This window comes from Klebsiella electrica (assembly GCF_006711645.1).
Classification (GTDB): Bacteria; Pseudomonadota; Gammaproteobacteria; order Enterobacterales; family Enterobacteriaceae; genus Klebsiella; species Klebsiella electrica.
This window is the reverse complement of sequence record NZ_CP041247.1, coordinates 345,036-402,706: the sequence shown is the minus strand read 5'-3', so window position 1 is coordinate 402,706 and position 57,671 is coordinate 345,036. Positions and strand designations below refer to the sequence as shown.

At 56.5% G+C, this 57,671-nt stretch carries 51 protein-coding genes (2 of these 51 cut by a window edge); 22 read left to right on the top strand and 29 right to left on the bottom strand.

What is annotated here, in order from left to right:
• On the bottom strand, positions 1–366 hold the 5' portion of the coding sequence (locus Electrica_RS01805; RefSeq protein ID WP_100684410.1) for an OsmC family protein. The gene continues 39 nt to the left of window position 1, outside the view; 366 of the gene's 405 nt are visible here — the first part of the coding sequence; it begins with the start codon at positions 364–366; its stop codon lies beyond the left edge, outside the window.
• A 306-nt stretch (positions 367–672) separates the two neighbouring features.
• Here Electrica_RS01805 and crp point away from each other — a divergent pair, with 306 nt between their 5' ends.
• Together crp and Electrica_RS01795 are read left to right on the top strand one after the other, a co-directional pair.
• Positions 673–1,305 (top strand): cAMP-activated global transcriptional regulator CRP, encoded by a 633-nt coding sequence (crp, locus tag Electrica_RS01800; protein WP_000242758.1) that lies wholly within the window; start codon positions 673–675, stop codon positions 1,303–1,305.
• 51 nt (positions 1,306–1,356) lie between these two features.
• Positions 1,357–3,435: a YccS/YhfK family putative transporter gene (locus Electrica_RS01795; protein WP_142255829.1), complete on the top strand. Its 2,079-nt coding sequence runs from the start codon at positions 1,357–1,359 to the stop codon at positions 3,433–3,435.
• Here Electrica_RS01795 and argD read toward each other — a convergent pair.
• The 5 genes from argD to ppiA all read right to left on the bottom strand — a co-directional run bounded on the left by argD (position 3,425) and on the right by ppiA (position 6,766).
• On the bottom strand, positions 3,425–4,645 hold the full coding sequence (gene argD, locus Electrica_RS01790; RefSeq protein WP_141963240.1) for a bifunctional acetylornithine/succinyldiaminopimelate transaminase: 1,221 nt from the start codon (positions 4,643–4,645) through the stop codon (positions 3,425–3,427). The genes Electrica_RS01795 and argD overlap by 11 nt on opposite strands.
• A gap of 89 nt (positions 4,646–4,734) precedes the next feature.
• Entirely contained in the window at positions 4,735–5,298 is a 564-nt protein-coding gene (gene pabA / locus Electrica_RS01785; RefSeq protein WP_141963238.1) for an aminodeoxychorismate synthase component 2, read from the bottom strand.
• Positions 5,299–5,342: 44 nt separating this feature from the next.
• Positions 5,343–5,933 carry a putative adenosine monophosphate-protein transferase Fic gene (locus Electrica_RS01780; RefSeq protein WP_141963235.1) on the bottom strand — a complete coding sequence of 197 codons (591 nt, stop codon included), beginning with the start codon at positions 5,931–5,933 and terminating at the stop codon, positions 5,343–5,345.
• Positions 5,923–6,090: a YhfG family protein gene (locus Electrica_RS01775; protein ID WP_100684416.1), complete on the bottom strand. Its 168-nt coding sequence runs from the start codon at positions 6,088–6,090 to the stop codon at positions 5,923–5,925. Before Electrica_RS01775 ends, Electrica_RS01780 begins: the two co-directional genes overlap by 11 nt.
• A gap of 106 nt (positions 6,091–6,196) precedes the next feature.
• Positions 6,197–6,766, bottom strand: a complete 570-nt coding sequence (gene ppiA / locus Electrica_RS01770; RefSeq protein WP_141963233.1) for a peptidylprolyl isomerase A — start codon at positions 6,764–6,766, stop codon at positions 6,197–6,199.
• Positions 6,767–7,042: 276 nt separating this feature from the next.
• Here ppiA and tsgA point away from each other — a divergent pair, with 276 nt between their 5' ends.
• A complete protein-coding gene (gene tsgA, locus Electrica_RS01765; protein ID WP_131049124.1) occupies positions 7,043–8,227 on the top strand; it encodes an MFS transporter TsgA in 1,185 nt (394 codons plus the stop codon).
• Here tsgA and Electrica_RS01760 read toward each other — a convergent pair.
• Positions 8,224–9,549 (bottom strand): cytosine deaminase, encoded by a 1,326-nt coding sequence (locus Electrica_RS01760; RefSeq protein ID WP_131049125.1) that lies wholly within the window; start codon positions 9,547–9,549, stop codon positions 8,224–8,226. The two genes, tsgA and Electrica_RS01760, sit on opposite strands and share 4 nt — an antisense overlap.
• A gap of 240 nt (positions 9,550–9,789) precedes the next feature.
• Here Electrica_RS01760 and nirB point away from each other — a divergent pair, with 240 nt between their 5' ends.
• From nirB to cysG, 3 genes are all read left to right on the top strand, one after another.
• Entirely contained in the window at positions 9,790–12,333 is a 2,544-nt protein-coding gene (gene nirB, locus Electrica_RS01750) for a nitrite reductase large subunit NirB (protein ID WP_141963229.1), read from the top strand.
• Positions 12,330–12,656, top strand: a complete 327-nt coding sequence (gene nirD, locus Electrica_RS01745; RefSeq protein WP_100684421.1) for a nitrite reductase small subunit NirD — start codon at positions 12,330–12,332, stop codon at positions 12,654–12,656. The genes nirB and nirD overlap by 4 nt, the downstream gene beginning before the upstream one ends.
• Positions 12,657–12,811: 155 nt before the next feature.
• Entirely contained in the window at positions 12,812–14,185 is a 1,374-nt protein-coding gene (gene cysG, locus Electrica_RS01740) for a siroheme synthase CysG (RefSeq protein ID WP_100684422.1), read from the top strand.
• A gap of 146 nt (positions 14,186–14,331) precedes the next feature.
• Here the strand turns inward: cysG and trpS are convergent, their stop codons facing one another.
• From trpS to Electrica_RS01680, 12 genes are all read right to left on the bottom strand, one after another.
• Entirely contained in the window at positions 14,332–15,336 is a 1,005-nt protein-coding gene (trpS, locus tag Electrica_RS01735; protein WP_100684423.1) for a tryptophan--tRNA ligase, read from the bottom strand.
• The gene (gph, locus tag Electrica_RS01730; protein WP_141963228.1) at positions 15,329–16,090 is read right to left on the bottom strand and encodes a phosphoglycolate phosphatase; all 762 of its coding nucleotides are present in this window, start codon (positions 16,088–16,090) and stop codon (positions 15,329–15,331) included. Before gph ends, trpS begins: the two co-directional genes overlap by 8 nt.
• Positions 16,083–16,760 (bottom strand): ribulose-phosphate 3-epimerase, encoded by a 678-nt coding sequence (gene rpe, locus Electrica_RS01725; protein WP_100684425.1) that lies wholly within the window; start codon positions 16,758–16,760, stop codon positions 16,083–16,085. The genes gph and rpe overlap by 8 nt, the downstream gene beginning before the upstream one ends.
• 16 nt (positions 16,761–16,776) lie before the next feature.
• Positions 16,777–17,601: an adenine-specific DNA-methyltransferase gene (gene dam, locus Electrica_RS01720; RefSeq protein ID WP_141963226.1), complete on the bottom strand. Its 825-nt coding sequence runs from the start codon at positions 17,599–17,601 to the stop codon at positions 16,777–16,779.
• A gap of 79 nt (positions 17,602–17,680) precedes the next feature.
• Positions 17,681–18,955: a cell division protein DamX gene (damX, locus tag Electrica_RS01715; protein ID WP_141963224.1), complete on the bottom strand. Its 1,275-nt coding sequence runs from the start codon at positions 18,953–18,955 to the stop codon at positions 17,681–17,683.
• A gap of 84 nt (positions 18,956–19,039) precedes the next feature.
• The gene (gene aroB, locus Electrica_RS01710) at positions 19,040–20,134 is read right to left on the bottom strand and encodes a 3-dehydroquinate synthase (RefSeq protein WP_100684428.1); all 1,095 of its coding nucleotides are present in this window, start codon (positions 20,132–20,134) and stop codon (positions 19,040–19,042) included.
• A 54-nt stretch (positions 20,135–20,188) separates the two neighbouring features.
• The gene (gene aroK / locus Electrica_RS01705) at positions 20,189–20,710 is read right to left on the bottom strand and encodes a shikimate kinase AroK (RefSeq protein ID WP_004868452.1); all 522 of its coding nucleotides are present in this window, start codon (positions 20,708–20,710) and stop codon (positions 20,189–20,191) included.
• A gap of 381 nt (positions 20,711–21,091) precedes the next feature.
• On the bottom strand, positions 21,092–22,330 hold the full coding sequence (hofQ, locus tag Electrica_RS01700) for a DNA uptake porin HofQ (RefSeq protein ID WP_141963222.1): 1,239 nt from the start codon (positions 22,328–22,330) through the stop codon (positions 21,092–21,094).
• Positions 22,269–22,658: a HofP DNA utilization family protein gene (locus tag Electrica_RS01695; RefSeq protein ID WP_100684430.1), complete on the bottom strand. Its 390-nt coding sequence runs from the start codon at positions 22,656–22,658 to the stop codon at positions 22,269–22,271. Before Electrica_RS01695 ends, hofQ begins: the two co-directional genes overlap by 62 nt.
• Positions 22,648–23,097 (bottom strand): HofO family protein, encoded by a 450-nt coding sequence (locus tag Electrica_RS01690; protein ID WP_141963220.1) that lies wholly within the window; start codon positions 23,095–23,097, stop codon positions 22,648–22,650. The genes Electrica_RS01695 and Electrica_RS01690 overlap by 11 nt, the downstream gene beginning before the upstream one ends.
• The gene (locus Electrica_RS01685; protein ID WP_141963218.1) at positions 23,081–23,620 is read right to left on the bottom strand and encodes a PilN domain-containing protein; all 540 of its coding nucleotides are present in this window, start codon (positions 23,618–23,620) and stop codon (positions 23,081–23,083) included. The genes Electrica_RS01690 and Electrica_RS01685 overlap by 17 nt, the downstream gene beginning before the upstream one ends.
• Positions 23,621–23,622: 2 nt before the next feature.
• Entirely contained in the window at positions 23,623–24,408 is a 786-nt protein-coding gene (locus Electrica_RS01680; protein WP_142255828.1) for a type IV pilus biogenesis protein PilM, read from the bottom strand.
• 118 nt (positions 24,409–24,526) lie between these two features.
• Here Electrica_RS01680 and mrcA point away from each other — a divergent pair, with 118 nt between their 5' ends.
• The gene (gene mrcA, locus Electrica_RS01675) at positions 24,527–27,085 is read left to right on the top strand and encodes a peptidoglycan glycosyltransferase/peptidoglycan DD-transpeptidase MrcA (RefSeq protein WP_160704316.1); all 2,559 of its coding nucleotides are present in this window, start codon (positions 24,527–24,529) and stop codon (positions 27,083–27,085) included.
• Positions 27,086–27,140: 55 nt separating this feature from the next.
• Here mrcA and nudE read toward each other — a convergent pair whose 3' ends face one another.
• A complete protein-coding gene (gene nudE / locus Electrica_RS01670) occupies positions 27,141–27,701 on the bottom strand; it encodes an ADP compounds hydrolase NudE (RefSeq protein ID WP_141963216.1) in 561 nt (186 codons plus the stop codon).
• Between the two features lie 329 nt (positions 27,702–28,030).
• Between nudE and Electrica_RS01665 the strand changes: the two genes are divergently transcribed.
• From Electrica_RS01665 to pckA, 5 genes are all read left to right on the top strand, one after another.
• The gene (locus Electrica_RS01665; RefSeq protein ID WP_141963214.1) at positions 28,031–30,160 is read left to right on the top strand and encodes an intracellular growth attenuator family protein; all 2,130 of its coding nucleotides are present in this window, start codon (positions 28,031–28,033) and stop codon (positions 30,158–30,160) included.
• Between the two features lie 59 nt (positions 30,161–30,219).
• The gene (yrfG, locus tag Electrica_RS01660; RefSeq protein WP_100684437.1) at positions 30,220–30,903 is read left to right on the top strand and encodes a GMP/IMP nucleotidase; all 684 of its coding nucleotides are present in this window, start codon (positions 30,220–30,222) and stop codon (positions 30,901–30,903) included.
• Positions 30,900–31,301: a ribosome-associated heat shock protein Hsp15 gene (gene hslR / locus Electrica_RS01655; protein WP_141963212.1), complete on the top strand. Its 402-nt coding sequence runs from the start codon at positions 30,900–30,902 to the stop codon at positions 31,299–31,301. The genes yrfG and hslR overlap by 4 nt, the downstream gene beginning before the upstream one ends.
• 46 nt (positions 31,302–31,347) lie before the next feature.
• Positions 31,348–32,226, top strand: a complete 879-nt coding sequence (gene hslO, locus Electrica_RS01650) for an Hsp33 family molecular chaperone HslO (protein ID WP_100684439.1) — start codon at positions 31,348–31,350, stop codon at positions 32,224–32,226.
• A gap of 363 nt (positions 32,227–32,589) precedes the next feature.
• Positions 32,590–34,212: a phosphoenolpyruvate carboxykinase (ATP) gene (gene pckA / locus Electrica_RS01645; protein ID WP_141963210.1), complete on the top strand. Its 1,623-nt coding sequence runs from the start codon at positions 32,590–32,592 to the stop codon at positions 34,210–34,212.
• Between the two features lie 92 nt (positions 34,213–34,304).
• Here pckA and envZ read toward each other — a convergent pair whose 3' ends face one another.
• Positions 34,305–35,666, bottom strand: a complete 1,362-nt coding sequence (envZ, locus tag Electrica_RS01640; protein WP_100684441.1) for a two-component system sensor histidine kinase EnvZ — start codon at positions 35,664–35,666, stop codon at positions 34,305–34,307.
• Positions 35,663–36,382, bottom strand: a complete 720-nt coding sequence (ompR, locus tag Electrica_RS01635) for an osmolarity response regulator transcription factor OmpR (RefSeq protein WP_001157751.1) — start codon at positions 36,380–36,382, stop codon at positions 35,663–35,665. The genes envZ and ompR overlap by 4 nt, the downstream gene beginning before the upstream one ends.
• A 247-nt stretch (positions 36,383–36,629) precedes the next feature.
• On the opposite strand from ompR, the gene greB reads away from it, so the two are divergent.
• From greB to feoC, 5 genes are all read left to right on the top strand, one after another.
• Positions 36,630–37,103, top strand: coding sequence for a transcription elongation factor GreB (gene greB, locus Electrica_RS01630; RefSeq protein WP_131049140.1), 474 nt, complete (start codon positions 36,630–36,632; stop codon positions 37,101–37,103).
• 101 nt (positions 37,104–37,204) lie between these two features.
• The gene (locus Electrica_RS01625) at positions 37,205–39,535 is read left to right on the top strand and encodes a Tex family protein (RefSeq protein ID WP_141963208.1); all 2,331 of its coding nucleotides are present in this window, start codon (positions 37,205–37,207) and stop codon (positions 39,533–39,535) included.
• Between the two features lie 406 nt (positions 39,536–39,941).
• Positions 39,942–40,169, top strand: a complete 228-nt coding sequence (gene feoA, locus Electrica_RS01620; protein ID WP_004868486.1) for a ferrous iron transporter A — start codon at positions 39,942–39,944, stop codon at positions 40,167–40,169.
• Positions 40,170–40,198: 29 nt separating this feature from the next.
• Positions 40,199–42,517, top strand: a complete 2,319-nt coding sequence (gene feoB, locus Electrica_RS01615; RefSeq protein WP_100684444.1) for a Fe(2+) transporter permease subunit FeoB — start codon at positions 40,199–40,201, stop codon at positions 42,515–42,517.
• Between the two features lie 9 nt (positions 42,518–42,526).
• The gene (feoC, locus tag Electrica_RS01610; RefSeq protein ID WP_141963206.1) at positions 42,527–42,763 is read left to right on the top strand and encodes a [Fe-S]-dependent transcriptional repressor FeoC; all 237 of its coding nucleotides are present in this window, start codon (positions 42,527–42,529) and stop codon (positions 42,761–42,763) included.
• Between the two features lie 62 nt (positions 42,764–42,825).
• On the opposite strand, the gene Electrica_RS01605 is transcribed toward feoC, so the two are convergent.
• Both Electrica_RS01605 and bioH read right to left on the bottom strand, forming a co-directional pair.
• Positions 42,826–43,095, bottom strand: coding sequence for a YdgH/BhsA/McbA-like domain containing protein (locus tag Electrica_RS01605; protein ID WP_100684446.1), 270 nt, complete (start codon positions 43,093–43,095; stop codon positions 42,826–42,828).
• 109 nt (positions 43,096–43,204) lie between these two features.
• Entirely contained in the window at positions 43,205–43,987 is a 783-nt protein-coding gene (gene bioH, locus Electrica_RS01600) for a pimeloyl-ACP methyl ester esterase BioH (protein WP_141963204.1), read from the bottom strand.
• 37 nt (positions 43,988–44,024) lie between these two features.
• On the opposite strand from bioH, the gene gntX reads away from it, so the two are divergent.
• The 3 genes from gntX to gntT all read left to right on the top strand — a co-directional run bounded on the left by gntX (position 44,025) and on the right by gntT (position 46,998).
• Positions 44,025–44,699, top strand: coding sequence for a DNA utilization protein GntX (gene gntX / locus Electrica_RS01595; RefSeq protein ID WP_131049144.1), 675 nt, complete (start codon positions 44,025–44,027; stop codon positions 44,697–44,699).
• Between the two features lie 58 nt (positions 44,700–44,757).
• Positions 44,758–45,333, top strand: coding sequence for a Fe-S biogenesis protein NfuA (nfuA, locus tag Electrica_RS01590; RefSeq protein WP_032690439.1), 576 nt, complete (start codon positions 44,758–44,760; stop codon positions 45,331–45,333).
• 348 nt (positions 45,334–45,681) lie between these two features.
• Positions 45,682–46,998, top strand: a complete 1,317-nt coding sequence (gene gntT / locus Electrica_RS01585; RefSeq protein WP_100684449.1) for a gluconate transporter — start codon at positions 45,682–45,684, stop codon at positions 46,996–46,998.
• 101 nt (positions 46,999–47,099) lie between these two features.
• Here the strand turns inward: gntT and malQ are convergent, their stop codons facing one another.
• Both malQ and malP read right to left on the bottom strand, forming a co-directional pair.
• On the bottom strand, positions 47,100–49,187 hold the full coding sequence (gene malQ, locus Electrica_RS01580) for a 4-alpha-glucanotransferase (protein ID WP_141963202.1): 2,088 nt from the start codon (positions 49,185–49,187) through the stop codon (positions 47,100–47,102).
• Between the two features lie 10 nt (positions 49,188–49,197).
• The gene (malP, locus tag Electrica_RS01575) at positions 49,198–51,588 is read right to left on the bottom strand and encodes a maltodextrin phosphorylase (RefSeq protein WP_141963200.1); all 2,391 of its coding nucleotides are present in this window, start codon (positions 51,586–51,588) and stop codon (positions 49,198–49,200) included.
• 621 nt (positions 51,589–52,209) lie between these two features.
• Here malP and malT point away from each other — a divergent pair.
• Positions 52,210–54,915: an HTH-type transcriptional regulator MalT gene (gene malT / locus Electrica_RS01570; RefSeq protein WP_141963198.1), complete on the top strand. Its 2,706-nt coding sequence runs from the start codon at positions 52,210–52,212 to the stop codon at positions 54,913–54,915.
• Positions 54,916–54,921: 6 nt separating this feature from the next.
• Here the strand turns inward: malT and Electrica_RS01565 are convergent, their stop codons facing one another.
• From Electrica_RS01565 to glpE, 3 genes are all read right to left on the bottom strand, one after another.
• Entirely contained in the window at positions 54,922–55,680 is a 759-nt protein-coding gene (locus Electrica_RS01565; protein ID WP_100684453.1) for a DeoR/GlpR family transcriptional regulator, read from the bottom strand.
• A 68-nt stretch (positions 55,681–55,748) separates the two neighbouring features.
• Complete coding sequence (gene glpG / locus Electrica_RS01560) at positions 55,749–56,579, bottom strand: rhomboid family intramembrane serine protease GlpG (RefSeq protein ID WP_141963196.1); 831 nt, start codon at positions 56,577–56,579, stop codon at positions 55,749–55,751.
• A gap of 121 nt (positions 56,580–56,700) precedes the next feature.
• Positions 56,701–57,030 (bottom strand): thiosulfate sulfurtransferase GlpE, encoded by a 330-nt coding sequence (gene glpE, locus Electrica_RS01555; protein ID WP_032690433.1) that lies wholly within the window; start codon positions 57,028–57,030, stop codon positions 56,701–56,703.
• A 215-nt stretch (positions 57,031–57,245) separates the two neighbouring features.
• Between glpE and glpD the strand changes: the two genes are divergently transcribed.
• On the top strand, positions 57,246–57,671 hold the start of the coding sequence (gene glpD / locus Electrica_RS01550; protein WP_131049149.1) for a glycerol-3-phosphate dehydrogenase. Its footprint extends 1,083 nt past the window's final position; 426 of the gene's 1,509 nt are visible here — the first part of the coding sequence; it begins with the start codon at positions 57,246–57,248; its stop codon lies off the right edge, out of view.

The following is a 57,671-nucleotide window of genomic DNA, read 5'->3' as shown; positions in this document are numbered from 1 at the left end:
CGCTTTTTGCAGCATCAGCGCCACCGAGCAGTATTTCTCCGCCGACAGATCCACCGCACGGGAAACGGCCGCCTCTTTCAGCTCTTTGCCGGTGACGATAAAATGCAGATTGATATGGGTAAACAGGCGCGGCGCCTCTTCCCGACGTTCAGACGTCAGCTTGACTTCACAGTTAGTCACGTTGTGGCGACCTTTCTGCAAAATAGACACGACATCAATAGCGCTGCATCCGCCCGCCGCCATCAGCACCATCTCCATCGGGCTTGGCGCTTTATCTCCGGAGTTGCCGTCCATCAGAATCTGGTGACCTGACGCCGACTCTCCGATGAAGGTTAACCCTTCCACCCATTTCACACGAGCTTGCATAAAATTTAACTCCAAGGTTGCAATTTTCCTGACAGATTACGCGTACATAACAATTCTCGCAACGGAAGGCGACCTGCATCATGCTGAAGCGAGACACCAGGAGACATACGGCAAAAGCTATGCTAAAACAGTCGGGATGCTACAGTATTACATTGATGTACTGCATGTATGCAGAGGAGTTCACATTACAGGCTGAAGAAAAATCACCAGCCCGTTTCCCAGGCATAGGGAAACAATACGATTGCATGCCCGGATGCCGTGTAGTGTCGGCACCCGGAGATAGCTTATAACAGAGGATAACCGCGCATGGTGCTTGGCAAACCGCAAACAGACCCTACCCTCGAATGGTTCTTGTCTCATTGCCACATTCATAAGTACCCATCTAAAAGCACGCTGATCCACCAGGGTGAAAAAGCAGAAACGTTGTACTACATCGTCAAAGGCTCTGTGGCTGTGCTCATCAAGGATGAAGAAGGTAAAGAGATGATCCTCTCTTACCTCAACCAGGGCGATTTCATCGGTGAATTAGGCTTGTTTGAAGAAGGCCAGGAGCGTAGCGCCTGGGTACGTGCGAAAACCGCATGTGAAGTGGCCGAAATCTCCTACAAAAAATTCCGTCAGCTCATTCAGGTTAACCCGGATATCCTGATGCGCTTGTCATCGCAGATGGCTCGCCGTCTGCAGGTGACCTCAGAAAAAGTGGGTAACCTTGCCTTCCTCGACGTCACCGGGCGCATCGCTCAGACGCTGCTGAACCTGGCAAAACAGCCGGATGCGATGACCCACCCTGATGGTATGCAAATTAAAATTACCCGCCAGGAAATCGGTCAGATCGTGGGTTGTTCCCGTGAAACCGTTGGCCGTATCCTGAAGATGCTGGAAGATCAGAATCTGATCTCCGCCCACGGTAAAACTATCGTCGTATACGGTACCCGTTAAGTCGATAAAAACGGCGTGTTGCGTCCGCAATACGCCGTTTTTGTTTCCCCTATGTGGCGCAGGCTGATTTACCACCCGGAAGTCAACTATGCACTGCGGCAAACGCTGGTGTTGTGCTTGCCGGTTGCAACAGGCCTCCTCCTCGGGCACTTACAGCAAGGTCTGTTGTTCTCGCTGGTACCCGCCTGCTGTAACGTCGCCGGTCTGGATACCCCGCACAAACGCTTTTTTAAGCGTCTGATTATTGGCGGTTCGTTATTTGCCGGCTGTAGTCTGGTTGTCCAGCTTCTTCTTCAGCAGGACATCCCGCTGCCCTTGATTCTCAGTGGCCTGACGCTGCTGCTCGGCGTAACGGCGGAGATCAGCTCTCTGCACGCCAGGCTACTGCCCGCTTCGCTCATTGCCGCTATCTTCACCCTGAGCCTCGCTGGCAATATGCCCGTCTGGGAGCCGCTGCTGATCTACGCCCTCGGGACGCTGTGGTACGGCCTGTTTAGCTGGTTCTGGTTTTGGCTATGGCGCGAGCAGCCGCTGCGTGAATCGCTGAGCCTGCTCTATCGGGAGCTGGCTAACTACTGCGAAGCCAAATACAGCCTGCTGACCCAGCACATCGATCCGGGCACTTCGCTGCCGCCGTTGCTCACGCGCCAGCAGAAGGTAGTGGACCTGATCACCCAATGCTACCAGCAGATGCATATGCTGGCGGCAAACCAGCGCAACGACCAAAAGCGCCTGCTGCGGGTGTTTCAGATGGCGCTGGATTTACAGGAACATATCTCCGTCAGCCTGCACCAACCGGAAGAAGTACAAAAACTGGTGGAGCGCAGCCATGCCGAAGCGGTGATCCGCTGGAACGCGCAAACCGTTGCCGCCCGCCTGCGGGTAGTGGCCGATGACATTCTCTACCACCGCTATCCGCAACGCTTTCATATGGATAAGCAAATCGGCGCGCTGGAGAAAATTGCCTGGCAGCATCCCGACAACCCGGTAGGGCAGTTCTGCGCCTGGCACTTCAGCCGAATAGCCCGGGTGCTGCGCACCCAGCGCCCGCTGTATGCTCGCGACCTGATGGCGGATAAAGAGCGCCGTCTGCCGCTACTGCCCGCGCTAAAGAACTATCTCTCGTTGAAATCGCCGGCGTTACGTAACGCCGCCCGTATCTGCGTGATGTTAACGGCCGCGAGCCTGATGGGAAGCGCCCTGAACCTGCCCAAACCTTACTGGATCCTGATGACAGTGCTTTTTGTGACCCAGAACGGCTATGGCGCGACGCGGGTACGTATTGTCCATCGGGCGGCAGGTACGCTTGCCGGTCTGGCCATCGCCGGCCTGGCGCTGCACTTTCACGTCCCGGAGGGCTATACGCTCTCCGCGATGCTGCTCGTCACGCTGCTGAGCTACCTGATTATTCGCAAACATTACGGCTGGGCGATGGTTGGCTTTACCGTGACGGCGGTGTATACCCTGCAGCTTCTGACGCTCAACGGCGAGCAGTATATTGTCGCCAGGCTTATCGATACGCTTATCGGCTGCCTTATCGCCTTTGGCGGCATGGTCTGGCTGTGGCCGCAATGGCAAAGCGGGCTACTGCGTAAGAACGCTCACGACGCGCTGGAAGCCGATCAGGAAGCGCTCCGGCTGATTCTCAGCGACGATCATCAGGCCCCGGCGCTGGCCTATCGCCGGATGCGCGTCAATCAGGCACATAACTCGCTGTATAACTCGCTGAATCAGGCCATGCAGGAACCCGGGTTTAACACTCATTATCTTGACGATATGAAGCTATGGGTTACCCATAGCCAGTTTATTGTTGAGCATATCAACGCCATGACCACCCTGGCCCGCGAGCATACGATGCTGACGCCGGAGCTGGCCCGACGCTATCTGGAATCTTGTGAGATTGCGCTCCAGCGTTGCCAGCAGCGGCTGGATACCGACGGCCCCGGCAGCGCTGGCGATGTGAATATTATGGAGTCACAGGATGTGGGAGTGAGCCGTGGCCCATTAAGTACGATGGAGCAACATCTGCAGCGGATCCTCGATCATCTGAACACCATGCACACCATCTCCTCGGTGGCATGGCGTCAGCGCCCGCATCACGGCATCTGGTTACGCGCGGTTAAGCGCTAAGCACCTGCTGTACCGCCTGGGCAAAGCGGGCCATGCCTTCGGCAATATCCTTCTCGTCAATGACCAGCGAAGGGACGAAACGCATCACATCCGGCCCGGCATTCAGCACCATCACGCCCGCCTCTGCCGCGGCATAAAGAAAATCGCGAGCCCGGCCTTTGTGCTGCGGCTTAAGCTCCGCGCCAATCAACAGTCCCATACCGCGAATATCGCTGAACAGGTCAAACTGGGCGTCAATTTGCTGGAGATGCTGTACAAACAGCGCGCGCTTCGCGCTCACCCCCTCCAGTACCTCCGGGGTATTAATCAGGTCAAATGCCGCCACGGCCACGGCGCAGGCCAGCGGGTTACCGCCGTAGGTCGAACCGTGGGAACCGGCGTGGAATGCGCTGGCAATATCGTGGGTGGTCAATACGGCGCTGATCGGGAAGCCGCCGCCCAGCGCTTTGGCGCTGGTAAGGATATCCGGCGTCACGCCATAGTGCATGTATGCAAACAGCGAACCGGTCCGCCCCATCCCACACTGAACTTCATCAAATACCAGCAGCGCCTGATGCTCATCGCACAGTTCGCGTAATCCTTTCAGAAACTCCGGCGTTGCCGCCATCACGCCGCCTTCTCCCTGAATCGGCTCCACGACCACCGCGCAGGTATGATCGTCCATTACCGCTTTAACCGCATGCAGATCGTTAAACGGCACATGGATAATGTCCGCCGGTTTCGGGCCGAAACCATCAGAATATTTTGCCTGCCCGCCCACCGATACCGTGAACAGTGAACGACCGTGGAAGGCATTGTGGAAGGCGATGATTTTGGTCTTATACGGGCTGTGACGGGTAATGGTGTAGTGGCGCGCCAGCTTGAACGCCGTTTCGTTCGCTTCGGTGCCGGAGTTCATGAACACCACGCGCTCGGCGAAGGTGGACTCCACCAGCTTGCGACCCAGACGCAGTGCCGGCTCGTTGGTAAAGACATTGCTGGTGTGCCACAAGGTTTCGCCCTGCTCATGCAGCGCCGCGACCAGAGCCGGATGACAATGACCTAACGCCGTCACCGCAATCCCGCCCGCGAAATCAACGTACTCTTTGCCCTGCTGATCCCATACGCGGCTACCTTTACCTTTGACCGGGATGAATTCTGCCGGTGCATAAATCGGCAGAATAACTTCATCGAATGTGGCGCGGGTAATTACCGGTTGCTCAGTTGCCATGTCATGCCATCCTTCTTCGTTATGCGGTCATTATTGTGATAATCTAATCACAAAATATGCATAAAAAATCAGTCAATGGCAACTATAAATCACCGATTGAGGAAGTTTGCCAGCAGCTGATGCCCCTGCTCGCTGAGAATACTCTCCGGGTGGAACTGTACCCCTTCGAGATCCCACTCCCGATGGCGAATCGCCATAATCTCACCGCTTTCGCTGCGAGCCGTCACCTCAAAGCATTCGGGAAGGGTTGCGGGCTCAATCAGCAGAGAGTGGTAGCGAGTGACGGTCAGCGGATTATTCAGCCCCTGAAAGACCCCCTGCCCGTTATGATGGATGGGGGAAGTCTTGCCGTGCATCACTTTCGCCGCTCGCACGATAGTGGCGCCAAAGACCTGGGCAATAGCCTGATGACCAAGGCAAACGCCGAGCAGCGGGATCTGACCGGCATAATGAGCGATCGCCGCCAGCGAAATGCCTGACTCATTCGGCGTGCAGGGTCCGGGAGAGATCACGATTTTCTCCGGCTTCAACGCCGCTATCTCCTCTAGCGTCAACTCATCATTACGCCTGACCTGCACTTGCGCCCCCAGTTCACAGAAGTACTGGTACAAGTTCCAGGTGAAAGAATCATAGTTGTCGATAAGCAGGATCATAGCGGCTCCGGAAAGAATAAAACCGGGCTATTCTACTCAGATTCTCACGCTTCGCTTACCACTTTGCGAAAGATCCGCTCAAGGGGTTCGGGATCGCCCATCGCCCCCAGCTGGTTAGTCTGGCTCCAGCTATCGGGGTCAATATCCCGCCAGTCGAGGACATAGCCGGCGTGAAGCGCCAACTGCTCAAAGAAAATCCGCTGAACCAGGCCGCTACCGATGCGAAACGGGTGCAGGACGTTGATTTCCCCGTAGTACCAGCTCAGACGCGTAACGAACGTCGCGCGACTGACTCCGCTGAGATAGTCCTCTTCCTCCAGCGCCCGCATCAGCGCATTGCCCTCTTTCTCGATCCACGCAAAATGGCAGAATGGGGTATCGCCCTGATAAATATCGACGTCTCTGAATTGCCCCGCCCAGTCGAAGATATCCTGATAGAGCTGATGATGAATAAAACAGAGGTAGGGTAGTCCGCGGCCGCGTGGTCCCAGCGGCAGCGTCGCCGCGCGCAGGGAGGTGATTTCCCAGACCGTTTGCTCCAGACGCTGCGCCTGGCGAATGCCGAGGCGGTTACGCATCACATCGAGCGCAGGATAGAGGTAAGGATCTCGCTCGTCGCCATATTTACTGCTCATGGCGCCTCCCGATTTCGGCAAGACGCGCCAGTGCTTGCCCGGCAGTCAGCGTTACCAGCGGGATCGCTGCGCCTTCCAGGCGAAGGCTGGCCTGAAAATTCATATTGCGGGTCTGTTCCCAGAGTTGGGATTTTTGCTTATCGGTGAGTGAACGCATGGTCGCCTCCCTTATCGTCCCCCGTTTGCCACAAGTATAAGCAGCAATTTCAAGTTACGCAGAGAGGCCGACGAGGCGCGGGTGTGTCACCCGCGTACAGAAAGGCTTATGGCAGCACTTTCGCTGAGAGGATAACGACAGGTTTCGACGGTACATTCTGGTACGGTCCGACATTGTGCGTCTGAACCTGAGAAATCTTATCCGCCACGTCCATGCCTTTCACCACTTTGCCGAAGACCGCATAGCCAAAATCACGCTGCCCGTGGTCAAGGAAGGCGTTGTCCGCAATGTTGATGAAGAACTGGCTGGTGGCGCTGTCCTGATCGGCGGTGCGCGCCATCGCGATCGTACCGCGGGTGTTGCGCAGACCGTTATCGGCTTCGTTTTTAATCGGCGGGTTCGGCTGCTTTTGCTGCATCTGTTCGTTGAAGCCGCCGCCCTGCACCATGAAGCCCGGGATCACGCGATGGAAGGTGGTGTTGTTATAGAAGCCGCTATTCACGTACTTCAGGAAGTTATCCACGGAAATCGGTGCTTTCTGGCTATTTAACTCCAGCTCAATATTGCCCGCAGACGTCGTCAGCAGGACATGAGGATCGCCTTTCGCTGCCATTGCCGGAGATAAAGCTGAAATGGCGAAAACGGCAACCACCGCCGCCAGAGTTGATTTGAGCATGGGAATTCCTTAACGGAGCAGAATAAAAAGCAAGTGCTTTGATTCTAAAGAGCCTTGGCATCCTGGGCCAGCCTTTTACCTAATTTTACGTAGCTGAAATAGTTGTTACGACGTATGCATTGACCAGCACGCCAGACAAAAGCGATCTGCATCACATTAATTAATGCAAAAAGTATTTAATTGCATAATAAACGTTTGCTTACATCACTTGAATGAATAAAATCTGTCCGCCCTGGCGCAGTCAATGCGCTTTACATTCCTATTCACAGGCCAGTCATGACTAACAGCAATCGTATCAAGCTCACATGGATCAGCTTCTTTTCCTACGCCCTCACCGGCGCGCTGGTGATCGTCACCGGAATGGTGATGGGAAATATCGCCGATTATTTCCATCTGCCCGTCTCCAGTATGAGTAACACCTTTACCTTCCTCAACGCCGGTATCCTGATCTCTATCTTCCTGAATGCCTGGCTGATGGAAATTGTGCCGCTGAAAACCCAACTGCGTTTTGGCTTTATTCTGATGGTCCTGGCCGTTGCCGGGCTGATGTTTAGCCACAGCCTGGCTCTGTTTTCCGCGTCCATGTTCGTTCTGGGGCTGGTCAGCGGGATTACCATGTCGATCGGGACCTTCCTGATCACCCATATGTATGAAGGCCGCCAGCGTGGCGCGCGTCTGCTGTTTACCGACTCCTTCTTCAGCATGGCAGGAATGATCTTCCCGATGGTCGCCGCATTCCTGTTGGCCCGCAGCATCGAGTGGTACTGGGTTTATGCCTGCATTGGTCTGGTCTATGTGGCCATCTTTATTCTGACCTTCGGCTGTGAGTTCCCGGTCCTCGGCCAAAAAGCGCCGCACAACAGCCAGCCGGTAGTGAAAGAAAAGTGGGGCATCGGCGTGCTGTTCCTCGCGATTGCGGCGCTGTGCTATATCCTCGGTCAGCTGGGCTTTATCTCCTGGGTACCGGAATATGCCAAGACCCTGGGCATGAGCCTCGCCGATGGCGGTAAGCTGGTGAGCGATTTCTGGATGTCGTACATGATTGGCATGTGGTCATTCAGCTTCATCCTGCGCTTCTTCGACCTGCAGCGCATCCTGACCGTCCTGGCGGGTCTCGCCACCGTACTGATGTACCTGTTCATCAACGGTTCGCCGGAACATATGCCGTGGTTTATTCTGACCCTCGGCTTCTTCTCCAGCGCGATTTACACCTCGCTTATCACGCTGGGTTCGCTACAAACCAAAGTCGCGTCGCCGAAACTGGTGAACTTTGTACTGACCTGCGGCACCATCGGCACCATGCTGACCTTCGTGGTAACCGGTCCGATTGTGGCTGCCAGCGGCCCGCTGGCAGCGCTGCACACCGCTAACGGCCTCTACGCCGTGGTCTTTGTGATGTGTTTAATCCTTGGCTTCGTCTCCCGCCACCGCCAGCACAACGCGGCAACGGCCTCCCACTAAGCCTTTGTTGGCCCCTTTGCCTCAGTGAAGGGGCCGTTTCGGCTAAAGCACAGCTCCTCTCCCCCTCTGTCGGTCTGAATCCAGGTCTGCGCCAGTTGCGTTGTGGCAATGACCCGTCCCTGGCGAATCGACCAGCGCACCGGCACCTGGCAGCGAACCGCTTCAAAGCCATTCTCCGCTGGCAGAATAACCAGATTCGCAGGGTTGCCCGGCGCAATGCCGTAATCGTGCAGACCAAAGGTACGGGCGCTGTTGTCGGTAATCAGCTTCAGGCCATCGTTAATCTGCTGATAGCCCATCAACTGACAAACATGCAACCCCATATGCAACACCTGCAGCATATTGCCGGTACCCAACGGGTACCACGGGTCGAAAACATCATCGTGGCCGAAACAAACGTTAATGCCCGCCGCCATCAACTCCTTCACCCGGGTAATGCCGCGGCGCTTTGGATAGTCGTCAAAGCGCCCCTGGAGGTGAATATTCACCAGCGGGTTGGCGACAAAGTTGATTCCCGAGAGCTTCAGTAACCGGAACAAGCGCGAAGTATAGGCGCCGTTATAGGAGTGCATCGCGGTGGTATGGCTGGCCGTAACCCGTGGGCCAATACCCTCTTTCAACGCCAGAGCCGCCACCGTTTCGACAAACCGCGACTGCTCGTCGTCGATTTCATCGCAGTGAATATCCAGCGGGCGCTGATACTGCTGCGCCAGACGGAAGGCGATATGCAGCGATTCCACGCCATACTCGCGGGTAAACTCAAAGTGCGGAATGGCGCCGACCACATCGGCCCCGAGCCGCAGGGCCTCCTCCAGCAAGGCCTCGCCATTGGGGTAAGATAAAATCCCCTCCTGGGGGAAGGCGACTATCTGCAAATCCACCCACGGCGCGACCTCCTGCTTCACCTCCAGCATCGCCTTTAATGCCGTCAGCGTCGGGTCAGACACGTCAACGTGCGTGCGGACAAACTGAATCCCGTTGGCGATTTGCCACTTCAGCGTCTTCCATGCCCGGGCCTTCACATCTTCGTGACTCAACAGCGCCTTACGTTCCGCCCAGCGCTCAATTCCCTCAAACAGCGTCCCGGACTGATTCCAGTTTGGCTCTCCGGCAGTTTGGGTGGTATCGAGATGGATATGCGGTTCAATAAATGGCGGAATCGCCAGCCCACCGCGTGCGTTGAGCACCTCATAACTTTCGCTGCTGGCATCGCCCATCGGGGTGATATCACCGAAGCAGCCTCTGTCTATCGCTATCTGCCAGAGCCCTTCGCGGTCAGGCAAACGTACGTTCTCAATCAACCAAAGCGGAACTGCTGTCATCTTGATGACTCCCGTGAATAGTGCCGATTTTTCGCCCAACCCATGAACATTCTCCCGCGTCCATTTTGTACACAAAAGCAACAGAAAGGAAAAGCCTGAGTTTTCCATAACTTATAAAAATCCAGTAAAATCATAACCATACCCATTAAGTGGTAGGCGCTGGCGATCTTGATTTGTATCAATAAGTGTCCTGGCTGAATCGTTAAGGTAGGCGGTAATAGAAAAGAAATCGAGGCCAAAATGAGCAAAGTCAGAATCGCTATTATCGGTAACGGCATGGTTGGCCATCGCTTTATCGAAGAGCTTCTTGATAAGGCGCCTGCCGGACAGTTCGACATTACCGTGTTCTGTGAAGAACCCCGTATCGCTTACGACCGCGTCCACCTGTCGTCTTACTTCTCCCACCACACCGCCGAAGAACTCTCGCTGGTCCGTGAAGGTTTTTACGAGAAACATGGCGTTAAGGTCCTGATCGGTGAACGTGCGATTACCATTAACCGCCAGGAGAAAGTGATTCACTCCAGCGCGGGACGCACCGTGTTTTACGATAAGCTGGTGATGGCGACGGGCTCCTATCCGTGGATCCCGCCGATCAAAGGCGCGGAAACTCAGGACTGCTTTGTTTACCGCACCATTGAAGATCTGAACGCAATTGAATCCTGCGCGCGGCGCAGCAAACGCGGCGCCGTCGTCGGCGGCGGCCTGTTGGGTCTCGAAGCCGCCGGCGCGCTGAAGAACCTCGGCGTGGAAACCCACGTCATCGAATTTGCGCCTATGCTGATGGCCGAACAGCTGGATAGTATGGGCGGCGAGCAGCTCAAGCGTAAAATAGAAAGTATGGGCGTGAAGGTCCATACCAGCAAAAATACCAAAGAGATTATCCAGCAGGGCAACGACGCCCGGAAAACCATGCAGTTTGCTGATGGCAGCGAGCTGCAGGTCGATTTTATCGTCTTCTCCACCGGTATTCGTCCACGCGACAAGCTGGCGACCCAGTGCGGCCTGGCCGTGGCGCAGCGCGGCGGTATCGTGATCAATGACACCTGCCAGACCTCCGACCCGGATATCTATGCTATCGGCGAATGCGCCAGCTGGAACAACTGCGTCTACGGTCTGGTGGCGCCGGGTTATAAAATGGCCCAGGTGACCGTCGACCATCTCCTCGGCAACGACAACGGCTTTATCGGGGCCGATCTCAGCGCCAAACTGAAGCTGCTTGGCGTTGACGTGGGCGGCATCGGCGATGCGCATGGCCGCACGCCTGGCGCCCGCAGCTACGTCTATCTTGATGAAAGCAAAGAAGTCTATAAACGACTGATCGTCAGCGAAGACAATAAAGCGCTGCTTGGCGCGGTGCTGGTCGGAGACACCAGCGATTACGGCAATCTGCTGCAGCTGGTGCTCAACGGTATTGAACTACCGGAAAACCCGGACTCGCTGATTCTGCCAGCGCACGCTGGCAGCGGTAAGCCGTCAATCGGCGTCGATAAACTGCCGGACAGCGCGCAAATCTGTTCCTGCTTCGACGTGACCAAAGGGATGCTGATTTCCGCCATCAACAAAGGCTGCCATACCGTCGCCGCGCTGAAAGCTGAAACCAAAGCCGGTACCGGCTGCGGCGGCTGCATTCCACTGGTGACCCAGGTGCTGAACGCCGAACTGGCGAAACAGGGGATCGAAGTGAGCCACAATCTGTGCGAACACTTTGCCTACTCCCGCCAGGAGCTGTTCCACCTGATTCGCGTAGAAGGCATTAAAACCTTCGAAGAGCTGCTGGCGAAACACGGAAAAGGCTACGGCTGCGAAGTGTGTAAGCCGACCGTCGGCTCTCTGTTGGCCTCCTGCTGGAATGAGTACATCCTCAAGCCTCAGCATACGCCGCTGCAGGATACGAACGATAACTTCCTCGCCAACATCCAGAAAGACGGGACCTATTCGGTTATCCCGCGCTCCGCCGGCGGCGAAATTACGCCGGAAGGCCTGGTGGCCGTGGGGCGTATCGCGCGCGAATACAATCTCTACACCAAAATCACCGGTTCCCAGCGTATCGGCCTGTTCGGCGCGCAAAAAGACGACCTGCCGGAGATCTGGCGTCAGCTGATTGAAGCGGGCTTCGAAACCGGCCACGCCTATGCCAAAGCGCTACGTATGGCGAAAACCTGCGTCGGCAGCACCTGGTGCCGCTACGGCGTCGGCGACAGCGTAGGCTTCGGCGTCGAGCTGGAAAACCGCTACAAAGGCATCCGCACGCCGCACAAAATAAAGTTTGGCGTCTCCGGCTGCACCCGCGAATGTGCGGAAGCACAGGGTAAAGACGTGGGGATTATCGCCACCGAGAAGGGCTGGAATTTATATGTCTGCGGCAACGGCGGGATGAAGCCGCGCCACGCCGACCTGCTGGCCGCCGATCTTGATCGCGAAACGCTGCTCAGCTACCTCGATCGCTTTATGATGTTCTATATCCGCACCGCCGATAAGCTGACGCGTACCGCGCCGTGGTTAGACAACATGGAAGGCGGCATCGATTACCTGAAGCGCGTCATTATCGACGACAAGCTGGGTCTGAACGCCCACCTGGAAGCAGAGCTGGCGCGTCTGCGTGACGCTGTCGCCTGCGAGTGGACCGAGACGGTCAACAATCCGGCGGCGCAAACCCGTTTCAAACACTTTATCAACAGCAACCAGCGCGACCCGAATGTGCAGGTCGTCCCGGAACGCGAGCAGCACCGCCCGGCAACGCCGTATGAGCGTATCCCGGTCACTCTGGTGGAGGAAAACGCATGAGCCAGTGGGTAAACATCTGCAAGATTGACGATATTCTGCCTGCAACCGGCGTCTGCGCGCTGCTGGGCCAGCAGCAGGTCGCCCTGTTCCGGCCTTACCACGACGATCGGGTCTATGCGATCAGCAATATTGACCCGTTCTTCAATGCCAGCGTGCTGTCGCGAGGCATCATTGCCGAACATGAGGGTGAACTGTGGGTCGCCAGCCCATTGAAGAAACAGCGCTTTCGTCTGCGCGACGGCCTGTGCATGGAAGATGAAAGCCACTCCATAGCGCATTTTGACTCGCGCGTAAAAGACGGCAACGTTCAGCTGAAGGCATGATGCCCTGAGGTTCCCGCCGCGCCCCGGCGGGAGCCATATTTTCTTCTTATGCCAACTAAGCGGTAGGCGCCCGAAAAATCGTATATTGTGCCCTCCCTCTGCTGCTATGCTACGACCGCTTACCCTCTCCCACTGCTTTGCTGCGAGGATGTTCCGTGGATCACTTACCTATTTTCTGTCAGCTGCGCGATCGCGACTGCTTACTGGTCGGCGGCGGTGATGTTGCCGAACGCAAGGCGCGCCTGCTGCTCGATGCCGGCGCCAGAGTCACAGTCAACGCGCTGACGTTCTCGCCGCAGTTCCATGTGTGGGCTGATTCGCAGATGCTGACCCTGGTGCAAGCGCCGTTTAACCCGGCGCTTCTCGACCCCTGCTGGCTGGCCATCGCCGCCACCGACGATGAGGATGTCAATCAGCAGGTCAGCGACGCCGCCGAGGCGCGGCGGATATTCTGTAACGTGGTGGATGCGCCGCAGCAGGCCAGCTTTATTATGCCGTCGATCATTGACCGCTCGCCGCTGATGGTCGCCGTCTCCTCTGGCGGTACCTCACCGGTACTGGCGCGTCTGCTGCGCGAAAAGCTGGAGTCGATTCTGCCGCTCCATTTAGGCCAGTTGGCCCGCTATGCCGGCCAGCTGCGTTCGCGGGTGAAAAAACAGTTTGCGACGGTCGGCGAACGCCGACGTTTCTGGGAAAAGCTGTTCGTCAACGACCGTCTGGCGCAATCGCTGGCCAATGAAGACCGCCAGGCCGTTGCCGATACTACCGAGCAACTGCTGACGGAGCCGCTGGATCATCGCGGCGAAGTGGTGCTGGTCGGCGCCGGCCCCGGCGATGCCGGGCTGCTAACCCTCAAAGGGCTCCAGCAGATTCAGCAGGCTGATGTCGTGGTGTATGACCGTCTGGTCTCCGACGACATTATGAATCTGGTACGTCGCGACGCCGATCGGATTTTCGTCGGCAAACGCGCGGGCTATCACTGCGTGCCGCAGGAAGAGATTAACCAGATCCTGCTGCGCGAGGCGCAGAACGGACGTCGCGTGGTGCGTCTGAAAGGCGGCGATCCCTTTATTTTTGGCCGTGGCGGCGAAGAGCTGGAAACCCTGTGCCACGCCGGAATCCCCTTCTCGGTGGTGCCAGGCATTACCGCGGCTTCAGGCTGTTCCGCCTATTCTGGTATCCCGTTGACCCATCGCGATTTCGCCCAGGGGGTCCGCCTGATCACCGGCCATCTGAAGACTGGCGGCGAGCTGGATTGGCAAAACCTGGCGGTAGAGAAACAGACGCTGGTGTTTTACATGGGGCTGAACCAGGCCTCAGCTATCAGAGAGAACCTGATTGCTCACGGCATGGCCGCGGATATGCCCGCGGCTATCGTTGAGAACGGCACGGCGGTCAGCCAAAGAGTGGTCTCCGGCACCTTAGATCAGCTGGATATTCTGGCGCAGCAAATGGCCAGTCCGGCGCTGATTATCGTTGGCCGCGTAGTCAGCCTGCGCGACAAGCTGAACTGGTTCTCACATCACTGATACTTAACCCGGCTCAGGCTCGCGGACGCGGACGCGGACGCGGACGCGGACGCGGCGAAACTGACCGGTAAACATCTATCGCACACGCTTAAAATACAAAAGGGCGGAATTTATCCGCCCTTTGCTGTCTCTCGCCCGGCTATCGCTTACGGCTTAGCCACAAAACCAATGGCTTCATAGACCGCTTTCAGCGTTTGCGACGCGCGCGCGCTGGCTTTTTCAGCCCCGTCTCTCATCACCTGATTGAGGAGCGCTTCGTCGTTACGGAAGCGGTTATAGCGCTCCTGCAGCTCCAGCAGCATACCGGACACCGCATCAGCGACTTCGCCTTTCAGGTGACCATACATTTTGCCTTCGAAATGCTGCTCCAGCTGCGGAATACTCTGCCCGGTAACGCCCGAGAGGATATCCAGCAGGTTGGAAACGCCGGCTTTATTCTGCTGGTCATAGCGAACAACAGGCGGCTCATCACCGTCGGTCATTGCACGCTTGATCTTCTTCACCACCGATTTCGGGTCTTCCAGCAGGCCGATCACGTTATTGCGGTTGTCGTCTGACTTGGACATTTTCTTGGTCGGCTCAAGCAGGGACATCACGCGGGCGCCGGATTTAGGAATAAACGGCTCAGGCACTTTAAACACTTCGCCGTAAAGGGCGTTGAAGCGCTGCGCGATATCGCGGCTCAACTCGAGGTGCTGTTTCTGATCTTCGCCGACCGGAACCTGGTTGGTCTGATACAGCAGAATGTCCGCCGCCATCAGCACCGGATAGTCAAACAGACCGGCGTTAATGTTTTCCGAATAGCGCGCCGACTTGTCTTTGAACTGGGTCATACGGCTCAGTTCACCGAAATAGGTGTAGCAGTTCAGCGCCCAGCCCAGCTGCGCGTGCTCCGGCACGTGCGACTGAACGAAGATGGTGCTTTTCTCAGGATCGATACCACATGCCAGGTAAAGCGCCAGAGTATCCAGCGTCGCTTTACGCAGTTTCTCAGGATCCTGACGCGCGGTGATGGCATGCAAATCCACGATGCAGTAGATGCAGTGATAATCATCCTGCATGCTCACCCACTGACGCAGCGCACCCATATAGTTGCCAATGGTCAATTCACCTGAGGGCTGTGCGCCACTAAAAACGATGGGCTTAGTCATTTTTCAATTCCTGAGTTTCACTGTACGGTAGCCCGAGTGCGGGCAAGAGTTCATTAAATTGGTCGAAAATGTAGTCCGGTTCGCTGAGCGCAATCGACTCGCCGTAGTTATACCCGTAGGTCAGCCCGATAGAGCGGCAGCCAGCGGCTTTAGCCGCCTGGATATCATTACGTGAATCACCAACGAACAGCAGCTCAGCAGGCGCCAGCCCCAGCTTCTGCGCCACAAGCAGCAGCGGATCCGGATGGGGTTTTTTATTCTTCACATCATCACCGCCGATGACGACCGTAAAATATTTCGCGATATCCAACGCTTCGAGAATTGGTGCAACGAACGGCGTCGGCTTGTTGGTCACCAGCGCCAGCGGCAGGCCTTTCGCATGCAGTGCGCCGAGCGTATCAGCCACCGACGGGAACAGAAAACTGCCCTCTTCCGCCGCTTCAGCATAGTAGCGATCGAACAGCTTGCGCAGCACCATTAGCTGCTCTGCCTGGGGAATATCGTCATGATCGACGGAAGGTTTCCCCATCGCGGCACGCTGAGTTGCGCGCTCCTGACGCGCCCAGTTCAGGGCCCGCTCCATCAGAACATCCGCCCCGTTACCGATCCAGGTGACGACGCGCGCCTCGCCCGCCATCGGCAGCTCCAGCGCATAGAGCGCGCTATCAACCGCAGCCGTCAAACCCGGCGCGCTGTCGACCAGCGTGCCGTCAAGGTCAAAGGCGACACCGCGAACAGAGTGTAATTTATCCATGACTAACCTTTGCTAATTCACTACGCATTTGATCAATAACCTCCTTGTAGTCCGGACGATCGAAAATCGCCGAACCGGCAACAAACATATCCGCGCCTGCCGCCGCAATATCCGCAATGTTGCTGACCTTCACGCCGCCGTCGACTTCCAGACGAATGTCATAACCCGACGCATCGATGCGCTGCCGCACTTCACGCAGTTTATCCAGAGTCTGGGGGATAAACGACTGGCCGCCGAAACCCGGGTTAACGGACATCAGCAGGATCACGTCCAGCTTATCCATCACATAATCAAGGTAGCTCAGCGACGTGGCCGGGTTAAACACCAGGCCGGCTTTACAGCCATGTTCTTTGATAAGCTGCAGGCTGCGATCGACGTGCTCAGAGGCTTCGGGGTGGAAGGTGATGATGCTGGCACCCGCCGCGGCGAAATCAGGGATGATGCGGTCGACCGGTTTCACCATCAGGTGCACGTCGATCGGGGCGGTGATGCCGTAGTTGCGTAGTGCTTTCAGAACCATAGGGCCGATGGTCAGATTCGGCACGTAGTGGTTGTCCATCACGTCAAAGTGCACAACGTCCGCACCTGCAGCCAGCGCTTTGGCGGTATCTTCACCCAGGCGGGCAAAATCAGCCGACAGAATCGAAGGGGCAATCAAATACTGCTTCATCCGCATCTCCTTGAAATTATTTAGTCTTGGGCGGACGGTAAAGAGCCAGAAGCTCGTCCACCTTCTTTCGTGTACCACCGTTGCTGCTGATACTGCGTCGCACTTTGACGACATGCAGTTTAGCCTGACGATACCATTCGCGCGTTAGCGCCGTATCGTGGTTGGAAATCAGAACCGGAACCCGCTGCTCCAGCAGGTTCTCCGCCAGCTGCGCCAGATGGGCCTGCTGCTCAGCGTTAAAGCTGTTCGTATGATAGGCCGTAAAATTGGCGGTAGACGACAATGGCGCATACGGGGGATCGCAATAGACCACTGAAGAACCGTCCGCACGCGCCATGCTGTCGGCATACGATTCGCAATAGAAGTACGCATTCTGCGCCTTTTGGGCAAAATGATACAGCTCAGCTTCCGGGAAGTAGGGCTTCTTATAACGGCCAAACGGGACGTTAAATTCGCCGCGCAGATTATAGCGACACAGGCCATTGTAACCATGGCGGTTCAGATACAGGAACAGCACCGCACGCCGCAGCGGATCCTGGCTTTCGTTGAATTCAGTACGGAACTGGTAGTACGGCTCTGCTGCGTTATTCTCGGGCGTAAACATGTCTCGCGCCGCCGCAACGTATTCATCCGTCTGCAATTTAACGATGTTGTAAAGACCGATCAGGTCGCTGTTGATGTCCGCCAGAATATAACGAGAAAAGTCGGTATTAAGAAATACCGACCCTGCGCCAACAAAGGGCTCAATCAGACAATCGCCTTGCGGCAAATGTTTTTTAATATCGTCAAGCAGGGGGTATTTCCCCCCTGCCCATTTCAGAAAAGCGCGATTCTTTTTCACATGCTGCCTAACTAATTACCACATTCTCCGGCTGTGGAGAAAGCTCCGACAGCATCCTGCGCTTAAGACTACACCGCACTTACTTCAGATCGGCCTGCACCTGATGCAGCGGTTTCGCCCACGGGTTTTTCGCCTGCACATCCGCTGGCAGAGTGGCGACAGCACGCTTCGCTTCATCTTTCGAAGCATAGATACCGCTGACCAGTACATACCATGGCTGACCGTTACGCGTAGTCTCGTAGACGACATATTTATCCAGCTTCTCTTTCTTCGCCCAGCTATTCAGGTTGTTGTAGTTGGAGGAGCTGCTGAGTTGCAGAGTGTAGTTACCCGCCGGCGCCGATTTCATCGAGCTGACATCGCCCGCGGTTTTACCCCCGGCAGTCGCCGCCGGAGCCGCCGTCGCCGCAGCGGTAGCCGCAGGTGCGGTCGCGGTTGTCGTCGGCTTAGTCGTCTGTGCGGTGGCAACCGGTTTTTCCGGCTGAGCGACAGGCGCTTTCACCGGCGTGGCTGCTGCGGTGCTTTCGACACGCTTAGACTGGACCGGTTTCGCTTCAACTGGCGCTTTCGCCACCGGTTTCGGCTCAATCACCGTATGCTTGCGCTCTACCGGACGCTGAGCGGCGGCAGTCTGATGTTCCGTTGTTGCCTGGCGTGGAACGGCGCCATTACGAACAGGAGCAACGGTCGCCGGTTCAGTCGGCAGCGTGGAGTTCGCAACGGCGCTGTCAATCTGGCCCTGCTGCTGAGTCAAGGCATTATTTAGATCGCCCTGAACCTCAACACGCTGCTGTCCCTGCGGCTCGGCGGCAGTCTGGCCCTGAGTCGGGTTAGACGCGATCGGCGGCAGAGAAACATCCTGCTGCGGGTTGTTCGCCGCTGTCTGGCCCTGAGCGGCAGGCTGACCATTACCAGACTGTCCATTGTCAGACTGATCGCCTGACAGATTAATGCTCTTCTCGCCTGACGCGGTTTGTTCACTGGAAGAGGATGGCGACTTCAGCGCAGAGCCAATGCCAACGATCAGCAGCAGCAGCACGAGAATCCCCACCCCCATCATAATATACTGGCGGGAGGCTGGCTTCGCGGGCGCTTTCTTGCGCTTGCGCGGGCGACGCTCAACCGGCTGCTCTTCGGACTCGTCTTCAGACTCTACGTCCGCTTCATACTCTTCTTCATCGCGCTCACGGCGTGCTTTGCTGGCGCGCGTCGGACGGCTGTCGTCCGCATCAAGATCGACATCATCAAAATTGATCTGCGGATCGCTATCGCGCTCGGAAGATTGACGGGAACGACCAGTACGACGATCGCTGCGATCGGCTTTCAGATCGTCTTCTGGTTTTAATTCATCCATTTAACACCCCACTAAAAGGCTTATGCTCACGACTATTGCATGTCACCCGAAATGATAACGCCGCGCGGACGCGGCTAGACCTTCTTATTGTTGCGCTAACTGAGTATCAGCAATCGCGCCAAGAACTACATCATGCGACACTCCGCCGCGAACTTCGCTTTTCCCTATTGCCAGCGGTAGCACCAGCCGCATTTCGCCTGCCAGCACCTTTTTATCACGCATCATGTGGGGCAGATACGCCTGCGCAGTCATCTCCTGCGGCCCACGTACCGGCAAGCCCGCACGCTGCAGCAGCGTCACAATACGCTGTGTATCCTGTGCGCTGAACTGACCTAATCGCTCGGACGTATGCGCGGCCATCACCATGCCAGCAGCAACGGCCTCGCCGTGTAACCAGTTACCGTAGCCCATTTCGGCTTCAATAGCATGGCCAAAAGTATGTCCAAGATTGAGTAAAGCACGTAACCCGGTTTCGCGCTCGTCGGCAGCGACAACTTCGGCTTTCAGCTCACAACAACGGCGAATACAGTACGCCATCGCCTTCTCATCAAGCGCCATCAGCGCATCGATATTGCTTTCCAGCCAGTTGAAAAACTCACCGTCGAGGATAATGCCGTATTTGATCACTTCGGCCAGTCCGGAAGAGAGTTCACGGGCCGGCAACGTCTTAAGACAGTTGAGATCGACGACCACGGAAACCGGCTGCCAGAAGGCACCAATCATGTTCTTACCAAGAGGGTGATTGACGGCCGTCTTGCCGCCGACCGAAGAGTCCACCTGCGACAGCAGAGTGGTGGGAATCTGGATAAAACGCACGCCGCGCTGATAGCTAGCCGCAGCAAAGCCGGTTAAATCGCCGACCACGCCGCCACCGAGCGCCACCAGAGTGGTGTCACGACCGTGCGGTTTTTGCAGTAAAGCGGTAAAGACGGAGTCCATTACCGTCAGGCTTTTGTACTGCTCGCCGTCGGGTAGAATGACGCTATCGACCTTAACCCCCGCCTGCTCCAGTACAGAGCGAACGTTATCCAGATAAAGCGGCGCCAGCGTTTCATTGGTAACCAGCATAACCTGGTCGCCTGATTTCAGTGGCAGGAAGGAAGCTGGATCGTTAAACAAACCAGCCGCGATGGTAATCGGGTAACTACGTTCCCCGAGGGTTACAGTAAGCCTCTCCATAACGCGACGTCCACCTCAGTTGCTTTTACTCTGACGCTCTTTATTAAGCCAGAATCAATTGCTTTCCAGCATATGAATAATCTGGTTTGCCACTACTTTTGCGCTCTGATCGTCGGTACGGATAGTGACGTCAGCAATCTCTTCATACAGTGGGTTGCGTTCGTCGGCCAACGCTTCAAGAACTTCGCGAGGCGGCGCTTCAACTTGTAATAGAGGACGCTTTTTATCACGCTGCGTACGGGCAAGCTGCTTTTCGATCGTGGTTTCCAGGTACACCACCACGCCGCGGGCGGAGAGACGGTTACGCGTTTCACGGGATTTCACAGAGCCGCCGCCAGTCGCCAGCACGATTCCCTGTTTTTCCGTCAACTCATTGATGATCTTCTCTTCACGGTCGCGGAAGCCGTCTTCACCTTCGACATCGAAAACCCAGCCCACATCTGCGCCAGTGCGTTTCTCAATCTCTTGATCAGAATCGTAAAATTCCATATTGAGCTGTTGGGCTAACTGGCGCCCAATAGTGCTTTTGCCGGCACCCATAGGCCCAACCAGAAAGATATTGCGTTTCTCTGCCATTTTTTCGGTACTACTAAGACTATTCGTTAATGGTAAACCCGCTTCGCGAATACCCAGCGCAGCAGGACATGAACTGAAACCTCATATGCAATAGAGCGAGAGTCAGACTAAAAATTATCTCAATACTCAGGCAGGTTTGGCAACTGAATATACTCGTCATTATTCAAACTACCTCGCCGTCGGCTGCACTTATCCGCCTCCAGCTGCATAGTTATCTATGTTTCTGGGGGTAGCCTCGACGCATCCTGAATGATCTTGTGGATAAATCACCGGACAAAAAGGGAGGATTGATGCCGAACCCGACTCTCAAATCGGTACCCCTTGTATGCTAAATCCGTCCTCACGTCAAACACCTGAAACGTGTTTAGCAAGAAAAACCGCTTAATGCACTGCCAGAATTCGTGGAGTAATGAAGACAACCAGTTCACGCCGTTCGTTATCTTTACCGTCACGACGAAACAGCTGACCGAGCAGCGGGATATCACCCAGTAGCGGAACGCTGTCGCGGGCAGATTTCTTTTTTTGCGAAAATATTCCGCCCAGAGCCAGCGTTTCGCCGCTTTTCACTTCAACCTGGGTCTCAATTTCCTGTTTATCGATAGCCAACGCTTCGCCATTTTCCTGTTTCAGAACCTGGCCCGGCGTATTCTCCGTAATGCGCAGTTTCAGGCGCACGCGATTCTGTTGCAGAACCGTTGGCGTGACCTCCATTCCCAGTACCGCCTCTTTAAACTCAATCGCCGTGGCGCCGCTTTCCCCGCTGGAGACCTGATAGGGGATTTCACTCCCCTGTTTGATGCTGGCGGGTTGCATATGAGAGGCCAGCAAACGCGGGCTGGCGATAATTTCCACCTGCTGTTTTTGTTCCAGCGCCGAAAGCTCCAGCTCCAGCAATCGCCCGCTCAGGCGGCCGATATTAAACCCCACGCGGGTGCTGGCGTCGTTCACCGCCTGATGGCTGCTTAAGGTCGTCAGCTTACCGGAACCCGGCGCGCTGCTGGCTTCGGCCATGCTCCATTTCACCCCCAGCTCACGCAGGCTGGTTTCACTCATCGAGACGATATGTGCCGCCAGCTCGACCTGACCGACCGGCAGATCCATCTCCTGAGCCCACGCCACCAGCGCCGACAGATGTGAAGCATCGTCGTAAATGAACAGGCGATTGGTGCGTTTATCCACCGTCAGGCTTCCTCGGGCGCTGAGCAATTTATCCCCAGCCTTTACCAGCTCGCTCGCATCGGCATGCTGCAGCACCACGCTCTGCCTCTGCAAAGGCAGGTTCTGCAATTGCTTCGCGCGCGCCGCCTCTTGTTGCGCCTGCCGCGTATTTTGCCAGGCCAGAGTATGCACATACAGTACCGTGCCCTGCTGGTTAGATATCAGCCCGGCGCTATCAGTCACCGCGCGCAATGCCTGCTGCCAGGGCACGTTTTTCAGATGAAGCGACACCGTACCGCTGACGTCAGGCGCCACGACCAGATTTTTTTGCTGCATCCCGGCCAGCGTTTGCAGCACCTGGGCAACCGGCACATCATCAACCACCAGCGACACGGGGTTCTCATTTTTTGCCGTCGCTATCGCTGGCAGCAGCAGAAACAGCAGGCTTATCCATCGCATCATGTTTTACTCCTTTTTCGCGCAGCCATGCCCAATGCGCGGGTTCGCATCCAGGCCCTGTTGTTATTTCAACCCGCTCCGCCGTCAGCACACGGATTCGCCAGCCCCCCGGCAAAACGTCATCTTGTCGCACCCGGCGCCATTGGCTGCGATGGTCCAGTAAATAGCCCACCCAATAGTGCGGATGACCGACCGCGCCACCATAGCGCCATTGCGCCAGCTGTGCCGTCTGGCAGCGATCCTCCGCAGGCAGAAACGGATCGCGCTCGTCGGCCAACAATGGAAGCGGCAGCGCAAGCAGCCACAGCAGACGCCCGCCCTTACTCCACATCTTCGGCCTCCAGCTGCAGCGTCATCAGGAGCGCCTCTTTTTCCGGTCGCAGCGAAAAACCCGTTACGCGCATCCCACACTCCGCCAGCCAGGAAAACAGCGCTGGGACCGCCTGCCAGCTGGCCTCCAGCAGCAGCTCACCACCGCGCCCCGACGGGCGCCAGGTCACCAGCATGGCACCTGATACCGGCAGTGCAATCGGGGAGAACAGCAATCGCTTTCGCTCATCCGGGGGGATATTTTGCAAGGCGGTTCGCAGCGGCATTAAGCGAAGCCACTGCTGGCGCAGACGGAGATGTCCGTCGGTTTCTGGCGGTGGAGGCGAAGCTGGCAGCCGCAAAAAAATTACCGCGACCAGCCCCAGAACAATCGGCAGCGCGAGCCACCCGCCACGCAGAGAAAAAAATGCCGTCATTCCACGTTCAATGAGTGCCTGCATCAGCGTGTTCTCCGCTCAGGGAAAAGCGAAACTGCCAGCGCCCCTGTTCACCGCGGCGCGTTTCACCGGCTCTGGCTGGTTTGAACCCGGCAACCGCGTTCAGCGCTTTTTCCAGCCCCGCCACGGCGTTAAGATTCAGCGCCAGACCGCTTAACATCAGGGTATCGCGCTGGTATTCCAGCCGGGTTAACCAGGCCTGCTCCGGTAACTGCGCGGCGATTGCCCGCAATCGGGGTTGCCAGGCCTCGGTTAATGCCCGTCTTTGCTGTCGCAGGCGCTGCCGCTGTACTTGCTGCTGCCGCTCCAGCATGCTGTTTTCGCGTTGCCGGAGCGCGGAACTGAGCTGGTTTTCAGCCGCGGCTCTCACCGCAGCCAGCGCCTCAACCGCATGACGTTCTGCCCGGTGAACCTGGGCAACCGTCAGTAAGATCAATAGCAACCCCGCCGCGTACAGCAGCGTGACACGCAGCCGCTGGCGGCGACGCGCTTCACGCCATGGCAAAAAATTCACCGCCATCGTCATCGTTACCGACCCCCTAACGCCAGCCCAATCGCCACGGCATAGCGCTCTCCGCAGTCCGGCAACGGAGGCTGCAGGCGATCAATCACGCGCCAGGGGTCAAAAGAGGTCTCATCGTCAGTACGGGTGGCGCAGTGCTGGATTGATTGACCATCGATCAGCAGGGAGAGTTGTGAAAAAGAAGAGGCTTCAGCGCACGGCAAACTGCCCCAGCCCTCCCGCGTTGCCCACAGCCAATGAGGATCGTGGCGCCATGCCAGGCCTTGCGAACCGGAGGGTAGCCAGGGGAGAAATGCCGCCAGCGCGCTGGCGTCCGGTACAATTCCCGCGATGCGCAGTTTCAGGCGGGCGGCGAGCTGGCGTAGCACGTCGATATCCAGGCGCTGCGCCGCCGTCACCCGCCACTCGTTCTTTGCCGGCGCGGCGCAATAATCGACGCATAGCGAGGCAGCGGGCATCTCCAGCTGTTGCGCCATCACGCTGGCTATCCAGGTTGCCCGCTCCCTGTCGCTGAGAGACAGCTGCGGACGCGGTAGCTGTTTTTGTAGCGTTCGGCTGGCCGGAAACGCAATGCTGACCTGATGCTGCAAAGGCAGCTCCCGCCGCCAGTTCTGCAACCGTTCGGCCAGCGCAACCACGTCAACCACCATGCCATGACGCACGATGCCGGGCGCCAGTTCGATATCCCACCAGCGGCATAACGCCCAACGGGAACGCGCGTAGCGCAGTGCGACCAGCACTATCGCGTCCTGCTGAATATGCATCCCGATTCGCCAGTTGCTGAAAGCCATGCTTACGATCTCCTTGTCCGCCATTACGGCTCGACTCTATCAATGCACCAGGCTTGCCTTTATACTACCGCGCGTTTGTTTATAAACTGCCCAAATTAAACTTAATGGGAAATCTCCGGTGAAGTTCGTAAAGTATCTATTGATCCTTGCAGTCTGTTGCGTACTGCTGGGAGCAGGCTCGGTTTTTGGCCTCTACAAATATATTGAGCCGCAACTCCCTGACGTTGCGACCTTGAAGGATGTGCGTTTGCAGATCCCGATGCAGGTCTATAGCGCGGATGGCGAGCTTATTGCGCAGTATGGCGAGAAACGCCGTATTCCCGTCACGCTGCAAAACATGCCGCCCGAGCTGATTAAAGCGTTTATTGCCACCGAAGATAGTCGCTTCTATGAACATCACGGCGTCGATCCGGTCGGTATTTTCCGTGCAGCCAGCGTCGCTATGTTCTCAGGCCATGCCTCACAGGGCGCCAGTACGATTACCCAGCAGTTAGCGCGTAACTTCTTCCTGAGCCCAGAGAAGACGCTGATGCGTAAGATTAAAGAAGCCTTCCTGGCGATTCGCATCGAGCAGTTGCTGAATAAAGACGAAATCCTTGAGCTGTATCTGAATAAAATCTATCTCGGCTACCGCGCCTATGGCGTCGGCGCGGCGGCGCAGGTTTACTTTGGTAAATCCATCGACCAGCTTAGCCTGAGCGAAATGGCCGTTATCGCCGGGCTGCCTAAAGCACCCTCGACGTTTAACCCGCTCTATTCCATAGACCGCGCGACCGCGCGTCGTAACGTTGTTCTGGCACGTATGCTGAACGAAGGCTATATCACGCAGACGCAATACGATCAGGCGCGCAGCGAAGCCATTGACGCCCGCTACCACGCACCGGAAATCGCCTTCTCCGCGCCGTATCTCAGTGAGATGGTCCGCCAGGAGATGGTCAACCGTTATGGCGAGCAGGCGTATGAAGATGGCTACCGCGTTTACACCACCATCACGCGTAAAAATCAGCAGTCGGCTCAGCAGGCCGTGCGCAATAACGTGCTGGATTACGATATGCGCCACGGCTACCGCGGTCCGGCCAACGTGCTGTGGAAAGAGGGGGAAGCGCCCTGGGATCAGGCGAAAATCATCGCCTCGCTGAAAAACCAGCCCGGCTACGGGCCGCTTGCTCCGGCGGTGATTACCTCGGCAAATCCGCAGGAAGCGCACGCGCTATTAAGTAATGGAACGTCGGTCACCCTGAATATGCAGGGCGTCCGCTGGGCGCGTCGTTTTATCTCCGATACCCAGCAAGGGGCGACGCCGCGCAAGGTCACCGATGTCCTGCAGTCCGGGCAGCAAATTTGGGTCCGCCAGGTCGGCGACGGCTGGTGGTTGTCGCAGGTACCGGATGTGAACTCGGCGCTGGTTTCGATTAACCCGCAGAATGGCGCCATTATCGCGCTGGTCGGCGGGTTCGACTTCAATCAAAGTAAATTCAACCGCGCAACCCAGGCCCTGCGCCAGGTGGGCTCAAACATTAAGCCGTTCCTCTACACCGCGGCGATGGATAAAGGTCTGACGCTGGCCAGTATGCTTAACGATGTGCCGATTTCCCGTTGGGACGCCGGTGCAGGTTCCGACTGGCAGCCGAAAAACTCCCCGCCGCAGTACGCTGGCCCTATTCGCTTGCGTCAGGGGCTGGGAGAGTCGAAGAACGTGGTGATGGTTCGCGCCATGCGCGCCATGGGCGTGGATTACGCGGCGGAATATCTACAGCGTTTCGGTTTCCCGGCGCAAAATATCGTGCATACCGAGTCGCTGGCGCTGGGATCGGCATCCTTTACGCCGATGCAGGTTGCGCGTGGTTATTCGGTGATGGCCAACGGCGGCTTCCTGATAACGCCATTCTTTATCAGCAAAATCGAGACCGATCAGGGCGGCGTGATCTTTGAAGAGCGGCCTAAAGTTGCCTGTCCGCAGTGCAACCTGCCGGTTATTTACGGCGAGACGCCGAAATCCGACGTGCTGGAAAATAAAGATGTCGAAGATGTCGCGACCTCTGCAACACCGCAGAACGCCGCGGTGTCGCCGCAGCCAGAGCTTGAACAGGTTAACCAGGCACTGGTTGCGCAAACCGGTTCTGCGGAATACGCGCCGCATGTGATCAGCACACCACTGTCATTCCTGATTAAGAGCGCCCTGAACAGTAACATCTTCGGCGAACCGGGCTGGATGGGGACCGGCTGGCGCGCCGGTCGCGATCTGCAGCGCCACGATATCGGCGGTAAAACGGGGACCACCAACAGCTCAAAAGATGCGTGGTTCTCCGGCTACGGTCCGGGCGTGGTGACGTCGGTATGGATTGGATTTGACGATCACCGCCGCGATCTGGGGCGGACCACCGCATCCGGCGCGATTAAAGATCAGATCTCCGGCTATGAGGGGGGAGCCAAAAGCGCCCAGCCAGCCTGGGATGACTTTATGAAACGCGTACTGGAAGGCGTACCTGAAGAGCCATTAACCCCGCCGCCTGGCGTGGTCACGGTCAATATCGACCGCAGCACCGGCCAGCTGGCGAGCGGCGGCAACAGCCGCGCCGAATACTTCATTGATGGCACACAGCCGACCCATCAGGCGGTGCATGAGGTGGGGACCACGATCACCGACGGCGGCGGGGAAACCCACGAACTGTTCTGACAAAAAAAGCGCCTGCGGGCGCTTTTTTTCTGTTTCTTGTTTGCAGGCCGGACGTCTACAGGCGTCCCTGAGCCCGTAGCCACTCACGGACCAAAAACAGGGCGCTGACGTTGCGCGCTTCGTTAAAATCTTCATCATCGAGCAGCGTCATCAGCTGCGACAGCGGCCAGCGTACCTGCGGTAAAGGTTCCGGCTCATCGCCGGGCAGCGATTCCGGGTACAGATCTTCTGCCACCAGAATATTCATCTGGCTGGAGAAATAGGACGGTGCCATGCTCAGTTTTTTCAGGAACGTCAGCTTATTAGCGCCGAAACCCACCTCTTCTTTCAGCTCACGGTTCGCGGCTTCCATGACGGTTTCACCCGGATCAATCAGCCCTTTAGAAAACCCCAGTTCATAAGATTCGGTGCCAACGGCATATTCACGGATCAGAATGAGATGGTCATCAACAATCGGTACAATCATCACGGCTTCACGCGTCGAAGGGCGCATGCGTTCATAAACGCGACGCACGCCGTTGCTGAACTCGAGGTCCACGCTTTCAACGTTAAAAAGACGCGAACGCGCTACTGTTTCAACATTGAGAATGGCGGGTTTTTGTAATGATTTGCTCATTGTTATCGATCTATGCTGTGATTCCAGGAGTCATTGTGCGATACGCAGCACGGTTTCGGCAATTCAATTCGCCACTTATTTACATAGTTGCAACTTCTGCTCTCAAAATCCGGGAATCAGAAAGATAAAAAAGTCAATAGGTTGAAATGTTTTTGAGAATTTACTGATTCCTGAATTTTCACGATTTTGATAAGCTTGTATGCTGCTGTATCGCACAATAAATTTTCCCGTATACATACGATATCTGCCGAGAGCACCCTGCAGGTTCACGCAAAGTGTTAAGCAACTAAAGACACCTGTAAGAAAAGAATAACTACGATGGGATGGGCATGGGCACCTTTCTGATTTCTTTCACAGCTCTGCTAATCTGCGCATTGCTTATCGGGTGGTGGTATCGATCGCATGCCAGGCGTCGCCGCCTCCCCCTCCTGCATGCCTTTAGCGATGCCGTCACCCGCACGCTTTCTGAGCCAGAACGCCGCGCGGTGGAAAAGTACCTTGAAGGTCTCAACAACGCCCGTCAGATGCCGGCGTCGGGGGCAAGCGTTGCCCCTGCCGTACTGTCTCTCACCCAACAGAGCGATACCGTCTTCACGGTGACCCGCGCCATTACGCGCTATGGCATTACCACAGATGACCCGAACAAATGGCGCTACTTCCTCGACTCGGTGGAGGTGCATCTCCCTCCCTTCTTAGAGCAGCATATCAATGATGAAAATAGCGTTGAGCTGATTCCTACCGACAGCCTGCCGCTGGTCATTGCGCTCAATGGCCACGCGCTCAGCGACTACCCGCAGGAGAGCCGCAGTTACGCCCTTGAACGGACATCGTCAACCCAGGCGTCAATCCGCGGGGAAGAGAGCGAGCAGATAGAGCTGTTGAGCATTCGCCAGGAAACGCCGGAGGAGCACGCGCTGAGCCGCCCGGATGGGCTGCGTGAGGCTATCTTTATCGTCACCTCGTTCCTGCTGTTTTACTTCAGCCTGATAAGCCCCTATGTTTTTACCCCGTGGCTACTGGTCGGCGGGCTGCTGTTACTGGCGGCGGGCCTGTGGGGGATCTATGCGCCGCCGCGTAAAACGTCGCTCCGGGAGATCCACTGCCTGCGCGGGATGCCCAAACGCTGGGGTCTGTTTGGCGAGAATGACCAGGAGCAGATCAATAATATCTCCCTGGGGATTATCGATCTGATCTATCCGCGCCACTGGCAGCCGTGGATTGCCCAGGATCTCGGCCAGCAGACGGATATCGATATCTATCTCAGCCGCCACGTCGTGCGCCAGGGGCGCTTCCTGTCGCTGCACGATGAAGTGAAACACTTCCCGCTGCAGTACTGGCTGCGTAGCGCCATTATCGCTATCGGCGCGCTGCTGGTGGTCGTGATGCTGTGGGCCAGCGTGCCGTTGAATATGCCGTTTAAGTTTACGCTTTCCTGGTTGAAAGGGGCGCAAACCGTGGAAGCGACGACCGTCGCCCAACTGGAGAAGTCGCAGGTGCGTATTGGCGATACGCTGCGATTGCAAGGTACCGGAACCTGCAATATCCACTCGCCGGATAGCTGGACGGCGAAAGAGAACTCGCCGTTTATGCCGTTTGATTGCTCGCAGATCATCTGGAATGACGCGCCTCCCCTGCCGCTCCCGGAGTCCGACGTCGTCAGCAAAGCCACGGCGCTGATGCAATCCGTGCAGCGTCAGCTCCATCCCGATCCGGACGATGATTCGCGCGTCAGCCCCACGCTGCGCTCGGCGATTCAGCAATCCGGGATGGTGCTGCTGGATGATTTTGGCGATATCGTCATTAAAACCAACAATCTGTGTGCGGCAAAAGATGACTGTACCCGTTTGAAAAACGCGCTGGTTAACCTCGGTAATACGCGGAACTGGGAAACGCTGACCAAACGCGCCAACTCGGGCAAGCTGGATGGCGTCAACGTTCTGCTGCGCCCGGTAAGCGCTGAATCGCTGGAAAATCTGGTGACCACTTCAACGGCGCCATTTGTCATTCGTGAAACCTCACGCGCGGCGCAGGCCCTTAACAGTCCGGCTCCCGGCGGTTTCCTGATTGTCAGTGATGAAGGCAGCGAGCTGGTGAGTCAGCCGTGGCCGACCACCAGCTTGTATGACTATCCGGCGCCGGAACAGTGGGGCGAACTGCAGCGGCTGGCCCGAATGCTGATGCATACGCCGTTCCACGCCGAGGGGATTGTGACCAGTCTCTATACCGATGCCAATGGCACACGGCACATTAACCTGCATCGCATTCCAGACCGTTCAGGCCTGTGGCGCTATCTGGGCACGACGCTGCTTCTGCTGACCATGCTGGGCTGCATGTCCTGGCACGGGGTCCTGACGATTCGTCGCTACCAGCGTCATCGCCAGCGAATGGAAGAGATACAGAAATACTACCAAAGCTGCCTGAATCCGGTACTCATCCCCTCGCCGGAACATCAAGAGTAACTCTCTGCGCGGCGGGGTGTGATACCCTGTCGCGCATTACCCCTCGCTGGAGACTCACCATGCATTTTGATATCGCCTGGCAGGAGGTTGATACCGTTCTGCTGGATATGGATGGCACGCTGCTTGACCTCGCCTTCGACAACTATTTTTGGCAAAAGCTGGTTCCTGAAACCTGGGGGGCGGCACGTGGGCTTAACCTGTCGGAGGCCAAAGAGGCGATGCGCCAGGAGTATCACGCGGTGCAGCATACGCTAAACTGGTACTGTCTGGACTACTGGAGCGAGCGCCTGAATTTGGATATTCGTGCGATGACCAGCGAACAGGGGCCAAGAGCCGCACTGCGTGAAGATACCGTCCCGTTCCTTGATGCGCTCAAGGCCAGCGGCAAGCGGCGCATCCTGCTGACCAACGCCCATCCGCACAATCTGGCGGTAAAGCTTGAACATACCGGTCTCGACGCACACCTTGATTTATTACTTTCTACCCACACATTTGGTTATCCGAAAGAAGATCAGCGTTTGTGGCGTGCGGTAGCGGAAGAGACCGGCTTTGATGCGCGCAAAACGCTCTTTGTTGACGATAGCGAGGCGATTCTCGATGCCGCGGCGCAGTTTGGTATTCGCTACTGCCTGGGCGTCACGAATCCGGATTCCGGACTGGCGGAAAAAAGCTATGCCCGCCACCCGGGACTGAACGACTACCGGCGCCTGATCCCTTCGCTGACCCCACAGGAGAGGCCATGAAAGAGAAGCCCGTCGAAGCCGTCAGACTGGACAAGTGGCTTTGGGCAGCCCGCATTTATAAAACCCGCGCGCTGGCGCGCGAGATGATTGAAGGCGGCAAGGTGCATTACAACGGACAACGCAGCAAGCCGGGGAAAGTCGTTGAGCTGGGCGCCACCCTGACGCTACGCCAGGGCAACGACGAACGTATCCTGCTGGTCAAAGGGATGACGGAACAGCGCCGACCTGCCAGTGAAGCCGTCACGCTGTATGAAGAGACGGCAGAAAGCATCGAGAAACGCGAGAAAATGGCGCTGGCGCGCAAAATGAACGCGCTAACCATGCCGCATCCCGACAGACGTCCGGACAAGAAAGAACGCCGCGACCTGATGAGATTTAAACACGGCGACAGTGAGTAATCGCCTATACCTGTAGGCACCGCTGTTGCCAGCAAGAGAGACCATTATGACTCAACACGATCAATTACATCGTTATCTGTTTGAAAACTATGCCGTACGCGGTGAACTGGTGACCGTCTCGGAAACCCTGGAACAGATTCTGGCGAACCACAGCTACCCGCAGCCGGTCAAAACCGTGCTGGCAGAGCTGCTCGTTGCCACCAGCCTGCTGACCGCAACGCTGAAGTTTGCCGGCGATATCACCGTGCAGCTGCAGGGCGATGGTCCTCTGTCTCTGGCGGTTATTAACGGCACGAATCAGCAGCAGCTGCGCGGCGTAGCGCGGACTCAGGGCGACATTCCGCAAGATGCGGACCTGAAAACGCTGGTCGGTAACGGGTATCTGGTCATCACCATCTCTCCGCATGAAGGCGAGCGCTATCAGGGCGTGGTCGGTCTGGAAGGTGACACCCTGGCGGCTTGCCTGGAAGATTATTTCCAGCGCTCAGAACAGCTGCCAACGCGCCTTATCATTCGCACCGGCGAACATGAAGGGAAGCTGATGGCGGGCGGCATGCTGCTTCAGGTCATGCCGGCGCAAGAGACGCAGGCCAATGATTTCGACCATCTGGCAACGCTGACTGAGACGATCAAAGCCGAGGAACTGTTTACCCTCTCAGCGACTGACGTCCTGTGGCGCCTGTATCACGAAGAAGAAGTGACCGTGTACGATCCGCAGAATGTGGAATTTAAATGTACCTGTTCCCGCGAACGCTGCGCCGGTGCGCTGAAAACGCTGCCGGATGAAGAGATCGACAGCATTCTCGCTGACGAAGGTGAAATTGATATGCACTGCGATTACTGCGGCAATCATTACCTCTTCAACGCCATGGATATCGCCGAGATTCGCAATAACGCATCTCCGGCCGACCCGCAGGTTCACTGATAATCCTGCCCGCCAAAGCCCGCGGCGGAGGTTTTCCGCCTCCGCCGCGCCTGTTGTCAACCATTTCCTCGCGTGATGAATCGATTTTCACTGAAAGAGTTACGTAATTTTCTTTCCAGAAAGCGATTACATTCACAATTCGGCAGTTTTTTTAATTACTTTTTAACCAATAAGAAACATCCATCCCCACCAACGACCAATTTCCTGAGATAATCACGCACGTTTCGTGACAGGAGTCACCGTGTTTTTCGTAAGTAAGGCGTTTGTCGAGATACGTAAATCTATGAGCCTAGTCGCGGTCTATACCCCGAAAGAACCCCTACAATTTGAAGCAGTATATATTATTGGCTAAGGAGCAGTGACATGCGCGTTAATAATGGTTTAACCCCGCAGGATCTCAAGGCTTATGGTATCAATGACGTTCAGGATATCGTCCACAACCCTGATTACGATACGTTGTATCAAGAAGAACTCGATCCCACTCTGGAAGGGTATGAGCGTGGCGTACTCACCGATCTGGGCGCGATCGCCGTCGATACCGGTATTTTTACCGGTCGTTCGCCGAAAGATAAATATATCGTTCGTGACGATACAACCCGCGATACCGTGTGGTGGTCTGATAAAGGCAACGGTAAAAACGACAATAAACCGCTCTCTCAGGAAACCTGGCAGCACCTGAAAGATCTGGTCACTCATCAGCTTTCCAACAAACGTCTGTTCATCGTTGATGCGTTCTGCGGCGCCAATGCCGACACGCGTCTGAGCGTACGCTTCATTACCGAAGTGGCCTGGCAGGCACACTTCGTCAAGAACATGTTTATTCGCCCGAACGATGAAGAACTGGCCAACTTTAAGCCGGATTTCATCGTGATGAACGGCGCCAAATGCACCAACCCGCAGTGGAAGGAACAGGGTCTCAACTCTGAAAACTTCGTTGCCTTCAACTTGACCGAGCGAATCCAGCTGATTGGCGGCACCTGGTACGGCGGCGAAATGAAGAAAGGGATGTTCTCTATCATGAACTACCTGCTGCCGCTGCAGGGCATCGCATCGATGCACTGTTCCGCTAACGTGGGTGAGAAAGGCGACGTGGCGGTCTTCTTTGGCCTCTCCGGCACCGGCAAAACCACTCTCTCCACCGATCCGAAACGCCGTCTGATCGGCGATGACGAACACGGCTGGGATGACGATGGCGTCTTCAACTTCGAAGGCGGCTGCTACGCCAAGACCATTAAACTCTCCGAAGCCGCAGAGCCAGATATCTATCACGCGATTCGCCGTGATGCGCTGCTGGAAAACGTGGTGGTTCACGCGGACGGCACGATTGATTTCGACGACGGTTCGAAAACCGAGAACACCCGTGTCTCCTACCCGATCGATCATATCGAGAACATCGTTAAGCCTGTCTCGAAAGCGGGCCATGCCACCAAAGTTATCTTCCTGACCGCGGATGCTTTCGGCGTGCTGCCGCCGGTATCGCGCCTGACGGCAGACCAGACCCAGTATCACTTCCTTTCTGGCTTTACCGCTAAGCTGGCCGGTACCGAGCGTGGCGTCACTGAACCGACGCCAACCTTCTCCGCCTGCTTCGGCGCCGCGTTCCTGTCGCTGCACCCGACGCAGTATGCGGAAGTTCTGGTAAAACGCATGCAGGCATCCGGGGCACAGGCTTATCTGGTCAACACCGGCTGGAACGGTACCGGCAAACGTATCTCAATTAAAGATACCCGCGCCATTATCGACGCCATTCTCGACGGGTCGCTGGACAATGCCGAAACCTTCACCCTGCCGATGTTCGATTTGCAGATCCCAACCTCGCTGCCTGGTGTCGATACGCACATCCTCGACCCGCGCAACACCTACGGTTCGCCAGAGCAGTGGCAGGAGAAAGCCGGGCAGCTGGCGAAGCTGTTCGTAGAGAACTTCGAGAAGTACACCGATACGCCAGCGGGCGCCGCGCTGGTCGCTGCCGGTCCGAAACGCTAACCGTGTAGCCATCGTGTAGCCATAAAGAACAAGCCGGGCAATGCCCGGCTTTTTTATGCTCTCGCGCCGACTCGCGCGATTCAGGCGGCCGCTTAGCTCTCTTTGCTCTGCTTCGTTGGCATTAACGCGCGTTGAACCGGCACCGGCAGCCAGGCGCGAATCAACAGCCCGCCCCGCTCGCTGGAGCCAATCTCCAGGCGACCGTTATGGTTATCGATAATACGCTGCACAATAGCCAGTCCCAGCCCGGTACCGCTGGTGCTGCGGGCGCTATCGCCACGAACGAACGGCTGGAACAGATGCTCGCGTTGTTCCGGCTTAATCCCCGGGCCATCGTCCTCAACCTGGAACCAGGCGCTGCTCGCTTCGCTACCGCTGCTGACCTTAATCCAGCCGTTGCCGTAACGCGCGGCGTTAACCAGCATATTGGCCAGCGCACGCTTGATAGACAGCGGATGAATGCGCAGCGGAATCTCGCCAGCCTGCAGGTCCGTCGCAATTTCGCGTTCGTAACCGCTTTCCGCCGCGATAACCTCGCCCAGCACGGCGTTCAGGTCCGCCAGCTCCATCGGCATCTCCTGGCCCGTGCGCAGGTAATCAATAAACTGCTCGATGATGGCGTTACACTCTTCGATGTCTTTGTTGATCGACTCGGCAAGGTAACCGTCCTCTTCCCCCATCATCTCCGTCGCCAGGCGAATACGCGTCAGCGGCGTGCGCAGATCGTGGCTGACGCCGGCCATTAACAGCGTACGATCGTCCGCCAGCTGTTTTACGCCAGCGGCCATGTGGTTAAAGGCCCGGGTGACCGAACGGACTTCGGATGCGCCGTATTCCCGCAGCGGCGGCGGAATAATGCCGCGCCCGACCTGCAGCGCCGCATGTTCAAGATCGACCAGCGGCCGGTTCTGAATACGGATAAACAGCCAGGCGCCGCCAATCGCCAGCAGCATAATCGCCAGGGTATAGCGGAACAGCGGCGAGAAGTCGCCCTGATGGATTTCCGTCAGCGGTACGCGCACCCAGATATTGGGCGACAGCCAGGTTTTCAACCACACCACGGGGGAGCTTTTGTTGACCTCGACCCGCACTTCGGTCGGCCCACCCAGCTGGTGCGCCATCTGCTGACTTAAAAACTCATAATGCTGCGCCCAGCGCAGGCCCGCGTCTTCCGCCGCTTCATTGGAATAGAGCGAAATGCCCAGCTCGCGATAAATTTCGCGGCGAAACGCCGGCGGCACCACCAGCTGGGTGCCATCCTCCAGCTGCAGTTTATCGGTCATCAGCATACGTACTTCGTATGCCAGCACCTTATTAAACTGCTGGAGGCTCGGTAGAATCGCAAAATTCAGCACCACCAGGTAGGTCGTCACCAGGCTGACAAACAGCAAGGTGACAATCAACAACAGGGTGCGAGCAAACGAGCTTCGCGGCGAAAAGCGCACGCGTTTCATGCCTTAGAGCCGTCCGGTACGAAGACGTAGCCAAGCCCCCACACGGTCTGGATGTAACGCGGATGTGCCGGATCCTCTTCGACCATGCGGCGCAGACGGGAGATTTGTACATCGATGGAACGCTCCATCGCCGAGTATTCGCGACCGCGAGCAAGATTCATCAGCTTGTCACGGGAGAGCGGCTCACGCGGATGACTCACCAGCGCTTTCAGTACCGCAAATTCACCGCTGGTCAGCGGCATCGGCTCATCTTCACGGAACATCTCACGAGTGCCGAGATTGAGCTTGAATTTACCAAAGGCGATAACCGCCTCTTCCTGCGATGGCGCGCCCGGCAGCTCATTGGCCTGACGACGCAGCACGGCGCGGATACGGGCCAGCAGCTCACGCGGGTTGAACGGTTTTGGAATATAGTCGTCCGCACCGATTTCGAGGCCGACGATACGGTCAACCTCTTCCCCTTTCGCCGTGACCATGATGATCGGCATCGGGTTGCTTTGGCTACGCAGACGACGACAAATGGAGAGGCCATCTTCGCCCGGCAGCATCAAATCCAGCACCATCAGGTGGAAGGACTCACGAGTCAACAGGCGATCCATTTGTTCAGCGTTGGCGACGCTTCGAACCTGGAAGCCTTGCTCGGTCAGATAACGTTCGAGCAGCGCGCGCAGGCGCATGTCGTCGTCGACAACCAGAATCTTATAATTCTCTTGCATTGTTTATACTCCCAAAGGTTCACTGCAATGGTCAGTGCGTATTCTCAAAAAAGCCCGGGTCGCCGACCAGCTAAATCTGGTATATATTCCGGGCTAAATTGTTACAAAGCATATTTAACAGCAGCTTAAGTATACATTTAATCATAAGACACATTATTTATCCTGTCGGTATTATTACGCACTGCGAATTGTGCGCAACCGCACATCGTCGCACACAGTGTCCGACAATCAGAAGGTAGAACGATAAATGAAGACGCCGCTGATCACCCGTGAAGGGTATGAAAAACTTAAAAAAGAAATGGACTATTTGTGGCGTGAAGAGCGTCCGGAGGTCACCAAAAAAGTGACCTGGGCGGCAAGCCTGGGCGACCGTAGCGAAAATGCCGATTACCAGTACAACAAAAAGCGTCTGCGCGAAATCGACCGCCGGGTACGCTATCTCACCAAATGTCTGGAGCATCTGAAGATCGTCGATTACTCCCCGCAGCAGGAGGGCAAAGTGTTTTTCGGCGCGTGGGTTGAAATCGAAAACGATGATGGCGACATCAAGCGCTTTCGCATCGTCGGTTATGATGAAATTTTCGGACGCAAAGACTACATCTCTATCGACTCGCCGATGGCCCGCGCGCTGCTGAAAAAAGAGGTCGGCGACCTGGCGGTGGTCAACACGCCCGCCGGCGAAGCCAGCTGGTACGTCAACAATATCGAATATGTGAAATAACGCGCCCGGAACAATCTGAGAGCCTGATGCAGCGACTGGCATTTTGCCGTGTCAGTCCGTATAACTATCCCCTGATTTTCGATCCACAAGATGAAATAGACATGATGAATGATTCGCTCTGCCGCATTATTGCGGGTGAACTTCAGGCCAGGTCTGAACAGGTAGAAGCTGCCGTTCGCCTGCTTGATGAAGGGAACACCGTGCCGTTTATCGCACGCTATCGTAAAGAGGTCACCGGCGGTCTGGATGACACGCAGTTGCGTAATCTGGAAACCCGGCTCGGCTATCTGCGTGAACTGGAAGACCGCCGTCAATCGATCCTCAAATCGATCGGCGAACAGGGTAAGCTGACCGAGGCGTTGGAAAAGGCGATTAGCACTACGCTGAGCAAAACCGAACTCGAAGACCTGTACCTGCCCTATAAACCGAAGCGCCGCACCCGTGGGCAAATCGCCATTGAAGCCGGGCTGGAGCCGCTGGCGGACCTGCTGTGGAACGAACCGTCCCACGACCCGGAAACAGAAGCCGCGAAGTTTGTCGCTGCCGATAAAGGCGTCGCCGATACCAAAGCCGCACTGGATGGCGCGCGTTATATCCTGATGGAGCGTTTCGCTGAAGATGCTGCGCTGCTGGCGAAGGTGCGCGACTACCTGTGGAAGAATGCGCATCTGGTGGCCACGGTGGTGAGCGGGAAAGAAGAGGAAGGGGCAAAATTCCGCGACTACTTCGATCACCATGAACCTGTCGCTACCGTCCCGTCGCATCGCGCGCTCGCCATGTTCCGCGGTCGTAACGAAGGCATCCTGCAGCTGGCCCTGAATGCCGATCCGCAGTTTGACGAGCCGCCGAAAGAGAGCCATTGCGAACAGATTATTATCGACCATCTCGGTTTACGGCTGAACAACGCCACAGCCGATAGCTGGCGTAAAGGGGTTGTCAGCTGGACATGGCGCATTAAGGTGCTGATGCATCTGGAAACCGAGCTAATGGGCACCGTGCGCGAACGCGCGGAAGATGAAGCCATCAACGTGTTTGCCCGTAACCTGCACGATCTGCTGATGGCCGCCCCCGCCGGGCTGCGCGCCACCATGGGCCTCGACCCGGGTCTGCGTACCGGCGTAAAAGTCGCCGTGGTAGATGGCACCGGCAAACTGGTCGCCACCGATACCATCTATCCGCACACCGGGCAGACCGCCAGGGCAGCGGTTGTCGTCGCCGCGCTGTGTGAGAAGCACAACGTTGAGCTGGTCGCTATCGGCAACGGCACCGCCTCCCGCGAAACCGAACGCTTCTTCCTCGATGTGCAGCAGCAGTTCCCGAAAGTCACCGCGCAGAAAGTCATCGTCAGCGAAGCCGGGGCTTCCGTCTACTCGGCTTCCGAACTGGCGGCCCTGGAGTTCCCGGACCTCGATGTTTCTCTGCGCGGCGCCGTTTCAATCGCCCGCCGTCTGCAGGATCCGCTGGCCGAACTGGTGAAAATCGATCCGAAATCCATCGGCGTGGGCCAGTACCAGCACGACGTCAGCCAGTCGCAGCTGGCGCGCAAGCTGGATGCGGTGGTCGAAGACTGTGTTAACGCCGTCGGCGTGGATCTGAACACCGCTTCCGTGCCGCTGCTCACCCGCGTAGCGGGCCTGACGCGGATGATGGCGCAGAATATCGTCGCCTGGCGCGATGAGAACGGCCAGTTCCAGAACCGTCAGCAGCTGCTGAAAGTCAGCCGCCTTGGTCCCAAAGCCTTCGAGCAGTGCGCCGGGTTCCTGCGCATCAACCACGGCGACAACCCGCTGGATGCTTCCACCGTTCACCCGGAAGCCTACCCGATCGTTGAGCGCATTCTGGCCGCCACCCGGCAGGCGTTAAGCGATCTGATGGGCAACAGCAGCGAGTTACGCAATCTGAAAGCGGCCGACTTCACCGATGAAAAATTCGGTGTGCCAACCGTCACCGACATTATCAAAGAGCTGGAAAAACCCGGCCGCGACCCGCGTCCGGAATTTAAAACCGCGAAGTTCGCCGATGGCGTGGAAACCATGAACGACCTGCTGCCGGGCATGATCCTTGAAGGTGCGGTCACCAACGTCACTAACTTTGGCGCCTTTGTCGACATCGGCGTGCACCAGGATGGCCTGGTGCATATTTCGTCGCTGTCAAATAAATTCGTCGACGATCCGCATACCGTCGTCAAAGCTGGCGATATCGTGCAGGTTAAAGTGATGGAGGTCGACCTGCCGCGTAAACGTATCGCGCTGACCATGCGTCTGGACGAGCAGCCGGGCGAGAGCAACGCCCGACGCGGCGGCGGTAACGATCGTGCGCAGGGCGCTCGTCCGGCGGCAACAGCGGCGAAACCGCGCGGTCGCGAGGTACAGTCAGGTGGCAACAGCGCCATGATGGACGCACTGGCAGCGGCCATGGGTAAAAAACGCTAATCCCTCCCCGGCCCCTCATTGCAGGGGCCATTTTTCCCGACCCTTTCTCTGACCCAATAGAGGGTTACTGCAAAACCGCTTAGCGGCGGCGAATAAAGGCGGGTAAATAAGTTAATTCTCAAGGTTTCATTTTATTAACCAATGAAACCTTAATTAAACATTAGATGACAAAATAAATATTCCCCTTATTTATCGCTACAGCGCAGACCTTGCGCCATATCAAAGAAGCAGCATATTTCCGGCAAATGGTGCTTATTAAGCCATTTATGTATTGATGATAAAAACCATTATCATTATCATCATTTGCAGTAAGTTTCTGTTTTTCTCCGTTGGCTATGCTCTCCGGTGCTGTGCGATGAGCGCACACGGAAAACTCTCGTTCAGTTAGCGATTACAGGTAGGCCCTATGCAATTCACTCCTGATAGTGCGTGGAAAATCACGGGTTTCTCTCGCGATATTAGTCCGGCTTATCGTCAGAAACTGTTGTCTCTTGGCATGCTGCCAGGATCCTCTTTTAATGTGGTCCGCGTCGCGCCGCTCGGCGATCCCGTACATATCGAAACCCGGCGCGTAAGCCTGGTATTACGCAAAAAAGATCTCGATTTAATAGAACTGGAAGCGGTCGCACAATAACACCTGATCCGGTACTCAGAGTCTGAAATATGAAAAAGTTAACTCTTGGTTTAATTGGTAATCCGAACTCCGGTAAAACAACATTATTTAATCAGCTTACCGGTGCCCGTCAGCGCGTCGGCAACTGGGCCGGGGTCACCGTCGAGCGCAAAGAAGGGGCCTTTACCACCACCGACCACCAGGTCACGCTGGTGGACCTGCCCGGCACCTATTCGCTGACGACTATCTCTTCACAGACCTCTTTAGATGAGCAGATCGCCTGCCACTATATCCTCAGCGGCGATGCCGACATGCTGATTAACGTGGTCGACGCTTCAAATCTGGAACGCAACCTCTATCTGACACTGCAATTACTGGAGCTGGGCATCCCCTGCATCGTTGCCTTGAATATGCTGGATATTGCCGAGAAGCAAAAAATCCGCATCGACGTTGACGCGCTGGCGGCCAGACTGGGTTGCCCGGTGATTCCGCTGGTCTCGACTCGCGGACGCGGTATCGAAGCTTTAAAAATGGCCATCGATCGCCACCAGCAAAATACGTCGCTTGAACTGGTGCACTACCCGCAGCCGCTGCTGCGCGAAGCCGAAAAGCTGGCTCAGGAGATGGTGCCGGAGATCCCCCAGCGTCAACGCTGCTGGCTGGGTCTGCAAATGCTGGAGGGTGATATTTACAGCCGCGAGTATGCCGGGAACGCTGCGCATAAGCTCGATGATGCCCTGGCGAATCTGCGCGCGGACATTGACGATCCGGCGCTGCATATCGCGGATGCCCGCTATCAGAGCATTGCCGCCATCTGCGATGCCGTCAGCAACACGCTCACCGCTGAGCCGAGCCGTTTCACCACCGCGATGGACAAAATCATCCTCAGCCGCGTGCTGGGACTGCCCATCTTCTTATTTGTCATGTACCTGATGTTTTTGCTGGCGATCAACATCGGCGGCGCGTTACAGCCCATCTTTGACGCCGGTTCCGTGGCTATCTTTATTCACGGTATTCAGTGGCTGGGCTATACCCTGCATTTCCCGGACTGGCTAACCGTTTTCCTTGCCCAGGGGCTGGGCGGCGGTATCAACACCGTGCTGCCGCTGGTACCGCAAATCGGCATGATGTATCTGTTCCTCTCCTTCCTTGAGGATTCCGGCTATATGGCGCGAGCGGCCTTCGTCATGGACCGCTTGATGCAGGCGCTGGGGCTGCCGGGGAAATCCTTCGTTCCGCTGATTGTCGGCTTCGGCTGCAACGTACCGTCGGTCATGGGCGCGCGCACGCTGGATGCGCCGCGCGAACGCCTGATGACCATCATGATGGCGCCGTTTATGTCCTGCGGCGCGCGCCTGGCGATCTTCGCCGTATTCGCCGCCGCGTTCTTTGGTCAAAACGGCGCGCTGGCGGTCTTCTCGCTGTATCTGCTCGGGATCGTGATGGCTATCCTGACCGGCCTGATGCTCAAACACACCATTATGCGCGGCGAAGCATCGCCGTTCGTGATGGAGCTGCCGGTCTACCACGTCCCGCATATCAAAAGCCTGGTCATCCAGACCTGGCAGCGGCTGAAAGGCTTTGTGCTGCGCGCGGGTAAAGTTATCGTCATCGTCAGTATTTTTCTTAGCGCCCTGAACAGCTTCTCGCTCAACGGTAAGCTGGTGGATAACATTAACGATTCGGCGCTGGCCTCCGTCAGCCGTATTATCACGCCGGTTTTTAAACCGATTGGCGTGCATGAAGATAACTGGCAGGCCACCGTCGGGCTGTTTACCGGCGCCATGGCGAAAGAGGTAGTCGTCGGGACGCTGAACACGCTTTACACCGCCGAAGATATTCAGAATGAAGCGTTTAATCCGCAGGAATTCCACCTCGGCGACGAACTGCTGGCCGCGCTGGACGAAACCTGGCAGAGCCTGAAAAACACCTTCAGCCTGAGTGTCCTGGCTAACCCTATCGAAGCCAGCAAAGGCGATGGTGAAATGGGAACCGGCGCGATGGGCGTCATGGGCAGCAAATTCGGCAGCGCGGCGGCCGCCTACAGTTACCTGATTTTCGTTCTGCTCTATATTCCGTGCATCTCGGTGATGGGGGCCATCGCTCGCGAATCCAGCCGCGGCTGGATGTCATTCTCCATCCTGTGGGGACTGAACATCGCCTACTCGCTCTCCACGCTGTACTACCAGACCGTGAGTTTCAGCCAGCATCCGCGCTACAGCCTGGTGTGTATTCTGTCGGTGGTGCTGTTTAATATCGTGGTCTTTGGCCTGTTACGCCGGGCCCGTAGCCGGGTTGATGTCTCCCTGCTGGCTACGCGGAAAACGCCGTCATCCTGCTGCCAGAGTCCGGCGGGCGACTGTCACTAAGGAATTATCATGGCATCGTTGATTGAAGTACGCGATATGCTGGCCCTGCAGGGGCGGATGGAGGCGACGCAGCTCAGCGCTCGCCTGCATACTCCGCAACCGCTGGTTGATGCCATGTTGAGTCGTCTGGAAGCCATGGGGAAAGCCGTGCGCATAACGGAAGACGCGGACGGCTGTTTGTCCGGGAGCTGCAAAAATTGCCCTGAGGGGAAAGCCTGCTTGCGAGAGTGGTGGGCGCTGCGCTGATAACCCCTGGGCTAAGCCCCTTAAGTCGTAAAACCAAAGCGGGTCCTGAGACCCGCTTTGGCTTATTTGTAGACGTCGGCGTTAGCGTGAACGGTTTTCTCGTTTTTCGAACCGGCAATCACCACAAAGTACTTGCCGCCCAGCTCATCCGCCTTCTTCGACAGATCGCGCTTTGCATCCATCGGTGAAGTCGTTCTTGAAGTCGTAATGCTGCCGATTTTCGTCAGCTTCATTGACGCCACTTCATCTTTTTGAATCTCTTTCGCTGCAAACGCACCAAAAGACAGGGAGCCAATCACCAGAGATGCAACAATACCCGTCATTATTTTCATAGCCTCAACTCTCCATAAGGTTGTTTTTATTGGCCACGGGGGCGACAGAAACGCATTCTCCCCGCGACAACCTAAGTATTGCTATGGTCGGGATTTTTGCCACAGCCCGCTAAAAATAATTGCGCAGGCGATTTTTCAACGCCACCAGAGGCTCACAGAACGCCTGCGGGTGCGAGATGAACGGCGCATGGGCCGCCTTGTCAAAGACCACCGATTCACTCTGCGGCCATAATGCATCCAGAACCGGGACAATTTTGCGCGGCACCAGGCCATCCAGTCGGCCATACAGCCGCAGGAACGGCTGCGCGAATGCGGACAGCGGCTGGCGTAAATCGGCCGTTTTCAGGATCTCCAGCCCGCCGTTCAACACCTCTGAAGGCGGCATCGGCAACGACAGCACGGTACTTTTCAACGCCCGGGCATCCTGACGAGCGCTTTCCGTCCCCATCGTTTGCAGCGCCAGAAACCGCTCCACGGTACGCTGGAAGTCTTCGCTCAACTGCTGCTGAAACCCACTCAGCACCTCCGCTTTAATTCCAGGCCAGTCGCCATCGGCGCCAAAACAGGGCGAAGAGGCCACGGTGACCAGCGCCTGTACGCGCTCGGGGTGGTGCAAGGCAATCTGACTGGCCACCAACCCGCCGAGGCTCCAGCCCAGCCAGATAGCCTGTTTCGGGGCTTGGCTCAGAACCTGCTGCGCCATCTCCTCCAGCGACAGGGCGCCAAAGCCGCTGCTGCGACCATAGCCCGGCAGGTCAACCAGATGCAGCGTAAAGTGCGAGGCCAGTTGCGGCGTCACGCAATCCCAAACCCTGGCATTCAGCCCCCATCCGTGCAGGAGCACAAGATGACAATTTCCTTCACCGACGGTTTGCCACCAGATGTCGTTCATCAGTTACTGTTCTCTTTCCACTATGACGAGGTGAAATATGCTAACAGCACACAGCTTATGCTGGCTATGCCAAATGCCGGTGGCGATCGCCAGCTGGGGCATCTGCTCCCGCTGCGCCGCCTCTCTGACACATCCCCCGGCGCTTTGCCCACGCTGCGGCCTGCCGGCAGCGGCCGGCAAACTTCCCTGCGGTCGCTGCCTGCAGAATCCACCGCCGTGGCACCGGCTGGTGACGGTCAATGATTACCGGCCGCCGCTGAGCGGTTTGATCCATCAGCTTAAGTTTTCCCGTCGTCCGGAACTGGCGCCAGCGCTGGCGCGTCTGCTGCTGTTACGCGTTCGCCAGAGAGAAGAATGTCCCCGACCAGACCGTCTCGTCAGCGTCCCGCTGTGGCAGCGCCGTCAATGGCGACGAGGCTTCAATCAAAGCGACCTGCTATGCCGACCGTTGGCGCACTGGCTGCAGTGCGCCTGGCACCATGATGCCGTGCGCCGCAACCGGCGCACGGCGACCCAGCACCACCTCTCCGCACGCTTGCGCAAACAGAACCTGAAAAATGCCTTTCAGCTTGAAATATCGGTACGCGACCTCCATATCGCCATTGTGGATGATGTCGTCACAACCGGAAGCACCGTCGCTGAAATATCCCGCCTGCTTTTGCGAAACGGCGCCGCGACGGTTCAGGTATGGTGTATATGCCGTACCTTGTAGACCCCTGCTGATGGGCGTATTATAACCCAGTAAAATAGTCAACTATTAGGCCAACGCTATGATCCGTATTTCCGATGCTGCACAAGCGCACTTTGCCAAATTGCTGGTAAATCAGGAAGAAGGGACACAAATTCGCGTATTTGTGATTAATCCCGGCACCCCTAACGCTGAGTGCGGCGTATCCTACTGCCCACCGGATGCGGTGGAAGACACCGACACGGCGCTGAAGTTTGAGCAACTGACGGCGTATGTCGACGAACTCAGCGCGCCGTACCTGGAAGACGCTGAAATTGACTTCGTCACCGATCAGCTTGGCTCTCAGCTGACGCTGAAAGCGCCGAACGCCAAGATGCGCAAAGTTTCCGACGACGCTCCGCTGATGGAACGCGTTGAATACCTGCTGCAATCGCAGATTAACCCGCAGCTGGCCGGCCATGGCGGACGCGTCACGTTGATGGAAATCACCGAAGACGGTCTGGCTATCCTGCAGTTCGGCGGCGGTTGTAACGGCTGCTCAATGGTCGATGTAACCCTGAAAGAAGGGATCGAGAAACAGCTGCTGAACGAATTCCCTGAGCTGAAAGGCGTGCGCGATCTGACCGAACACCAGCGCGGCGAGCACTCCTACTACTAAGTACGCCCCCTCTTCCCGATGTTAAGCCCGGCGGCATTTACCCTGCCGGGCTGTCCCTGCCAATGTTACCGCGCAACATTTGCCCCTGAGCCGCCCGGCAAAAGCCCGGCAAAGAGTATGACTTAAGTCTCATATTTAAAATTTTACCTCGCCGGGTGATTCTCAACCCGCACATGTTACCCGTATCATCTCTTTCAGGCACCGCTGCTATAAAAATAGCCAGCTATCCTTTCTTACAGGAGTGATAGTCGATTTTATGGCGCCGTACCGTTTGCCAGCCCAGGCGGAGCAAACGAAAGAAGATTGAAATTTGACGTTACCCATAACAAATGAAAGGCCAGGTAAATTATGCCATTAGTCATCGTTGCTATCGGGGTTGCCCTGTTATTGCTGCTGATGATCCGTTTCAAAATGAACGGCTTCATCGCTCTGGTTCTGGTGGCGCTCGCCGTCGGGCTTATGCAAGGTATGCCTCTGGATAAAGTCATCGTATCCATTAAAAACGGCGTGGGGGGAACCCTCGGCAGTCTCGCGCTGATCATGGGCTTTGGCGCTATGCTCGGTAAGCTGCTGGCGGATTGCGGCGGCGCTCAGCGGATTGCCACAACCTTAATCGCTAAGTTCGGTAAGAAGCATATCCAGTGGGCCGTCGTGCTGACCGGTTTTACCGTCGGCTTCGCGCTGTTCTACGAAGTGGGCTTCGTGCTGATGCTGCCGCTGGTGTTCACCATTGCCGCATCTGCCCGCATCCCGCTGCTGTACGTCGGTGTGCCGATGGCGGCCGCGCTCTCCGTGACTCACGGTTTCCTGCCTCCGCACCCGGGCCCAACGGCGATTGCCACTATCTTCCACGCCGATATGGGCAAAACCCTGCTGTACGGTACGATTCTGGCTATCCCGACGGTTATCCTTGCCGGTCCGGTTTTCGCCCGCTTCCTGAAAGGCATCGATAAGCCGATTCCGGAAGGGCTGCACAACCCGAAAACCTTCACCGAAGAAGAGATGCCGGGCTTTGGCGTCAGCGTCTGGACCTCACTGGTACCGGTTATCCTGATGGCGATGCGTGCCGTTGCCGAGATGATCCTGCCGAAAGGCCACGCCTTCCTGCCGATTGCCGAGTTCTTCGGCGACCCGGTCATGGCGACCCTGATTGCGGTCCTCATCGCGCTGTTCACCTTCGGCCTGAACCGTGGGCGTTCGATGGAGCAGATCAACGACACGCTGACCTCGTCTATCAAAATTATCGCCATGATGCTGTTGATCATCGGCGGCGGCGGCGCCTTCAAGCAGGTGCTGGTCGATAGCGGCATGGATAAATACATCGCCTCTATCATGCATGAATCCAACATGTCTCCGCTGTTTATGGCCTGGTCTATCGCGGCGGTACTGCGTATTGCGCTCGGCTCTGCGACCGTTGCCGCCATCACCGCCGGCGGGATTGCCGCCCCGCTGATTGCCACCACCGGCGTCAGCCCGGAACTGATGGTTATTGCCGTCGGCTCCGGCAGCGTTATCTTCTCTCACGTTAACGATCCGGGCTTCTGGCTGTTTAAGGAATACTTCAACCTGACCATCGGAGAAACCATTAAGTCGTGGTCGGTGCTGGAAACCATTATCTCAGTGTGCGGCCTGATTGGCTGTCTGCTGCTGGGGATGGTGGTGTAAGCAGGTATCCGCATAAAAAAGGCCGGGTCCGCATGTGCGACCCGGCCTTTTTGTTAGCCCTTTGATACCATTTCCCCGGTGATGCCGGGGAAATGGCGGCACTACTTCTTCTTAGCGACAGCTTTGCGCCGCTTATCCAGATCCTTAATCAGCTTATTCACCCGCTCATCGGCAAACATCTGCTCAAGAGTGGTGGAGAGTTTACGCCGCCAGTTCGGATACTCGCTGCTGGTTCCCGGGATATTGACCGGAGTGGCCATTTCCAGCCAGTCTTCCGGCTGTAACCCCAACAATGCGCTGTTGCTGTCCGCAATGTAGCGCTGCATCCCACGATTGAGGGTCGACGTCATCGCCATCAGCGAGGCATGATGCCCGGCGCGTTTTGGCAGACAGCCGTATTGATGCAGCGCATCCAGCAGCCCCTGCTTCGCCCGTTCACGATCCTGATACAGACCACGTAAAACCACTTCATCAGGGTACAGACCTAACGATTTGCCCAGCGTCAGGTCTGCGCTTTCCCAATAGCCGCGCAGCGTCGGCAGATCATGCGTTGTCGCCACCGCCATTGATTGTTGCGGATACGTCCGCGGCGCGCGAAACGTCTTCTCATGGTCATTTTCGAAATAGAGCACCTTGTAGGAATAGACGCCGCTCTTACGCAGTTTGCCGACGATCTCCACCGGTACGGTACCCAGATCTTCGCCAATCACCATACAGCGATGACGCTGACTCTCCAGCGCCATAATCGACAGCAGATCATCGACCGGATACTGCACATAGGCGCCGTGATCGGCGGTTTCACCATACGGAATCCACCACAGACGCAGAACCGACATCACGTGATCGATGCGCAACGCACCGCAGTTTTGCATGTTGGCGCGCAGCAGTTCGATAAATGGCTCATAGGCACGGGCGACGATGATATGCGGATCCATCGGCGGCAGGCCCCAGTTTTGCCCCAGCGGGCCAAGAATGTCCGGCGGTGCCCCAACGGAGGCTTGCAGACAATACAGCTCGCGGTCGCACCAGGTTTCCGCACCGCCTTCCGCCACGCCCACCGCCAGATCGCGGTACAGGCCAATCGGCATCGCGTCGTGCTGGCTGGTGTGCCAGCATTCGGCGAACTGGCAATACGCCAGCCACTGCAGCCAGAGGTAGAAACTCACCTCATCGGCCTGCTCAGTGCAAAACGCTGTCACTTCCGGGCTGCTGATATCCTGATACGCTTTTGGCCAGGCAGGCCAGCCCCAGCGGAGCGGATCTTGCTGTATCTGCCAGGCGTGCAGGGCATCATACGCCGCCTGCCAGTACAGGCTTTCGCCTTCACGAAGCACGAACTGACGGAACTCCGCCATCGTCTCATCGTGACGGGCGGAAAATCGTTTCCAGGCCATGCGCAGCGCGGTCATTTTCAGCGTGGTCACGGCGGTATAATCCACATCCTCGGTTTGACGCGCGGCCTGTAATGCCCGCTGCGTCTGCGGCGATTGCCACCAGGCCTGCGCCTCTTTACTCTGACGGAAATCATCGACCGCGTTGACGTCAATATAGATAACGTTCAGCCAGCGGCGTGAGGATGGGCTGTAGGGGCTGGCGCTCTCCGGGTTTGCCGGGTAGAGCGCATGAATCGGGTTCAGACCAATAAACGCGCCGCCGCGCCGGGAAATTTCCGGCAGCATCGCGCGCAAATCGCCAAAATCGCCGATGCCCCAGTTTTTCTCCGAGCCCAGCGTATAAAGCTGTACGCAGGCGCCCCACAGTTTTTGCCCCTCTTTCAGGGCCTGTGGTTCATAGCAACGCACCGGCGTCACGATCGCCCGACAATGCCAGCGTTCGCCATCCTGAGTCAGGGTCAGCGAATGATAGCCTTCAGGCAGTCTGGCTGGCAGCGGGAGGCTCTCCCCGCCACGCACGTTGCCTTGATACTGTTTGCCCTCTTCGGTCGTGAGGATCCACTGAAATTCCCCGCGACCGGCGACCGGCAGCGACATTTTCTTACCGTGAGTGAAAACCTGCACCGGCGGCAGCGGAACAACCGCCGCTTTCGCGGCGGTTGTTGTACGATGCATCGCATTCAGCAGACGTTGTTTAGTCGTCGCAGCAATCGACTGCGGCTTACCGTGCGCATTGATGTAGTCAGGACTTATTCCCGCCGCCAGCGCGGCGTTATCAAGGCGTTTAGTCTCCATAGGCCTGTCCTTAGCGTTTTGCCTGCCAGATACGTTGTTGATAGTCGCGAATTGAGCGGTCGGAGCTGAACATGCCGCAGCGCGCGCTATTCAGAATCGCCGCGCGGGTCCAGGCGTCCTGGTCACGGTACAACGCATCCACCCGCTTCTGCGCGGCAACATACGCGGCGAAGTCCGCCAGCACCAGGTAAGGATCGCCGCCTTTCAGCAGGCTGTGCAGCATCTGGTCGAAAGCATGCTTGTCGCCGTCGCTATACTTGCCGCTTTCCAGCTCTTTCAGGAGCGCATCCAGCAGTTTATCCTTTTTACGCCATTTCAGCGGGTCATAACCTTTCGCTTTCAGCGCCTTAACTTCTTCAACGGTATTACCGAAGATAAAGATATTCTCTTCGCCGACCTGTTCGGCGATTTCAACGTTCGCACCGTCCAGGGTCCCGACGGTCAGCGCGCCGTTCAGCGCCAGCTTCATGTTGCCGGTACCGGAGGCTTCTTTCCCCGCCGTGGAGATCTGTTCCGAGACATCCGCCGCTGGAATCAGCATTTCTGCCGCAGAGACGCAGTAATCCGGCAGGAAGACCACTTTCAACTTGTCGCCCACCAGCGGATCGTTATTCACCGCTTGCGCCACCTTATTGATAGCAAAAATAATATTTTTCGCCAGATAGTAGCCCGGTGCGGCTTTCGCCCCAAACAGGAACACGCGCGGTACGCGGTCCGCCTGCGGGTTTTCGCGGATTTCTTTGTACTGCGCCAGAATGTTCAGCAGATTAAGATGCTGACGTTTGTACTCGTGCAGACGCTTAATCTGAATATCGAAAATCGCCTGTGGGTTGATCTCGATGCCGGTACGCGCCTTAACAAACTCCGCCAGGCGAACTTTGTTAGCCAGCTTAATTTCACGCCAGGTCTGGCGGAACGCCGCATCGTCAGCATATTTCTCCAGATGGATCAGCTGATCGAGGTCGTTAACCCACTCTTTCTTCAGCGTTTTATCCAGCAGCGCGGCCAGTTCCGGGTTGCACTGTTTAATCCAGCGGCGCGGCGTAATGCCATTGGTCACGTTGTGGAATTTATTCGGCCACAGCTGGTGATATTCCGGGAACAGATCTTTCACCACCAGATCGGAGTGCAGCGCGGCGACGCCGTTGACCGCAAAGCCGCTGACCACACACAGGTTCGCCATCCGTACCTGCTTGTCATGCACTACCGCCAGCTTCGCCCACACCGGATTATCGCCAGGCCAGGTTTTCTCGACCAGCTTCTTAAACCTGGCGTTAATTTCTTTGATGATCTGCATATGACGCGGCAGCAACGCTTTAACCAGCTTCTCGTCCCAGCACTCCAGCGCCTCAGGCATCAGCGTGTGGTTGGTATAGGCGAAGGTTTTGCTGGTCATAGCCCAGGCGTCATCCCAGCTCAGCTGGTGCTCATCGATCAGCACGCGCAGCAGTTCAGGAATCGCGATGGTCGGATGGGTGTCGTTAAGCTGGATAACTTCATAATCCGCCAGCTCTGCCAGCTTGCGCCCCGCCAGATGGTGGCGACGCAGAATATCGGCAACCGAACAGGCGCACTGGAAGTATTGCTGCATTAAGCGCAGCTTTTTCCCTGCCTGATGGTTATCGTTCGGGTAAAGCACCTTGGTCAGCTTGTCCGCGTCGATGCCCTGCTGCTCTGCGCGCAGGAAATCGCCATCGTTAAATTTGGTCAGGTTAAACGGATGAGCATGGGTCGCCTGCCACAAACGCAGCGGCTGCGCCACGTTATTGCGATACCCCAGCACCGGCAGATCCCAGGCCTGGCCGGTAATCACAAACGCCGGTTCCCAGGCGCCGCTTTTGCTGACCTTACCGCCGATCCCAACCTGCACATCCAGCTGTTCGTTATGACGGAACCACGGGTAGCGGCTACGCCCCCAGTCATCCGGCGCTTCGACCTGCTGACCATCGTCGAAAGACTGGCGGAACAGACCGTACTGATAATTCAGGCCATAGCCAGTCGCCGACTGGCCAACGGTCGCCATCGAGTCGAGGAAGCATGCTGCCAGACGGCCCAGCCCCCCGTTGCCGAGACCCGGATCGATCTCTTCTTCCAGCAGGTCGGTCAGGTGAATGTCATGCGCCTGCAGCTCATCGCTTACCCCTTGATACCAACCCAGATTCAGCAGATTGTTGCCGGTCAGACGACCGATCAAAAACTCCATTGAGATGTAGTTGACGTGACGCTGCCCTTTGACGGGTTTCACCACCGGTTGAGCAGCCAACAGCTCGGCAAGCGCACCGCTGACGGCGTGCCACCACTGACGCTGGGTCATCTCAGAAGCGGACTGTAAGCCAAAATGCTGCCACTGACGGGTCAGTGCAGCCTGAAACTGATCTTTATTAAAAGAAGTCTGTGACATAAGAAATCCGGGTCCTTTACTAAAACGTTGGCGTTAGTGTGCCGACCTCCTGAAGCAACGTCCTCATCCCGATGGGGATTAGGCAGGGAGGAGCAGCAGGGATGAGCGAAAAGTGTGATCTCGGCCACTATAACGGTAGCTCTCCGCCAGAAATATGCTGAAAAATTCATCGTACAGGAACACTATGTTGCTCTGCACCAGCAGAAGAAAATTTGTTACAGGCCGAGACAACGCGTTGCATAAAACACCGTTACCTGATTATCGCGAAATAAAAATAAGCGTTGTGTAAAAATAATCCTTCCTCATGACACAAATACGCTAAAACGATTATTTATAAGACTGGCCTGAAATTAACCGAATAAAAACATACAACTACAAAAAAATGGCGCGAGTGCTATTTTACCCGTACCTGAACCGGGGAAAACCCAGTAACCACGCGCGCTGGTACCGGTTTCACAACCGCAGGGTTTTAATTGGGAATTTGTGACCTGGTGCAAATTCAAGAGCATAAAACCCGGACATAACTTGCAATAATTTTCATTATCGTCGACCTTAATAGTCATTAATTACGAAGCGCAAAAAAAATCGCAAATCCTCTCCTGCACAGCGAAATGATTAACTATGTTGATTCCGTCTAAATTAAGTCGCCCAGTACGCCTTGAACACACCGTGGTTCGCGAGCGATTGCTGGCTAAACTTTCCGGCGCGAACAATTACCGTCTCGTGTTGGTCACCAGCCCCGCTGGGTACGGCAAGACAACGCTCATCTCTCAGTGGGCGGCGGGGAAAAATGAACTCGGCTGGTTTTCGCTGGATGAAGGCGACAACCAACAGGAGCGTTTTGCCAGCTATCTGCTCGCCGCCATTCAGCAGGCTACCGGCGGCCACTGCGTGGCCAGCGAAACCATGGTGCAAAAACGCCAGTATGCCAGCCTGCCCTCGCTTTTTGCGCAGCTGTTTATCGAGCTTGCCGACTGGCAGCGCCCGCTGTATCTGGTGATTGATGACTATCATCTGATCAACAATCCGGTGATTCACGATGCGATGCGCTTCTTCCTCCGTCATCAGCCGGAGAATATGACCCTGGTGGTGCTCTCGCGTAACCTGCCGCAGCTCGGCATTGCCAACCTGCGCGTGCGCGAACAACTGCTGGAAATTGGCAGCCGGCAGCTGGCGTTTACCCATCAGGAAGCAAAACTCTTTTTCGACTGTCGCCTGGCCTCGCCGATCGAAGCTGAAGACAGCAGCAGGCTGTGCGACGATGTCGCCGGCTGGGCCACAGCGCTGCAGCTTATTGCCCTTTCAGCCCGCCAGAATAACACCTCCGCCCACCACTCCACCCGTCGTCTTGCCGGTATTAATGCCAGCCATCTCTCTGATTATCTGGTGGATGAGGTTCTGGATAATGTCGACGCGCGTACGCGTAATGTTTTGCTGAAAAGCTCGCTGCTGCGTTCCATGAACGATGCGCTCATCGTTCGCGTGACCGGGGAAGAAAACGGGCAAATGCAGCTGGAAGAGATTGAACGTCAGGGGCTGTTCATGCAGCGAATGGACGACTCCGGCGAATGGTTCCGCTATCACCCTCTGTTTGGCAATTTCCTGCGTCAGCGCTGCCAGTGGGAGCTGGCGATCGAACTCCCGGAGATTCACCGCTCCGCCGCCGAAGGCTGGATGGCGCTGGGTTTCCCGAGCGAAGCCATTCACCACGCGCTGGCGGCCGGCGATGCCAACATGCTGCGTGATATTCTGCTGAACCACGCCTGGGGCATGTTTAACCACAGCGAACTGGGGCTGCTTGAGCAATCGCTGGCGGCGCTGCCCTGGTCAAACCTGCTGGAAAACCCAAAGCTGATTTTGTTACAGGCCTGGCTGATGCAGAGCCAGCACCGTTACAGCGAAGTCAACACCCTGCTGGCTCGCGCCGAACAGGAAATGAACGTAAAAATGGATACCGCGATGCATGGCGATTTCAACGCCCTGCGGGCACAGGTGGCCATTAATGCCGGCGATCAGGATGAGGCCGAACGTCTGGCGATGGTTGCGTTAGAAGAGCTGCCGCTGGCCAGCTACTACAGTCGAATTGTTGCGACATCGGTCCACGGCGAAGTGCTGCATTGCAAGGGTCAGTTAAGTAAATCGCTGGCGGTCATGCAGCAGACGGAGCAGATGGCCCGCCGCCATGACATCTGGCACTACGCGCTGTGGAGCATGATCCAGCAAAGCGAGATTCTCCTGGCCCAGGGCTTCCTGCAGGCCGCCTGGGAAGTTCAGGAGAAAGCGTTCCAGCTTATCCGCGAGCAGCATCTCGAACAGCTGCCGATGCATGAATTCCTGCTACGTATTCGCTCACAGCTGCTGTGGGCCTGGGCGCGTCTGGACGAAGCGGAAGCGTCCGCTCGTAATGGTATGAATGTCCTGTCTGGCTATCAGCCGCAGCAGCAGCTGCAGTGTCTGGCCCTGATGGTGCAGTGCTCGCTGGCGCGTGGCGATCTGGATAACGCCCGCAGCCACCTCAACCGCCTGGAAAACCTGCTCGGCAACGGTCACTACCATAGCGACTGGGTCTCGAATGCCGATAAAGTCCGGGTTATCTACTGGCAGATGGTCGGAGATAAAGCCGCGGCCGCCAACTGGCTGCGCCAGACGCCGAAACCGGAATTCGCTAATAACCACTTCCTGCAAAGCCAGTGGCGCAACATCGCCCGGGCGCAAATTCTGCTGGGTGATTTTGACTCGGCGGAAATGGTGCTGGAAGAGTTAAACGACAATGCCCGCTCGCTGCGCCTGATGAGCGATATTAACCGCAACCTGCTGTTGCTCAACCAGCTTTACTGGCAGGCGGGACGGAAAAGCGAAGCACAGAAAGTGCTGCTGGAGGCGCTCGCGCTCGCCAACCGCACCGGCTTCATCAACCACTTTGTGATTGAAGGCGAAGCTATGGCGCAGCAGCTGCGCCAGCTTATTCAGCTCAATACGCTACCAGAGCTGGAACAACATCGCGCCCAGCGCATCCTGCGCGATATCAACCAGCACCATCGCCATAAGTTTGCCCACTTCGATGAGGGCTTTGTTGAACGGTTACTGAGTCATCCGGAGGTCCCGGAACTGATTCGCACCAGCCCGCTGACCCAACGTGAATGGCAGGTGCTGGGGCTAATCTATTCCGGCTACAGCAACGAACAGATTGCCGGTGAGCTGGACGTGGCGGCCACGACCATTAAAACTCACATTCGTAATCTGTATCAGAAGCTGGGAGTCGCACACCGCCAGGACGCAGTACAGCACGCCCAGCGGTTGCTTAAAATGATGGGATACGGCGTTTAACGCCGTTTAGCACAGTTCCAGCTGAAGATTGTGGTCCTTAATCACCTTCAGTACGCCCGCCGGCGGCATCACATCGGTGTAGACCGCATCGACCATGCTGATGCTGCCCATATTCACCATCGCATTGCGCCCAAATTTCGAATGATCCACCACCAGCATCACGTGGCGAGAGTTTTCAATAATCGCACGCTTGGTGCGCACCTCATGGTAATCAAACTCCAGCAACGAACCGTCGCTGTCTACGCCGCTGATACCGAGAATGCCGAAATCAAGGCGAAACTGGGAGATAAAATCCAGCGTCGCTTCGCCGATAATGCCGCCATCCCGGCTGCGCAGCTCGCCGCCCGCCAGAATAATGCGGAAATCCTCTTTCACCATCAGCGTCGTAGCCACGTTCAGGTTGTTGGTGACGATGCGCAGATCGTTATGTTCCAGCAGCGCATGTGCAACCGCTTCCGGCGTGGTGCCGATATCGATAAACAACGTCGCGCCATCGGGGATCTGGCTGGCCACCTTGCGGGCGATACGCTCTTTTTCCTGCCTCTGGGTGGCCTTCCTGTCGTGCCAGGAGGTATTTACCGAACTGGAAGGCAGCGCGGCTCCACCGTGGTGACGTAGGATCATCTTCTGTTCGGCAAGGTCGTTCAGGTCACGACGAATGGTCTGGGGGCTGACGGCAAACTGCTCAACCAGCTCTTCCGTGCTGACATATCCCTGTTTTTTTACCAGCTCGATAATGGCGTCATGACGTTGTGTTTGTTTCATGAAATATCCCTGGAATTATAAGACTCGCATAAAGGCGCTGTCGTTGCAGAGAGCCGGGTAAGGCGGCCCTATGTTCGCTTTCGCACATGTTGCGTATCGACAAACGCCATCGCCAGTCCGGTCAGGAGACCCGCCACATGCGCGCCGTTCGCAATCGACATGCCAAAAACATCAAACCATCCAGCAATTAACCACACTAAAGAGAAGAGAATCAGGCCGCGCTGCAAATAGATGCCGCTTTGCGGATCCCGCTCTCCGCGCAGCCAGACATAGCCCATCAGCGCATAGACGACGCCGGATAATCCCCCAAACCACGGGCCACTAAACTGGTGCTGGATAAACCCGCTTAACAAGGCGCTAATGACGGTAATGACCACCAGCTTACCGCTGCCGATACGTTTCTCCACCGCTCCGCCAAGGTACCACCACCATAGCAGGTTAAACAGGATATGCATCAGCGAGAAGTGCATGAAAGCATGGCTAAAATAGCGCCAGACTTCAAATTTCAGCGACGGATCATAAGGCCAGGCCAGCAGCAGCATGACCGGCCGATCGCCGATGATATTTTGCAGCGCAAAGACCAGGATGCAGACACCCAAAATGACCCACGTAAACGGCCCGGCGTTGTGACGCAGGGTGGCAAAGAAAGGGAAACGCTGGTAGTGCAAACCGCTGTTGGTCTGCCCGGATTGCCAGCTGGCCGCCAGATAGCGCGGATCGGCGGGGTTTTCCAGGAAGCGAGCCAGTTCATCCTGCACCCGTCCGGCCTGACTCTCATCGGCCAGCCAGACATCGCTCTGATCATGCTGCTGAATGGTCAGGATAATGCCCTGCGTCGCCATATAGTCGACAAACGCCTGGGCCACACGCGGGTTAGCAAAAGAGGTAATCATTAACATACGGCGGATCGCTTATTCCACACAAAGGGGGCTAGTATATACGAGTTGCAGGAGTGGCGCGCCCTGGGCATCCCTGAAGCAGCCATACCATCTGCACAAAGACGGTATGGCGTACTAATGCTTAAAGCGCGCCATGTTCCACTTCCGCCGGGAAATGACGATGCCACGCATCGAATCCGCCATCCACGCTGTAAACCTTGTCATAGCCCTGCTGTAGCAGATACTGTGCGGCGCCTTTACTGCTATTGCCGTGGTAGCACATCACCATCACCGCGGTATCAACGTCGTTATCGCGCATGAACGCGCCCAGCGTATCGTTAGTCAGATGAAATGCACCCGGCGTATGCCCCATCGCAAAACTCTGCGGATCGCGGATATCCACCAGCACCGCCATGGCCTGATGCAGTTTCTGGTGCGCTTCTTCAACATTGATACATTCAAAGTGGTCCATGTGCTCTTTCTCTATATATAGCGGAATGATATTGCTGGCAGGTAACCGGCCATGATTCTACTGTCTAGTTTACCGTCAGACGGGAAATAAACGCCAATATGTTACACGCATCACTCCGAAATGTTTTTTTGATGTTACCAATGGCGCGTTTGTTTGCTATATTGAGCGATAACGAACATTTTTGAGCTTAAACGAAAGTGCCAGAGGTAGCGAACGTGGAAACCAAAGATCTGATTGTGATAGGGGGCGGCATCAACGGTGCCGGTATCGCGGCAGACGCCGCCGGGCGTGGTTTATCCGTACTGATGCTGGAAGCGCGCGATCTCGCTTGCGCCACTTCCAGCGCCAGTTCGAAGCTGATTCACGGCGGGCTGCGCTACCTTGAACACTATGAATTCCGCCTGGTCAGCGAAGCGCTGGCCGAACGCGAGGTGCTGTTAAAAATGGCGCCGCATCTCGCTTTTCCCATGCGCTTTCGCCTGCCGCACCGCCCGCACCTGCGTCCGGCCTGGATGATCCGCATCGGTCTGTTTATGTACGATCACCTGGGGAAACGCACCAGCTTACCCGGTTCGACCAGTTTGCGATTTGGCGCAGAATCGGTATTAAAACCTGAAATCGTGCGCGGTTTCGAATATTCC

What these genes read in the sequence shown, in the direction of transcription:
- malQ (WP_141963202.1), bottom strand. Translation starts at nt 49,187, where the DNA reads ATGGAGACTAAACGCCTTGATAACGCCGCGCTGGCGGCGGGAATAAGT.
- Electrica_RS01795 (WP_142255829.1), top strand. Translation starts at nt 1,357, where the DNA reads ATGTGGCGCAGGCTGATTTACCACCCGGAAGTCAACTATGCACTGCGG.
- Electrica_RS01680 (WP_142255828.1), bottom strand. Translation starts at nt 24,408, where the DNA reads ATGGCTTTCAGCAACTGGCGAATCGGGATGCATATTCAGCAGGACGCG.
- nirB (WP_141963229.1), top strand. Translation starts at nt 9,790, where the DNA reads ATGAGCAAAGTCAGAATCGCTATTATCGGTAACGGCATGGTTGGCCAT.
- argD (WP_141963240.1), bottom strand. Translation starts at nt 4,645, where the DNA reads ATGGCAACTGAGCAACCGGTAATTACCCGCGCCACATTCGATGAAGTT.
- crp (WP_000242758.1), top strand. Translation starts at nt 673, where the DNA reads ATGGTGCTTGGCAAACCGCAAACAGACCCTACCCTCGAATGGTTCTTG.
- ompR (WP_001157751.1), bottom strand. Translation starts at nt 36,382, where the DNA reads ATGCAAGAGAATTATAAGATTCTGGTTGTCGACGACGACATGCGCCTG.
- glpG (WP_141963196.1), bottom strand. Translation starts at nt 56,579, where the DNA reads ATGTTAATGATTACCTCTTTTGCTAACCCGCGTGTGGCCCAGGCGTTT.
- Electrica_RS01565 (WP_100684453.1), bottom strand. Translation starts at nt 55,680, where the DNA reads ATGAAACAAACACAACGTCATGACGCCATTATCGAGCTGGTAAAAAAA.
- gph (WP_141963228.1), bottom strand. Translation starts at nt 16,090, where the DNA reads ATGGATAAATTACACTCTGTTCGCGGTGTCGCCTTTGACCTTGACGGC.
- yrfG (WP_100684437.1), top strand. Translation starts at nt 30,220, where the DNA reads ATGCATTTTGATATCGCCTGGCAGGAGGTTGATACCGTTCTGCTGGAT.
- hslO (WP_100684439.1), top strand. Translation starts at nt 31,348, where the DNA reads ATGACTCAACACGATCAATTACATCGTTATCTGTTTGAAAACTATGCC.
- damX (WP_141963224.1), bottom strand. Translation starts at nt 18,955, where the DNA reads ATGGATGAATTAAAACCAGAAGACGATCTGAAAGCCGATCGCAGCGAT.
- aroK (WP_004868452.1), bottom strand. Translation starts at nt 20,710, where the DNA reads ATGGCAGAGAAACGCAATATCTTTCTGGTTGGGCCTATGGGTGCCGGC.
- Electrica_RS01690 (WP_141963220.1), bottom strand. Translation starts at nt 23,097, where the DNA reads ATGCAGGCACTCATTGAACGTGGAATGACGGCATTTTTTTCTCTGCGT.
- pabA (WP_141963238.1), bottom strand. Translation starts at nt 5,298, where the DNA reads ATGATCCTGCTTATCGACAACTATGATTCTTTCACCTGGAACTTGTAC.
- malT (WP_141963198.1), top strand. Translation starts at nt 52,210, where the DNA reads ATGTTGATTCCGTCTAAATTAAGTCGCCCAGTACGCCTTGAACACACC.
- aroB (WP_100684428.1), bottom strand. Translation starts at nt 20,134, where the DNA reads ATGGAGAGGCTTACTGTAACCCTCGGGGAACGTAGTTACCCGATTACC.
- rpe (WP_100684425.1), bottom strand. Translation starts at nt 16,760, where the DNA reads ATGAAGCAGTATTTGATTGCCCCTTCGATTCTGTCGGCTGATTTTGCC.
- nudE (WP_141963216.1), bottom strand. Translation starts at nt 27,701, where the DNA reads ATGAGCAAATCATTACAAAAACCCGCCATTCTCAATGTTGAAACAGTA.
- Electrica_RS01685 (WP_141963218.1), bottom strand. Translation starts at nt 23,620, where the DNA reads ATGACGATGGCGGTGAATTTTTTGCCATGGCGTGAAGCGCGTCGCCGC.
- trpS (WP_100684423.1), bottom strand. Translation starts at nt 15,336, where the DNA reads ATGACTAAGCCCATCGTTTTTAGTGGCGCACAGCCCTCAGGTGAATTG.
- Electrica_RS01625 (WP_141963208.1), top strand. Translation starts at nt 37,205, where the DNA reads ATGATGAATGATTCGCTCTGCCGCATTATTGCGGGTGAACTTCAGGCC.
- Electrica_RS01695 (WP_100684430.1), bottom strand. Translation starts at nt 22,658, where the DNA reads ATGTGGAGTAAGGGCGGGCGTCTGCTGTGGCTGCTTGCGCTGCCGCTT.
- feoC (WP_141963206.1), top strand. Translation starts at nt 42,527, where the DNA reads ATGGCATCGTTGATTGAAGTACGCGATATGCTGGCCCTGCAGGGGCGG.
- greB (WP_131049140.1), top strand. Translation starts at nt 36,630, where the DNA reads ATGAAGACGCCGCTGATCACCCGTGAAGGGTATGAAAAACTTAAAAAA.
- Electrica_RS01780 (WP_141963235.1), bottom strand. Translation starts at nt 5,933, where the DNA reads ATGAGCAGTAAATATGGCGACGAGCGAGATCCTTACCTCTATCCTGCG.
- hofQ (WP_141963222.1), bottom strand. Translation starts at nt 22,330, where the DNA reads ATGATGCGATGGATAAGCCTGCTGTTTCTGCTGCTGCCAGCGATAGCG.
- Electrica_RS01665 (WP_141963214.1), top strand. Translation starts at nt 28,031, where the DNA reads ATGGGCACCTTTCTGATTTCTTTCACAGCTCTGCTAATCTGCGCATTG.
- nfuA (WP_032690439.1), top strand. Translation starts at nt 44,758, where the DNA reads ATGATCCGTATTTCCGATGCTGCACAAGCGCACTTTGCCAAATTGCTG.
- feoA (WP_004868486.1), top strand. Translation starts at nt 39,942, where the DNA reads ATGCAATTCACTCCTGATAGTGCGTGGAAAATCACGGGTTTCTCTCGC.
- envZ (WP_100684441.1), bottom strand. Translation starts at nt 35,666, where the DNA reads ATGAAACGCGTGCGCTTTTCGCCGCGAAGCTCGTTTGCTCGCACCCTG.
- Electrica_RS01605 (WP_100684446.1), bottom strand. Translation starts at nt 43,095, where the DNA reads ATGAAAATAATGACGGGTATTGTTGCATCTCTGGTGATTGGCTCCCTG.
- tsgA (WP_131049124.1), top strand. Translation starts at nt 7,043, where the DNA reads ATGACTAACAGCAATCGTATCAAGCTCACATGGATCAGCTTCTTTTCC.
- feoB (WP_100684444.1), top strand. Translation starts at nt 40,199, where the DNA reads ATGAAAAAGTTAACTCTTGGTTTAATTGGTAATCCGAACTCCGGTAAA.
- hslR (WP_141963212.1), top strand. Translation starts at nt 30,900, where the DNA reads ATGAAAGAGAAGCCCGTCGAAGCCGTCAGACTGGACAAGTGGCTTTGG.
- malP (WP_141963200.1), bottom strand. Translation starts at nt 51,588, where the DNA reads ATGTCACAGACTTCTTTTAATAAAGATCAGTTTCAGGCTGCACTGACC.
- gntT (WP_100684449.1), top strand. Translation starts at nt 45,682, where the DNA reads ATGCCATTAGTCATCGTTGCTATCGGGGTTGCCCTGTTATTGCTGCTG.
- Electrica_RS01775 (WP_100684416.1), bottom strand. Translation starts at nt 6,090, where the DNA reads ATGCGTTCACTCACCGATAAGCAAAAATCCCAACTCTGGGAACAGACC.
- glpE (WP_032690433.1), bottom strand. Translation starts at nt 57,030, where the DNA reads ATGGACCACTTTGAATGTATCAATGTTGAAGAAGCGCACCAGAAACTG.
- gntX (WP_131049144.1), top strand. Translation starts at nt 44,025, where the DNA reads ATGCTAACAGCACACAGCTTATGCTGGCTATGCCAAATGCCGGTGGCG.
- pckA (WP_141963210.1), top strand. Translation starts at nt 32,590, where the DNA reads ATGCGCGTTAATAATGGTTTAACCCCGCAGGATCTCAAGGCTTATGGT.
- Electrica_RS01760 (WP_131049125.1), bottom strand. Translation starts at nt 9,549, where the DNA reads ATGACAGCAGTTCCGCTTTGGTTGATTGAGAACGTACGTTTGCCTGAC.
- ppiA (WP_141963233.1), bottom strand. Translation starts at nt 6,766, where the DNA reads ATGCTCAAATCAACTCTGGCGGCGGTGGTTGCCGTTTTCGCCATTTCA.
- nirD (WP_100684421.1), top strand. Translation starts at nt 12,330, where the DNA reads ATGAGCCAGTGGGTAAACATCTGCAAGATTGACGATATTCTGCCTGCA.
- bioH (WP_141963204.1), bottom strand. Translation starts at nt 43,987, where the DNA reads ATGAACGACATCTGGTGGCAAACCGTCGGTGAAGGAAATTGTCATCTT.